Here is a 57671-nt window from a genome sequence, read left to right on the forward strand (position 1 = left end):
AGTTCAGACAGGTTAGTCACCGCTGTCTTCATATCGGTAATTTCAGTTGCTTCAGCAGCGTGTTTAAATTCAACTTTCATTTGCTTCATTGTTGCTTTCAGGTCGAAATCTGACGCAAAAGCCTGTGCTGATACCATCAGTGCAAGAGCCGGAATTAACTTTCTCATTGTATTGTTCTTATCTTGGAATAGGAGGGGAAAGTGTACTGAATTCAGTCAGCACACTTGAGATGAAAATTGTATCAACTTATAAATTGACGTAATCCTCTATCGGTGCTCGACCACGTAGTTCAAGGAAATCGAGGAATTGGCGAGCAGAATACGTGATAACCCGCGCACTGTCGATACCGACATCATCCATCAAATCAGACACTAAACTGAGATTACCAACATCCTGGCAGAAATGAGCATCACTACCCGTGGTAAAATACACTCCCAGTTTTTTACCAATCTGGGCGATTTCGTGGCAGCGTTCAACACTTCCCACTCTGCTGTTGCCTTTTAATGTGGTGTTGTTGATTTCGATTGCTACGTTATGCTCTCTGGCACACGTTAGAACCGATTCAAAATCAAAGTCGAAGTTCGGATTGCCTAGATGCCCTAGAGCATCAACTCGACCGCCACGAATAGTATTGATGAGGGCTTCAGTGTGCTCTTCTTTACTAGAAGGGCGAAATACAGGCTCGTGAAAACTGGCAATCGCCCAATCTAGATTCTTATCTGTTGAGGGATGGATATCCACTTCCCCCTTCGTGTTTAGAATATTGGATTCAACACCACGAATGACGGCAACGCCTTCTATAAATCGAGGCAAGACCCGCTGATTAGAAAAAAACCAGTAGTGTGGCGCTCCCGGCATCGATTCTGCGTGATCAGTGGTGCAAAACATCTCCAGACCATGTTCTTTTGCCAGTTTAGCGTTTTCAATGAGTGTGCTGTAAGCGTGACCACTCGCATAAGTGTGAGTGTGAGTGTCAACAACAAGCTTCATAATGTCAGCTTCCTAAATCTCCCAAAGTCTGGTCGATATTTTACCAGTCTAACTTCCTTGTTGCTCACATATTACCTTGATCAATGGCAGCGCCTTCTCCCATCCACTATTGAACATACTGACAAAGTCAGGATGAGTTTCAATTGTCACTTTAAGCAAGACTGAATTTTCCAGCGGCATGATCTGATAACTTTCCTTACTGCCAATCCACTTCTTAGCAGAATCACTGTCTATGTCTTGTATATGATCTGGGTTGAAGATAGCAATATGATGATATTCAATTACTTTGTGCTTCTCAATACGGTCAACAATAGCTCGAGTCCCACCTAGCTCTGGATCGAAGAAGGACACATTGCTCCCCTCCAACCATTCGCCTTCGAACTGGGATTGAGGTGAAAATGCTCTCGCCCACTGTGAATACAGCTCAACTTCCGTAAGCACTTTCCAGATAGTTTCTGGCGTTGTCGCCACCTCAATCTGATAATTTAGCGTTAGCATCCTGTTTTTTCCTTATCCCATCCTCTATTAGTTATAGTTGATTTAACGACATATTACTTTGTAAATCAGAAAACTAGCGCATTAGTCTTGCAAAGCTTAACGACAACTTTTGCATGATTCGTATATTGACCAATACTTATTAAGTAATTAGTTAATGGGCAAGACATGAAGAAACGTCGCTATTCGCTGAGTATCCATATAACAAGCTTGTTTTTAGTGCTGACTACCTTAGTCGGTACCGTGTTAATTGCGATTAGCTATCGACACTCTCAGGAATTGCTGACTGGCAGCGCTAAAGAACTTAGCAGTGAGAACAGTCGAAAACTTGAGTCCACATTCAGGGTGCGAGCAGGCCCTATACTCACGACTCTCGACTTCATGGCACTGAGTGCCGTTATCGATGAGCGTAAAGCTCCACTCAAAGCGAAACGATTCCTCTCTTCATTAGAGTTAATTTTTCAACGAAATCAGGGGCTAGTCGCCTTGTTCTATGCGAATGAGCACGGTGAGTTTACGATGCTTCGTCCACTGCGCGACAACAAATCTCGCGAACGATTTGGCGCCCCTCCCAAAGCCAGCATGATGATCAATTTCACAAAGGTCGATGGTTCAAATGAGTTCCATTATTTGGATGGCAATCACAAACGTATCGGATACAAAAAAACCAACGACAACGAATTCGACCCTAGAGTCAGGCCTTGGTTTACCAACGCCGATCCTGACGGAGATATTCGCCTTACCGAACCGTATTTTTTTTACTTTCTGAAAACCAACGGCGTGACCTTATCTCGCCGCTCAGCAGATGGCGGGAAAGTAGTAGCGGCCGATTTCACGCTATCTTCCTTATCGCAACAAATTGGTGAGATTGGCTTTTCTGACAATACCAAGCTTATGCTCTTTGACAATCAATTCAGAGTGTTAGCTCAGCATCAGACAGGTGTCGATCTCGCTCTAGATAATGAACAAATTCAACAAAAACTTGAGAACAGTCTATTCTCACCCATCCTCGATCGTCATAGCAGCCAGACTCTTTATGAGCCCGTCGTCGACGATGGTAAAAACTGGGCGGTAACATTAACCCCAGTGGTGCTAAATGAACATGTGCGCCTTCTTCTCGCAGAGGCAACCCCACAAGATGATCTGTTAGCCAATTTACTTTCGATGCGTGACCGACAGATCACCGTTGCGATGGCTATGCTCGCTATTTGTTTTGTCGTTGTGTGGGTCGTGGCGAATAAATTGGCGACACCTTTGCAAAATCTTGTCTTGCTCACTGATAATATCGCTCGCTTTGATTTCAAAAAAACCCGCTACCCTAAAAGTGTCATCAAAGAAGTCGCCAATCTGACCGAGTCGATTGAGCTGATGGAACATACTCTGCATGATTTGCTGCGCTTGTTGCGCGACACGGCTAGTAATCAGGATTTCTCAGTTCTTGCTAAAACCATCACACACCAAAGTTACCTCGTCACTAAAGCAGAGACCATTGTTCTCTACACCTACTCGGAACAACATAAAACATTTGAGACTGCAGCGAACCATGCCATCATTCCATTTAAGATTGAACTGAATGAGTTCCTGACTGAGACGGCTTGGTTAGAGACCGATTTGCGTCGAGGCGAGATTATGCACCTCAATCGAAGTGATAATGCGCTCAACCGACATAAAGAATATTTCTATAACTCTGACGTCTATTTCTTCCCGTTGCTCAACCGGGAGAAACGTTTAGTTGGTATTTTGTTGCTTGGGTATGAGCGCGCCATCACCAAAGAACAAAGCGATAAACATGCATTCCTAAAAGAGTTGCTCAGCTTTGCTGAAATCGCCAAAGAAAATATCGACCAGATGCAGCAACAAAAAGACATGTTAAATGCCTTCATTGAGCTGATTGCTTCAGCGATTGATACCAAGTCACCCTACACTGGTAGCCACTGCCAGCGTGTCCCTGAACTGACAAAAATGCTGACTCAGGTCGCTCAGGACGATGACAATTACTTCCCGCAATTTGGTATGAATAAAAAACAATGGGAAGAGCTTCACCTTGCTGCATGGCTCCACGACTGCGGTAAAGTCACTACCCCTGAGTATGTCATTGATAAAGCGACGAAGCTTGAAACCATCTACGACAGAATTCATGAGATTCGAATGCGCTTTGAACTGCTTAAAACTCAAGCAGAAGTGGATTATTGGCAAGGCCTTTACCAAGGAGGTAGCGCGACCGAATTAAAACGCACCCTGAAAGACACACACAAAACGTTGGATGAGGAATTTCAGTTTATCGCTCAATGTAATGTCGGTAGTGAACAAATGGAAGAATCTGCCATTGAGCGGCTCAACAACATAGCAAAAAGGCAGTGGAAGAGAACCTTGGATGATCAAGCTGGTGTATCTTGGGTTGAAAAACAACGAGCTGGTGAGGCACTGGCGTTGCCAGTGATGGAACCAATATTAAGTGACAAGCAGGTTCATCATATCCCATGGAAACAGGGAGAGAGTCCACAGGATGTCTGGAAAGAGCACTTTATCCTTCAACCCGGAAACCTTAAATATAATCGCGGAGAGCTGTACAACCTCTCGATTCGCTACGGCACTCTAAACGATGAAGAGCGGTTTATTATCAATGACCATATCATTCAAACGATTACGATGCTTGGTCGTCTTCCTTACCCTGAGCATTTGAAAAATATTCCGGAAATAGCAGGCGGACACCACGAACGCATGGATGGGAAAGGGTACCCAAGAGGGTTAAACGAAGACCAACTTTCTATCCCAGCCAGAGTCATGGCCATTGCGGATGTTTTTGAAGCACTCACTTCCAGTGACAGACCTTATAAAAAAGCGAAGAATCTGGAGGAATCACTCAACATCATGACTCACATGGCCACTTCAGGTCATATCGATCCTAAGCTTTACTTGCTCTTCTTAGAGCACGAAATTGATCAGAAATACGCTGAGATGTTCTTATCGCCGCAGCAAATCGTTCCTGTCGAACGAGAAGAACATATGCAAACCGTCAAAGCACACCTCAAAACCTTATTCTAAACCCACCCTAAGCGTTTCAATTATGTAAACAAATAGAGTTTTAACTCCATACAGATACGTTCATCAGAATTCTAAATAAATCTCATAGAATCAATGATCTGAAGTTTTCGCTAGTCAATATTTAATCGATTGCCTTCACAAAGGTTGATGTATATCAAATACTCATAGACAATACGCTGCCGAATTGAGTTTTATCTCTATAGCTCAAGAAGATTAAGGTTTTGGCTATCAAAGTAATAGGCATCACCGATTATCAATTTTGAAGTCCCGTTGATAGGGTTGGCTCTTCCAAAGGCCAGCATTGACGGCACATGATAACTACCTCGTTTCTAAGGGAAAGATGATGGTAATACCAGAAAACAGCAGCATCGTTATTTTTGGTGCTTCGGGAGACTTAACGTATCGTAAGTTAATCCCTGCTCTATACCACCTTTATGCGAGTAAGCAGCTTCCACAAAACTTCGCTATTCTGGGTGTCAGCCGCACAGAATATAGCGACGAGTCTTACCGCGAAAAACTGAAGCACTCACTTCAGGAAATGGAAAAAACTGAGCCTGCAACGCTAGATGCATTCATTAATCACTTGCACTACCAAGCGATCAATACCTCTGATACCGCAGACTACAGCAAACTGGTTACCCGTCTTGACCAACTGTCCGAACAGTACAACTTCGAGCAACGTAACACGCTATTCTACTTAGCTACTCCACCAAGCCTATACAGCGTTATTCCTGCAAGCCTTGCTACACATGGTCTAAGTAACGAAGAGGATGGTTGGAAACGCCTAATCATCGAAAAGCCGTTCGGTTACGATCTAGAGTCTGCTCAAAAGCTCGATAAAGAAATTCACGAACACTTCCAAGAGCACCAAATCTACCGTATCGACCATTACCTTGGTAAAGAAACAGTACAGAATCTACTGGTTCTGCGCTTCTCAAATGCGATGTTTGAACCGCTTTGGAACCGTAACTTTATCGAATACGTTGAAATTACCGGTGCAGAATTCCTTGGCGTAGAGGAACGTGGCGGTTATTACGACGGCTCTGGTGCGGTACGCGACATGTTCCAAAACCACCTACTGCAAGTTCTCGCAATGGTTGGTATGGAGCCACCAGCACAAATTAACGCAGATTCTATGCGTGACGAAGTGGTTAAAGTTCTACAGTGTCTGAAACCTCTAGACGAAGAGTCACTGCGTAAAGACCTTGTTCTTGGGCAGTACACCGCATCTGACGTTCGCGGCGAGCACTTACTGGGCTACCGAGAAGAAAACGGCGTCGCTGACGATTCACGGACTGAGACCTACATCGGCCTAAAAGCATACATCAACAACTGGCGTTGGAACGGTGTACCATTCTACGTACGTACCGGTAAGCGATTGCCAACACGCGTAACAGAAGTGGTTATCCACTTTAAGAACACGCCGCACCCAGTGTTTGGTCAGAACGCGCCTGAAAACAAACTCATCATTCGTATTCAGCCGGATGAAGGCATTCAGATGAGCTTTGGCCTAAAAGAGCCAGGCGCTGGTTTTAAAGCCAAAGAAGTGAAGATGAACTTCTCTTACAATGACTTGGAAGAGACTCAGATGCTAACCGCGTATGAGCGCTTACTACTTGATGCTTTGAATGGCGATGCTACTCTATTTGCACGTACTGATGCGGTAGAAGCTTGCTGGAAGTACGTTCAGCCAATTCTCGATTTCAAACAAGACCCACAAGCGCTATTTGGTTACGCCTGTGGCACATGGGGACCAAAAGAAGCAGACGATCTACTTCAGCGCGCAAACCGCGCTTGGCGTTTCCCATGTAAGAACCTAACAGACACGGACTACTGCGAACTATGATCAACCATAAGATCTTCCCAACAGCAGAACAGGTAGTAGAAAGCTTAGCGAACGACATGAAAGCGTTCAGCGAACTTGGTCGACCTGTTCATATTTCATTATCGGGTGGTAGCACACCTAAAATGCTGTTTAAGCTGCTATCAACCGATACATACGCTACGTCTATCCAGTGGAATAACCTACACTTCTGGTGGGGCGATGAACGCTGCGTCGCACCTGACGACGCAGAAAGTAACTACGGTGAAGCGAACGCTTTGCTATTTAGCAAAGTGAACCTACCAGCTGAAAACATCCATCGCATCCGTGGTGAAGAAGAGCCAAAAGCAGAAGCTGAGCGATTCGCACGAGAGATGGCGGATGTGATTCCAACGGAAAACGGCACGCCTGTCTTCGATTGGATTCTGCTAGGCGTCGGTGCAGATGGACACACAGCATCACTGTTCCCAGGTCAAACTGATTATCAAGACGAGAACCTATCGGTATTAGCTTCTCATCCTGAATCAGGCCAGATTCGTGTTTCTAAAACAGCGAAAGTTTTAGAAGCCGCTAAACGTATCAGCTACCTTGTACTTGGTGCAGGCAAAGTTGAGATCGTAAACGAAATTCATACTACTCCGGCAAGCGAGCTGCCTTATCCAGCTGCGAAAATCCAGTCTAAAGCTGGTGAGACCGAGTGGTACTTAGATTCAGACGCAGCAGCAAAAATCGCGTAATGCGAGCGTCCATTTTTAGAGAAATTGGAGAGAAAAATGAAAGGTGATATCGGTGTAATTGGCCTAGCAGTAATGGGTCAAAACCTTATCCTGAACATGAACGATCACGGATTTAAAGTGGTTGCTCACAACCGTACTGCTGCGAAAGTAGACGAATTCCTTGAAGGCCCAGCAAAAGGCACTAACATCGTTGGTGCATACTCTCTGGAAGAGCTAGTAGAGAAACTAGAAGCACCACGTAAAGTGATGCTTATGGTTCGTGCTGGTGCTGTTGTAGATGCGTTCATTGACAACCTAATCCCGCTTCTAGACGAAGGCGACATCATCATCGATGGTGGTAACACTAACTACCCAGACACAAACCGTCGCGTTGCACATTGTCGTGAAAAAGGCATCCACTTCATCGGTACTGGTGTATCTGGTGGTGAAGAAGGTGCTCGTTTCGGTCCTTCAATCATGCCTGGCGGTTCTGCGGAAGCTTGGGAAGCGGTTAAGCCTATCTTCCAAGGTATCTCTGCCAAAACTGACGCTGGCGAGCCTTGTTGTGACTGGGTTGGTAACGACGGTGCTGGCCACTTCGTTAAGATGGTTCACAACGGCATCGAATACGGCGACATGCAGCTGATCACTGAAGCGTACCAGTTCATGAAAGATGGTCTCGGTATGTCTGCAGACGAGATGCAAGCGGTATTCGCTGACTGGAACAAAACTGAGCTAGACAGCTACCTAGTCGAAATCACAGCGGACATCCTTGGCTACAAAGATGAAGACGGTGAGCCACTAGTAGAGAAGATCCTAGACACTGCTGGCCAAAAAGGTACAGGTAAATGGACAGGTATCAACGCGCTAGACCTAGGTATTCCACTGACTCTAATCTCTGAGTCTGTATTCTCTCGTTGCCTATCTGCCCTGAAAGATCAACGTGTTGAAGCTGAATCTCTATTCGGCAAAACAATCACACCAGTTGAAGGTGACAAGCAAGAGTGGGTTGATGCACTTCGCCAAGCTCTACTGGCTTCTAAGATTATCTCTTACGCTCAAGGCTTCATGCTAATGCGCGAAGCATCTAACGAGAATGGTTGGGACCTAAACTACGGTAACGTAGCGCTAATGTGGCGTGGTGGTTGTATCATCCGCTCTGCATTCCTAGGTAACATCCGTGATGCGTACGAAGCAAACCCAGACATCGCGTTCCTAGGTTCAGATGACTACTTCAAAGACATTCTGCAAAACAGCCTGAGCGCATGGCGTAAAGTCGCGGCTAAGTCGCTAGAAGCAGGTATCCCAATGCCTTGTACTATCTCTGCACTGTCGTTCCTAGATGGTTACACTACAGCGCGTTTGCCAGCGAACCTACTTCAAGCTCAACGTGACTACTTCGGTGCTCACACTTACGAGCGTACTGATCGTCCACGTGGTGAATTCTTCCACACGAACTGGACTGGCACAGGCGGCGACACAGCGTCTACTACTTACGACGTATAAATATGCTTAAAGGGGCTTAGTACGGTATTTTGTAATACCCGAAACTCCTACTACAATTAAGACGTTATGGAGGATGTTAGCCTAGCTCGCATCCTCTATTTTTTGAAACCTACAACAAGGAGTCGTGTGAGTTCTCACAACGGCATTGGTGAATAGCTTAACCTGGATGGTTTATAACAATCTAAATTGAGGTTCTTGAAATGACTATTAATAAGTACTTTGTCTTTGTTCCTTCTATTGAAGAAGCTAAAGCGAAAAAGGAAAGTGAAGTGGTAAAAACTAAGGAAGCTCAACGTCAGGCATTAGTAAAACAGGCGCAGCAACAGGGCGGACTGTAAAGGCTAGGTTTCAGTAAAAAGAGCGCCCGTTTTGGCGCTCTTTTTTTAATTCTGACTCGTAACGTATTTTAGGAGCTCGACGACATGTTCCGGTGACTCCGCCCACGCCATTGCCGCAGCATCGACTTCTTTAAGCGGGTGAATCAAAGACTCCTCGTGAAGCGTTATATACGGCTTATCAAGTGCCGCTAACATACCTGCATCAAATGCGGCATTCCACTGACGATATTTATCACCAAAGCGCACCACGCCAATATCACACTGTTTGATAAGAGTAGACGTTCGAATGGCGTTGACTTTGGACGATTGGTGGTCACGCCAAAAGCCTGACTCATTCTCTCTGAGTACGTCACCCGCTGCATCGCTGGAGTCGTGATCGGTATTCGCAGAATAGAATTCAATATTCAGATCCTGTTTCTGAGCACCTTCCACAATACGTTCGCGCCAATCGGTATGAATTTCACCGCTAAGATAGACTTTCCAAATCATCACATTGTTTCCTTTTGATTGTTATTTTGAATTTGTTGCTACGACATCCGCACGAATGACTGACTGTTCAACTACTATATCAGCTAACTGAACTCGACTTGCCAGATAATGCTCAGTGTGTTTGTGCACAGCCAAAGCTTCTTGGCTTTGATAAATCTCGTACAGATGGAAGAGCTGCGGGTCGTTGAGATCTCTGATTACGTCAAATTGTACACAACCCAACTCATTCTGACAGGACGCTTTGGCGTTTTCATTCATGATAGTGATGTAGTCTTCTTCCCTACCTTTCTTTACTCGATTGGAGACGATTATGCAGTACATAATTAGCTACCTTCCTTGATAAATTCCATCATTATTGCAATACAATCACATTATTGTATACAATTTAACTTAAAATAAAATACAAGGAAGTGTAATTATGGACAGACCTGCTCCATTTAATGGTATGAGACATATTGCTTTAGTGGTTCAGAAATTCGAAGAGTGCGAGGCTTTTTACACTGATATCATGGGCATGTCAGTGTTGAGACGAGCAAGTGATAATCTGGTTTACCTGACTAACGGCTGCGATAACCTCTCACTTGGTCGCGCCCAGTCACAACGGGTATGCTCGCCCATCAGCGTCGATCACTTTGGTTTTATTGTTAGAAGTAAAGATGAGCTCCATCATTGGTATGAGTTCATGCAAGAGAAAGGAGTCACACTGCTCGACGCGCCTCATGATCACAGCGATGGTGCGAGAAGCTTCCATTGCCGCGATCCGGAAGGTCACGTCATCCAGCCTCTTTATCATCCCGAGATTTCACACCAGACCATCATTTAGTTTTGAGCAACCCCAATGCTTTGAGCTTTCGATAAACGGTGTTCCGGCTGATTCCCAGCACTCGGGACACCTTGCTAACATTTCCGTTATGCGCATGGTATGTATCGACCAATGTGCTATTAAGCGTTGATTTCAAATCTTGTTCTACCACTTCACTTTGCACCGGAGTGTTTTCTAACAATGGCTGGGCAAAGTGAGTAGGCACATGCTCAATACTGATTTCTTCTACATCGCTAGCAATCAAGCTGGTGACTTTGAGAAGGTTATCCAACTCTCTCAGATTGCCTGGCCAACGATAATTGAGCAATAACTGCATTAGCCACGCCGAGATTTGCTGGGAGTTTTGTTGGTGTTTTGCGTGAATTGCCCGAATCAAGGCGGCTTTGTCCTCGCGCTGATACAGTGAAGGTAGAGTAATCACTAAGCCATTCAATCGATAAAAGAGATCCTGCCTAAAGCGTCCCTGAGCGACCAGTTGGTTTAAATCCTGATGCGTTGCGGCAATCACCTGAATGTCCACTTGATAGGATTGAGCCGAACCCACAGGCATAACCACTTTGTCTTGCAGGACAGATAGCAAACGGCACTGCGCATCAAGCGGCATTTCCCCGATTTCATCCAGAAATAAGATGCCTTTATCCGCCTGTCTCACCCGCCCTGAATAGCCGTGCTTACTCGCCCCGGTGAACGCTCCAGACGCATGACCAAATAGCTCAGATTCAATCAAATCTTTAGGTAGTGCCCCGCAATTAACAGTGACAAGCGGCTGCTTACATCGGGCACTGTGTTTGTGTAGCGCTTTGACGAATTCGCCTTTACCAACTCCCGTTTCTCCGAGAATTAACAGACTAATATCACAGCCCAACACTTTATTTGCCTGTTGCCACGCTTGTTCAACTTGGTGATCACCATAGTGAAGTTCACTCGATACGCTGAGCCATTTTTTCTGGACCGGCTTCTGGCCTAAGGTCCGTTTTTCAAAGACGAACTGCGCGCTCTGCTCTGGCTGCTTGAGAAGGCTCTCGACATGCTCTCCAACAAGTGCTGCCTTAGGGATAAGTTGAGTGGCGACCTGATTGTGTGCCACCACCTGACCATTTTCATCAGCAATCACTATGCCTTGCCAGCCACTCTTTAAAACTGACTCATTGTGCGCAAGGTTAATTTGCAATACTCCCTCAGGGATTTGCGTCAACAGGTAGTTTTCAATCAGCTGCACCATATTCTGGACTAATAGCTGCGTAGTCACATCATGTTTGCTTTGCTCACTGGTTATATCGAGAATGCCAACCAGTTCACCACGATGGTTAAATAACGGGCTCGCTGAGCAACTAATGAAGCGATGCTGTTTGATAAAGTGCTGCTCTCCAATAATAGACACTGCTTTCTTTTCGAACAGTGCCGTTCCAATCGCATTCGTCCCTTTTAGCCTTTCCTGCCAGCAACTGCCTGAATCCAGCGCTATCGACATCAACTTTTCTCGGAATCTTTCCTGCCCCCAACTCGCAAGAATGACCCCTTCATCATCCGTCAAAATCAACCGGCTATCTGTTCGAGAAAGAACTTGATTAAACAAAGGCAAAGCGCACTGCTCCACAGCTTCAATCACGCCTTGAGCCTTATAACGTCGCTCTTTGAGCAATGCGTTGGACACGTTAATGTCTTCAGGTTTCTTTACCTGTTTGAGGCCCGCATTAGTACTTCTCTGCCATGAGGACATGAGCCAACTGTCTGGTTGGTGGGTTTGTAGTTCCATACCTGTTCCACTCTTGAGCATTTGGGGTGTGCCATTTTGGAACAGGTGAACATTTTGTTAACACCCAATTCCATCTCCATGCGTTTAAAACAACACAGTCTAAGCCTTGAACACTCTAGCGCCAGAACAAAGTCACAACAAGTTTTTAACAATTGGTCTGTGATTTGCGTTAGTTAGATGAATGGTAACTGAAGTGTTCACCTGTTGGTGACAGCTTCAAACATAACTTGAACGAGAAAATAATAAGGATATTTCTATGATTTACGCACAACCAGGCAGTCAGGATTCGGTGGTTAACTTCAAAACCCATTACGACAACTACATTGGTGGAGAGTGGGTGAAACCTGTGTCTGGCGAATACTTTGACAACACTTCACCAGTCAATGGGCAAGCTTACTGTAAAGTTGCTCGTTCAGGTGAGGCAGACATCAACCTGGCACTTGATGCGGCGCATAATGTCAGAGCGAGCTGGGCAGCCACGAGTGTAACAGAGCGTTCCAATATTCTCCTCAAGATTGCCGATCGCATTGAGCAGCACCTTGAAGAGCTTGCCGTGGCAGAAACATGGGAAAACGGCAAACCAGTGCGTGAAACTCTTGCAGCGGATCTTCCTCTTGTAGTCGACCATTTCCGCTACTTTGCGGGCTGTATCCGCGCTCAAGAAGGCAGCGCTGCCGAGCTTGATGTGAATACCGCGAGCTACCATTTCCCTGAACCTATTGGTGTTGTCGGCCAGATCATTCCATGGAACTTCCCTATGCTGATGGCAGCTTGGAAACTGGCTCCAGCGCTCGCGGCAGGTTGTTGTGTGATTTTGAAACCGGCTGAGCAAACCCCAACTTCTATCTTGCTTTTGATGGAAAAGATCGGTGATTTGATTCCAGCAGGCGTAGTAAACGTCGTCAACGGATTTGGTAGTGAAGCGGGTCAAGCACTAGCCACCAGTAACCGTATTGCCAAGATCGCTTTCACAGGCTCGACTCAAGTCGGTAACCACATTCTTAAATGTGCAGCCGATAGCCTAATTCCTTCAACTGTGGAACTGGGCGGTAAGTCACCTAACATCTATTTCCCGGACATCTTCGACCATGAAGACGAATACTTGGAGAAGTGTATCGAAGGTACGCTATTAGCCTTCTTCAACCAAGGCGAAGTCTGTACCTGCCCTTCACGTGTATTGGTGCATGAGTCCGTGTACGACAAGTTCATCGCCAAAGTGGCCGAACGTGCAAAGAGCATCCAGCAAGGTAACCCGCTGGATACAGACACTCAGGTAGGTGCACAAGCTTCTCAGGAACAATTTGACAAGATCCTGAGCTACCTAGAGATAGGCCGCCAAGAAGGCGCGAAAGTTGTGTTCGGTGGTGAAGTCGCTCAGCAAAAAGACGATATCGAATCGGGTTACTACATTCAGCCAACACTTCTTGAAGGCAACAATAAGATGCGTGTCTTCCAGGAAGAAATCTTTGGCCCAGTCATCGCCATTACTAAGTTTAAGGATGAAGCCGAAGCACTTGCCATTGCGAACGATACCGAATATGGCTTAGGCGCAGGTGTCTGGACGCGAGATGCCAATCTAGCCTACCGCATGGGTCGCAACATCGAAGCGGGTCGTATTTGGGTGAACTGTTACCATGCCTACCCAGCGCACGCTGCCTTCGGTGGTTATAAGAAGTCAGGTATTGGCCGTGAAACGCATAAGATGATGCTGGATCACTACCAGAACACCAAAAACTTACTTATTAGCTATGACGTTAACCCACTCGGTTTCTTCTAAACATAAAGAGCGCCCTAGGGCGCTCTTTTACTGTCAGGCTTCTTCGTGTTTGTCGCTTTCTTTACGCTTGTCATTCCAATACAACATGCCACTGGCGATCAACGCTACCACTGAAACGGTGAACAAAGCCGGCATCTTTAAAATCCAGGCAAAGGTTGCCGCCAGAAAAGCAATAAATGTTACCATTCTGCTGCCTGACATCACACGACCTAGTTTTCTGTCCATAACTCCTCCTACCAAGAGAAAAGAAAGGGAAAAAGTGAGGTAGGTAGAGCGCGCTTTTTCTACACAGTCATTGTGGCACTTTCGGGCAAAAATTAACCTAAATCCTTATCAAAACATCTAACAATGTGATTCATAATTGCGCTTCGATCACGAAGCTATAGCGTCTACCGCTTCAGCTCGATCAACGTAGGTCGCTCGAATATCAAGAAACAGTTCGAGGTTAGACACTAGAACCCTGACGCACTGTGGATCGAAGATAACACCTTCATTTTCTTCGATATATTCCACCACCTGTTCCACTGACCACGCTGGCTTATAGGCTCTTTTGCTGAGCAATGCATCAAAGACATCCGCCAGTGTGACAATCCGAGCCTCGAGCGGAATCGACTCACCTTTCAAACCATCAGGGAGCCCTTTTCCATTAAAATGTTCATGGTGATGACGGACGATATTCTTGATAAACGCGATTTCTTCACCCGAAACGGAGTTCACACTCGATAGCGAAATTACATCGTCGATAATACCTTCACCATAAACCGTGTGGCGGTTCATTATTTCTCGCTCCTGAGGTGTATATCGACGATTACTGTACAGAATCTCATCAGGAATCATGTACTTGCCAATATCATGAAAGGGCGCATACAAACGGATACGATGAATAAATGGGTGTGTCACTTCAGCAACGTTTTCTGACAGTAAACGGGCAATCAGCTCACTGTACATTCCCATCCGCGTCAGATGCTCTTGCGTTTCGGGATCACGAGCGTGCCCCATATTCAACGCAACCGCCAAGGTAGACTGAAAATGTTTCTGGTTTTCATACAATTGGACAAACAAGCCTGCGATGAGCTGCGACAGGTAGGCAAAGTCTCGTTGACTGTTGCTAAGGCTGAAAAAACCATCTTCAGAAGCATTGAAAAATATGAAGCCAATCGTTTTTCCCTGATAAGAAATGGGAAAGGTGTAGCTGCTACTATGACCGAGTTTAATCAGTTCCTTGATTCGCTCTGTCTGAAGCATGTCGCGCAAACAGTCGACAATTCGAATATTAGCGGTAAATGCAATACTGGTAAGTGACGAGTTTTCTCTTAGTTCTTGCTCAAGATAATCATATCGACCGATGTCTGCCAGCTTGTCTCTGACATAATAATTAGACACGGTATTGTTACCAATCAAGGCGATGGAAAAACGGGAGAGCGGTGGGTAAGACTTCATTGCCAGAGCATAGATTTCGTTCAGCTTGGAGATGATGTCCTGATTTTGAGCAGCCGTCTGGTTGAACGCTGTGTAATCAAACATGCAATGAGTAACCTTTGTTGTTGTGATAATTTGAAGCAGTTTCTCAGTATAGAAACTAAACGTATCAAATATTTAACAACTTGCTTACCAACACATCAGCAAACTTAGAATTTCATCATAATTTATGTGGTTATTTATGAGACACAACATGACTAACTATGATCTGTCGATTCATTCACGCCCAATAAACATCGTAGAAAAAGTATGTAGTCATCAAAACGCTCGATACCGCCACAAAACCTTTGACGTATTGCTGAGGCACATTACGCGATACCCGTGCAGCGGCGTAACCTCCAGATAGCGTCCCTAGCATCACGACAATCCCTCTAGGCCAGTCAATTGAGCCATCCAGAACAAATACTAAGATGGCCGTTAGAGAAACGCAGGAAGACACCAAAAGCTTAAGGCCATTCATTTGGTTAATGTCTTTGTACCCAGCAAGAACCAAATAACTCAGTACGATGACCCCTAGCCCAGCGTTGAAGAAGCCTCCATATGCGGAGACCAAAACCAAAAACAAGGAAAGTGCGATGGTCGACCAAACGGGGCTTACAGAGCCCTTACGAACCAGTTTTCCAGACCACTCACTGATTTTGTTGCCGAATAAGAACAACACCGTCGCAAACAACAGCAACCAAGGGATGGCTTCTAGAAACAGAGATTCAGACACGCTCAGCAATAGGTAAGCCCCTAAAGCGCCACCGATTAAGCTCAGGATAACTGTAAACAGAATGGTTTGAGGATGTTTACCGATGTCTTGGCGAAAGCCGTAAGCACCACTGACGTAACCAGCACAAGCGGCAAAAGTATTAGTTGCGTTGGCGATAACAGGAGGCACGCCAACAAACAGTAAACTAGGAAACGTGATGAAACTACCACCACCTGCAACGCTGTTAAGAATTCCGCCAAGCACTCCGGCTACAAACAATAGAATCCATTCCATCTTTTTGATTCAGTTGAGGATTATTAGCCCAATGTAGCGGCGTTCTCTCCTCAGGTAAACTAAAGGGGCAAATTTTTTGCCCCTTTGGAATACGATGAAATGGCTTACTACGCCAACTAGATCACTGAATATCGAGTGCGATGTTTTTCCAATCACGCAGCTCTTGTCGGTAATACGCGGTCTGTTTGTCTGTCACTGAGTTTATTATTTTAACCAAATACTTATCGGCAACCGCTTTATTGTGGCCAATCTTTTGCTCCAACTCCATCGAATAAAAACTAGCGGGATTAAACATCAGCTGTTGGAAATGAGGTTGAAAATATCCGACTTGCATACGATTGGTAAGCAAAGCATTCATTTCCACTCGCATTTTGGTTTGATGATCTATCCAGTCATATGAAGTTACATAGAGTTGGGAGGTCCACTCCTGAATCATTCGTTCTTGTTCAGGCGTTACAGAACCTAGCCAGTCATCAAAATTCTCGGTGATTTTTTCTTCATAGTTTTCACGAATTTTGTCTTCAGTGAGCTTCTGATATTTCTTTTTATAACGTGTATGTCGAACACGAATATTATCCATTAGCTCTTCAGCTTGGTCGTCAGACAGCTCACTCGCTAATGCAAACATTTCTGGCGCTATCTGGCTGACCAGTCTTTGAGTATGGCTCTGGAATTGCGCTTCTTGCTGCTTTAAGTCTTCTTCAGTAAACGATTTAGGATCAAGCGCAATGAGCTGATCCAAATGCTGGATATAATTTGGAATCTCTTCCCGTCGATGCCAATCGCTGAGCACTTCAATTTTTTCACTGACCAGTTCTTCTTGCTCGTCATTTAATTCAACAAAATCTTCCAGATACTCAACCAACAACCAATCCATGTTGTTATAAACAAACTTGGTACTACAGCCAGTTAAAGCAAAACAGAGCGCTGTTAACAATCCCCATTTTTCCATCATCCATTCCTCTGCCCAACACTGCTGAGAACATTATAATTATAGCTCCCACACCTTTAGAGAGTGTGCGCTGGTTAAATTACCAGCAAATTAAATACCAGAATTTTTGAATGCGCTTTAGCTGGCTGATATTCCATAGAAACCTCTGACAACCATCTATCCTGACTTCACGCGTTAGCTCGTATCGCACTTAAAAGCGGCAACACCTTTCCTCATGCCCAACTCTGACCTAAATTTAACCTGTTGAACGTCTAAATCTCTATGATTAATTGAACGGAAGCCACGCACTCTAAGTAATAGATTGACCTAAGCTTCGCTTACATTCTTAACATCAAGGCACAATAATAATGAACAGAATTTTTGCTTCGTCAGTGATCTCTGTATTGGTACTTGCAGGCTGTGCTACACAATCGCAGCCCGAGCCGGAACAGGAACTCGCTCAAAATCCAATATGCATGGAAAAAGGGTTGCCTGGTGGATGGTCGACCTCAAGCATAACGCCTGAAGTCATGAGGGCGATGGATACCATTCTGGGCCAGATGAACACCGAATCCCCCGTCAAACAAATCAATCAGGTGAGGACCCAAGTGGTCAGCGGGATGAATTACGCCATTGAATTTACCCTCGAAAATGGCGAAGTGTGGCATGCCGTGGTCAATCGGAACCTTCGGGATGATTATATGATTGAGCGAATTGCCAAGCCTGGGCCGCTTTGTCCATAACTTCATTACATAAATCAAAAAGGGCAGAGGCCATTACCGGCTCTGCCCTTTATGATTAATAGATAACCTGAAGCACTACTGCTTTACTCGAACTTCTCTTCTATTTTTTTGCAAATATATTCGCCAATCGGAATGGCTGAAGTAGCTGCAGGGCTAGGTGCGTTGCAGACGTGAAGGCTTCGAACACTTTCAGAAAACAAAAAATCATGTACCAGTGTACCGTCTTCTAGCACAGCCTGAGCACGCACACCTGCTGGATACGGTTGCAAATCTTCCAATGCCACTGCAGGGCAATATTTATTGATTAACTTGAGATAGCCCGGCTTCCACCATGAGTTTTTAAACTCTTCTAGCCCAGTATTTAAGTGTTTCGCTGAGACACGCCAAAAGCCTTTAAACAACAACATTTGCAACGTATCACGTAGGCTGAAGTTAAACCTCGAATACCCTTCTCTCTTCCAGCCTTGCACCGCATTGGGCCCTACCGTCACACTACCATCTATCATGCGAGTAAGGTGTACCCCAAGAAACGGTAACTCAGGGTCAGGAACGGGGTAAATCAGGTGATTAACGATTTGATTGTGTTTCTCAGGTAATTGGTAGTATTCGCCTCGATAGGGGATGATTTGAAAATCAGTTTTAATCCCCAACATTCGCGTCATTCTGTCTGCCATTAAACCGCTGCAAGTGATCAGATGTCGGGTATTAAGCTGCATTGTTTGCCCATCTGCGACACACGTAAGCTGAATCTCCTCTTCAAGCTCTTGCGCGGCTACGACTCTCGTTCTCAACCCAATCAACCCACCAGAGGCCGTGAATTCTTCAACCATGCATTGAGCAACTTTCTTGTAATCGACAATGCTTGTCTGCTTAACGTAGATAGCACCTAAGCCCGTAATATTGGGCTCTGCCAACTTCAGTTGAGCTTGGTCGAGCAATTCAACATCAATTTCATTTTGCTGGCAACGTTCAAAAAGAGCTTCCATCCGCTCTAATTCAGCGTCTGTCGTTGCGACAATGAGCTTCCCGCAGTTTTCTACGTCGATACCGTGACGCTGACAGAAATCGATGGTCGCCTGCACGCCACGCTTACAAAAGTCCGCTTTGAGACTTCCGGGTTGATAGTAAACGCCAGCATGAATCACACCGCTATTGTGACCTGTTTGATGCTGCGCAAAATCGGCTTCCTTCTCTAACAGAAGTATTCGCTTAGCTGGGTATTTTTGTTTTAGCTGCCATGCAGTAGACGCACCCACAATGCCTCCACCAACAATAATATAATCGTGCACGACGTCCCTTTCTCTTAGCCCATATCAAGACAGCATCTTAATCTCAATTGTGCCTAATTGCGCATAGATGGAGCACAGTCACAGCAATGTCTAATAGTTAAGCCAGATTAATCGTGCGATTTGTGACTTGCTATCCAATATATTGGCAGAAGAAAAGTAATAAATGGATTGAAACATTTGACCAATACCGTAGGGGTTGGTCATCTTGAACGAAATGTGGGAATAGCAGAAACAAAAAAGGAGAGCCGAAGCTCCCCTTTTCTTAATCCTAATAACTAACTCTAATTAAAGAGCAGCTTTCGCTTTTTCAACTAGAACTGCGAATGCAGCTTTGTCGAATACCGCGATGTCAGCAAGGATCTTACGGTCGATCTCGATAGATGCTTTCTTAAGACCGTTGATGAAACGGCTGTAAGATAGACCATTCTGACGAGATGCCGCGTTGATACGTGCAATCCATAGTTGACGGAATTGACGTTTCTTGTTGCGACGGTCACGGTAAGCGTATTGACCAGCTTTAGTAACTGCTTGGAAAGCTACGCGGTAAACACGTGAACGTGCACCGTAGTAACCTTTAGCTTGTTTTAGAACTTTCTTATGACGTGCACGAGCTTGTACACCACGTTTTACGCGAGGCATTATGCTTCTCCTAAACTAAACGATAAATAAACTAAAAAGAATTAAGCGTATGGCATCATACGAACAACTGCAGCCACTTCACACTTAGGAAGGATTGCGTTTGGACGTAGTTGACGCTTGTTCTTAGTAGTACGCTTAGTCAGGATGTGACGTTTAGTAGCGTGCTTGAACTTAATACCACCAGCAGTTTTCTTGAAACGCTTAGCAGCACCTTTGTTGGTTTTCATCTTAGGCATGATGAATAACTCCGCATTGTAGTAGTTTAATAAACATGTAATCAGGGCGAATAAAACCCCGCCGTTTAAAAACGGCAGGGTTTAATTACTTGTAAGCCGTTAATTACTTCTTTTTAGGGGCAAGAACCATGATCATCTGACGACCTTCGATCTTCTTAGGGAAAGATTCCACTACTGCTAAATCAACAGTGTCTTCCTTAAGACGATTTAGAACGTCAACACCGATCTCTTGGTGTGCCATTTCTCGGCCACGGAAGCGAATTGTTACCTTCACTTTGTTGCCTTCTTCAAGGAAACGCGTCAGGTTGCGTAGTTTTACCTGATAGTCTCCAATATCAGTTCCAGGACGGAATTTTACTTCCTTAATCTGAACCTGTTTTTGCTTCTTCTTCTGCTCTTTAGCAGATTTGCTCTTCTCAAAGAGGAATTTACCGTAGTCCATTACTCGACATACTGGTGGCTCAGCGTTTGGACTGATTTCTACTAGATCCATACCCGCTTCTTCAGCTGCTGCTACTGCTTCTTGAATAGAAACAACGCCAACTGACTCGCCATCAGCGCCAGTCAAACGAACTTCACGAACGCCACGAATTTCACCGTTTAAACGATGAGCATTTTGTTTGGCCGGTACTTGGCCGCGTCTTCCGCCTTTAATAGTTTATTCCTCCAGATTGAGCTTACGGCTTGAAATCTCGTCTTGGATGTATGAAATAAAGTCATCCACTTTAAACTTGCCGAGATCCTTACCTTTACGAGTACGTACTGCAATCTCTCCAGCTTCCATCTCTTGGTCGCCACAAACCAGCATATACGGTACACGCTTCAAAGTGTGTTCGCGGATTTTAAAGCCAATCTTCTCATTTCTCAAGTCTGCTTTAGCTCTAATTCCACATTTTTGTAGTTTTTGGGCCACTTCCTGAGCATAATCCGATTGCTTATCAGTAATATTCATAATTACTGCTTGCTCCGGAGATAGCCAAGTCGGGAAGAAACCGAAGTATTCTTCAATCAGAATACCAATGAATCGTTCTAGTGAACCTAGGATAGCACGGTGAATCATTACAGGAACTTGACGTTCGTTGTTTTCATCCACATAAGTCGCACCTAGACGGCCTGGTAGGTTGAAGTCTAGCTGAACCGTACCACACTGCCATGCACGGTCTAAACAGTCATGCAGCGTAAATTCAATTTTAGGGCCGTAGAATGCACCTTCGCCTTCCTGAAGCTCATATTCAATATTCATTGCTTCAAGAGACTGCTTAAGCGCTTCTTCAGATTGGTCCCAGATCTCATCTGAGCCCACACGCTTCTCAGGGCGAGTCGATAGCTTAACGACGATGTTATCGAAACCAAATGTTTGATACGTATCGTAAACCATCTTGATACAGCTAGTCACTTCCTCTTGGATTTGACTCTCAGTACAGAAGATGTGTGCATCATCCTGAGTGAAGCCACGTACACGCATAATACCGTGTAGCGCACCAGAAGGTTCGTTACGGTGACACGAACCAAATTCCGCCATACGTAGCGGTAGATCACGGTATGATTTAAGACCTTGGTTAAAGATCTGAACGTGACCTGGGCAGTTCATTGGCTTGATCGCGTATTCACGGTTCTCAGAAGACGTCGTGAACATCGCATCTGCGTATTTGTCCCAGTGACCAGAACGTTCCCAAAGCACTCGGTCCATCATCAATGGGCCTTTTACTTCTTGGTAACCATATTCATCTAGCTTAGCGCGGATGAAGACTTCCAGATCACGGAAGATAGACCAACCATTGTGGTGCCAGAACACCATACCCGGTGCTTCTTGCTGCATGTGGAATAGGTCTAACTGCTTACCAATCTTACGGTGGTCACGCTTCGCCGCTTCTTCTAAACGAGTTAGGTGCGCTTTCAGCGCTTTTTTGTCGTGGAATGCAGTACCGTAGATACGCTGAAGCATCTTGTTGTCGCTGTTACCACGCCAGTAAGCACCAGCTACGTTAAGTAGCGTGAAGTGCTGACAGAAACCCATATGTGGTACGTGAGGACCACGACACATATCGATATATTCTTCATGATGGTACAAGCCTGGACGATCGTCACGAGATACGTTCTCGTCAAGGATTTCAATCTTGTACGTTTCACCGCGAGCTTCAAATGCATCGCGAGCTTCCTGCCAGCTAACCTTTTTCTTGATTACTTGGTATTTGGTCTTAGCCAGCTCTTTCATGCGCTTTTCGATCTTATCCAGATCTTCTTGCGTTAGAGAGTGCTCTAGATCGATATCGTAGTAGAAGCCATTGTCGATAGTTGGACCAATCGCCATTTTCGCTTCAGGGAAAAGCTGCTTGATCGCGTGACCAAGTAGGTGAGCACATGAGTGGCGAACGATTTCTAGGCCATCTACTTCGTCTTTAACTGTGATGATTTCTAGGCTTGCATCTTGTTCGATAAGATCGCATGCATCAACACGGTTGCCATCTACACGACCTGCGATGGTTGCTTTCGCAAGACCAGGACCGATAGATTGAGCGACTTCAAGAGTAGAAACTGGGTTGTCAAATTGACGCTGACTGCCGTCAGGAAGAGTAATAATAGGCATTTAACTGTCCTTTACAGTGGTGTTGCACACCAAGCAACACATGCAATTTAAAATCATGTCATTAACTGAGAAAACAAAAGGTTAAAGACGAGAGTTTTGTCCTTTTCTGCGCAAATACGAATGCACAATTCAGGAGCGAACGAGCATTGTAACCAAATCAAATAAAATAACAATCCATGTCACAGAAATGTCTTAAATAAGAACAAGGGCTGATGAGCGCTCAACAGCCCTTTGGAATGAAAACAATGACAACTTAAAGCTTGAAGAACGAAAGCTGCGCTTTCTGTTTTTCTGCCAACTGTGACAGCTCCGAGCTAGCACTCGCGCTTTGGCTAATGCCCGTTACGTTTTGGTTAACCAACTCAGACATGTTCACCACGTTTCGGTTGATATCCTGAGTGACCTGAGACTGCTGTTCGGCTGCCGTGGCCACCTGAGTATTGGTGTCATTAATATTAACCACTGACTCGGTAATACCGACCAACGCTTCGTTAGCTTGTTTCGCCAGTTGATTGTTTTTATCTAACATTTCCAAGCTCACCTGCATGCTGTCGTTTGCTAAGCCGGATTGCTTCTGTAACTCTTCAATGATCGCTTGAATTTCGCCAGTCGACTCTTGAGTGCGAGCTGCCAGCATTCGGACTTCATCCGCGACTACAGCAAAACCACGACCAGACTCCCCTGCTCGCGCCGCTTCAATCGCTGCGTTCAGCGCTAGCAAGTTTGTCTGTTCAGAGACGCCACGAATCACTTCAATCACATCACTAATTTGCTCTGATTGCTCTTTAAGAGTCAGTACAACCTGAGCCGCATTATTCAGTGCATGACTCATCTGTGCGCTGGCTTCACTACTCTCTTGGAAGATTTGTAGCCCTGATTTTGCCAATTGATCAGCTTCACGTGCCGTGGAGTCAGCGAGCTGAGCATTGTCACTGACATTATCTGCTGTGCTAGCCAGTTCGTTGACAGCAGAAGCCACTTGCTCAATCTCCGCCAGCTCTTGCTGAGCATTACCTTCAGCTTGCGTCATCACTGCCGCTAGTTCAGTAGATGCCGATGCTACTTCTTCACTAATACGCATCAACTCGTCTACCGTCATGTGCAGTTGTTCAGCCGTGGAATTCACATCTTTGCTTAGCTGAGCGACTTCGTTTTCACCTTCAGAATCCGCACGAGCGCTCAAGTTACCTTGAGCAATTTCGCGCATCACCGATTGTAACTTTTGGATAGGCGTTACGATCATGCCTGATAGCAGCCAAGCGACAAAAAGAGAAGCCGCCAAAACAGCCAATACCGTATACATCGCAGTGTTCTGAACTTTCTCGTTATTGCGAGTGCTCTGTTCCATTGCTTTACCAGCAAATTCATTCACTTTTTGAGATAATGTATTGATTGCACCGACCATTTCATTACCCGCGTTACGGTACTGAGCAATGAAGTTGTTGTATTCCTGTTCACTGACCGCACCGTTATCACGACGAGTAAACAATTCAACCGAGCGGTTGGAAAAACTGACGTAACTCTCAATGGCACGGCGTACCACATTCACATCATCACGAAATGTTTTTCTCGATGCCATCATGTCGAGGTCTTTTTGAATCTGAGCCATTCCAGCTCTCAATTCGTTCAGGAAGACTTCGCGACGAGATGCATCATAAATCGCATACACGGCACTGATTCTCAGCGGGTATACCTGATCATCGATGTTTGCCAGCGTATCTTTATAAAAGATTAGAGAATCTGTGTTAGAGGCAGTCGTTGCTTGCTCTTCTTGCAAGTTGTTCTTTGTAATCCAAAGTGCGACGAGCAGAGTAATCGTTGTTAGTAATACAGGTAATAAGACCTGACGGCGAATAGACAAGTTATTTAATGATTGTTGCATTGAATTAATCTCAATCAATTAGTTAGCGTCTTCCTTGATTCGGGAATATTCCCATATAAAATCAGGCGGCAATTCTAGAGACAAAATGTGACCAAGCCCACAATATTATTTGTTTAATTTCATATAGTTACAGACATATAAATCAATGAAATTTCATTAACAAAACAAATATATCTAGTTAAAGAAAACGCCGAGATTAATTAATGTTTATTTAAATTACCTGTAATAAAAAAGCCAGGCTGATGCCTGGCTTCGATTTAGATGGAAACACCTTAATTAAAAGTCGTAACGTACACCTAAACGTAGGGTATCTTCACCAGCAGTCACGATGCCGCTGGCGTCTTTAACTTCCGTCAAACCATTCAGGTAGTAAGAAAGGTAAGTACGGAAGTTACCATTGAATTTGTAGTAACCCACCACTTCTACGCCATCGCTCGCATCAGCTTTCGTGCCGTTTGCCGCTTCATTTTCCTGATTGGTGTAAAGCGCCGCTGCTGAGAATTGATCCGTGAATTGGTACTGAGCTACAAATTCCATTGCTGTGAATTCTTTATTAGTCGCACCTGTTGCTTTGTCATCCAAATCACCCGTTGAATAACTTGCACCTAGGTATAAAGCATCAAATGTGTAACCCAAACCCGCTAGGATCTGTGATTCGCTACCGCTACCTGTACCCAGATCTGCGCCAGAGAACGAAAGGCCAAGATCAAGCCCCATTGGCAATGAATAGAAACCTGCCAAGCTGTAACCATCTTTGTCTTTTTCATCGTTCGCACGGAAAGTCGCTTTTAATTGCAAAGCCTCGACTAGGTAAGCAGAGTAAGCAATCACGCTATCTTCTTTGTCGCTCGAAGAGCCGATAGTCTGCTGAATACCAGAGAATTCAGTAATATCCGTCATGTCAGAAACAATAACTGACGCCATATCTTGACGGCCAAATGAGAGTTCACCAAAGTTACCCTTCATGCCCGCGTACATGTAGCGGTTTTCAATTTCAGTGTCCGAGTTGTCACTGTTTGAAGCACCAGCACCAGTTTTGTGCTCAGCCTCGTAAACACCAAAACCAGTCAAAGATTCGCTAAGTTGGGTTTGACCTTTAAGGTTGATACGAGCTCGTGTGCTGTCATCCATAGATCCTTCGATTTCAGCACCATCAGAAGTGCCAATAAAATCACCACGAAATTCAACTCGTCCACCGATTTTCAACTCGGTACCATCAGAACTGTAAACGGTTGCTGCTAAAGAAGAGCCCGACGCCATAGCTGCGATTACCGCTGAAGCTAACACTGCTTTTTTCATCTTAGTTACCTTTATATTTTCCATGAGCACAATGCTCGAAATATGAGATACGGTTAAGCTAGATAAACGGCGTGAAGCTTTGATGGCTAAGCGATGACGTTTAAGTGGCGAACTAATGTCTGATTAATGACAATAAAAAGAGCCAACTCATAGCGTTAGCTCTTTATGGGGTGACTTTTACAGCTTAATGAAATTGGTGAGTGGTATTATTCGGAAAAACTGATGTTACTAGCGTTCATCTTTAGGTGTGTCCATCACCACCATAGTGGTAATAGAGTTCACCTGTCGGCACTCACCAAGCACATCGGCGTGAAACTTCTTGTAGCTAGGAAGATCCTTAGTCTCAACTCTAAGCAGGTACTCATTTGAGCCGGTAATGTTGTGGCACTCTACGACTTCGTCAACAAATCTGACATGCTCTTCAAACTCTAACTGAGCTTGTTTTCTGTGACTCGCCAAACCAATGGAAACATAGGCAGCAAATCCAACACCAAGTTGGCTGCTATCCAATACAGCACGATAGCCTTTAATAACGCCTTGTTTTTCTAATTCCTGCACTCTTCGCAATGTTGCTGAAGGTGATAAACCAATCCGTTCAGCGAGATCAACATTAGAGATCCTTCCGTCCAATTTCAGCTCGTGCAATATTCTTTCGTCAAACTTATCCATGTCGCCTCTATATTGTGCAATTTCAGGTTAACCTTCGAATAAAAACACAAAATTGCGCCCCAATCCACCTAATATAGAACTCGACCGGTCAGACAATTCATTCAACGCAATAATCTTGCTTCTCCAAGCAAGAACAGGAGTCCATCATGGAATTAGAACAACTTGGCGCTCTGGTGCTTTTTGCCTTTGTCTCGACCTTCACTCCGGGGCCTAACAACATTATGCTGATGACCTCAGGAGCAAATGTAGGTTACAGACGAACTCTACCTCATATGTCAGGGATAGCCTTTGGGTTTGCTTTTATGGTGATGTTGGTCGGTATTGGTCTGACGGGCATTTTTGAAGCTTATCCAGTGACTCACCAAATTCTCAAATATGTCAGCCTAACTTACCTTGGCTATCTGGCGATTAAAATTGCCCTCAGTGGTAAAGCGAAAGACGTTGAAGACTTCAAGCCAATGACCTTTTTAGGCGCAGCCAGTTTCCAATGGGTAAACCCTAAAGGCTGGTCAATGGCACTTAGCTCAGTCACTTTGTACAGTAACGGCGGCGGCTGGTTTGAGCTTTCGATCATCGCTTGTACCTTCTTACTGGTGAATTTTCCATCGGGAAGCTTCTGGATCATTGCTGGTCGTGAGCTCCAGCGCTGGTTAACAAGCAATATCAGAGTGAGGAGTTTTAATGTGCTTATGGCGGCATTGCTAGTCGGTTCAACCTTGCCGATGCTGTGATCAAGCGCTTCAATGTAAATAATGTTAAAGATACTGTCTCGCTGACGAAAGTGCTGTTAATCTAAATGCGAAAGAGAATAATTATCGAGTAGAAGTATGAAGAAGCCATCAGCAAAATCACTTACCGTCCAGTCAACACAAGCAATCACTCCGAACATGCAACGTATTACGCTGCATGGCTCAGAGTTAGCTGAATTTCCAGCCGATTGCACTGGCGGCTACATCAAGCTCCTGTTTAATCGAGAAGGTGGTACAGATTTAAGTCAACTAGGTGAAGAAGAACGCCCCGTGATGCGAACTTACACAATTCGCCATTTTGACCCAGTAGCCTGTACAGTTGAAGTCGATTTTGTTCGCCACATCACTCAGGATTTACAGTGTGGTTTCGCTGCACGTTGGGCAATGCAAGCTCAGGTTAATGACAACATCGCTATTGCAGGGCCAGGGTCCATTTCGGCCTTAAATCTGGAAGCAGATTGGTTCTTTATGGTCGCCGACATGACGGCTCTGCCAGCTTTAAGTGTTAAAGTTCGAAGCCTACCTGAACAGGCAAAAGGTTACGCTGTTATTCAGGTTGAATCAGAAGCAGATGTTCAGCCAATTGAGGCTCCAGAAAACGTCAAGGTTATCTGGCTCACTGCATCACAATCTCTTGAAGAGCAAGTACGAAGCCTGCCTTGGTTAGAGGGCAACGCTTCCGTTTGGTGTGCATGTGAATTTGATTCAATGCGCAAACTAAGGAAGTACTTCCGTAATGAAAAGGAAGTGGCTCGCGAGAATATCTACATCAGCAGTTACTGGAAACAAGGTGTGTCAGAAGACGGCCATAAGGTAATCAAGCGACAAGACGCCGACGAAAATCAATAATCAAAAAAGCGAAGCTCGATAGCTTCGCTTTTTCGTTTTATTAGATTTCGTAACTCAGACCGAAATTGATTTTGTAGTCGTCTTTTTCTGGTACGACACCATCCGAATCGGCCTTGGTTTGCGAGACGTGATCCCAAGTGGCTTTGATACTGAATTCCAGATCGCCGACTAAGTCGATATCAAATCCAAGATCATTTTTATGGCGCATACCACCCGCGTCATCACTCGCCCAATCTAGGTTATAGGTGTAACTAAAGTCGATGTCCTTGGTCAACTCGTATTCGAAGTTTGATTCTAAGGTCAAAATCGTACTGCTGGCACTTGAGTCTTCGCCCTCTTCTACTGTTGAGAACTCACTGTACTGCATACCCGGACCAATCGATACATCCCACTCTGTATCAGAGTTGGCGATAAAGAAGTAACCCACCTGCATCGAAGCGTTTACCTGATAATCCAAGTTCTGAAATTCGTCACTCAACGCTGAGAACTTGATCGGCCTGAAAAACAGTCGATTGTTGATATAAATATCGTAAGAGCCGTCAAACTGACTCTTCTGAGCCGTTTTCTCTTCGTTGGATTCAGACACTTCATGGCGTGCATTAAGCTTGGTTCTAGACTCCACCGTATTTCGCTCAGCTTCGACTTCACCCAGCATCGAAAACTCATCAGTGTTCCCTTTGCTGATATCTAGACCGAAGAATAAATCCGCAGTCCAATAATCCGAATCTTTCTCAGAGCCTCGGTAAATAGAAACCACCTGAGTAACCGGGAATGATTGTTCCTGATCGCCTTTTTTCAGATAGAGCTTGTTATCTCGGATTGATAAATAGCCGTCATGGATCTCTCCGCTAGCCGTGCGGATGGTGAAATAACTTGCTGTCTCAAGGACAGAGACATCTTCAAGTTCAATTTCCTGATCGCCAAGGTCATCGCTGTCGAATTCGATTTCCTGATCGTATGAGTTAGATTCCTTTTTAACAGTTCCAGTCAATTCACCTTTTAGCACTTCACCGGATTTCAATTTCACCCAATCGTCACTTTCATCGATGTAAACAGTTTGGCTATTAAGCTCTTCTGTCACTTCTTCGGCCGCAAAGGCATTTGGCTGGGCAACAACAGTGGCAATACAAAAAGCCGTTACTTTAAGTTTCATCTGTACCTTTTCTGTCTGGTAGGAACCAATCGCATTGCGCATAAGATAATGAGGCAATAAACACTCAATGTCAGAAGCGAGACAGGCGATTGTCAATGTTAATTGGCATGATAATTAAACAAGATGATGTAAAAAAGCGAAGTAGTGCAATCTCGATATGCGATATTAGTCATACAATCATCGAGCCAATAAAGCCACCAAACCATAACAATCCATTTACAACCCTCTTGTAAATGGCTCTTTTTTGCTTTTAAATCAATTGTTATGACTATCGCAGCGACACTCCGGCCACTAGCACTACTTTTCATCAGCTCATTCTTGCTGATGAGTAGTCATGGCTTGAGCGGTATCCTACTCCCGGTTTCACTTGCGGAAGCGAATATCAGCATCCAGTCGATAGGTTTCGTACTCTCAATGTATTCCGTCGGATTTCTGCTCGGTGCAATCCTAGGAAAACGTATTCTACGTAACATAGGCTTAGTGCGGACTTTTGCTATGTGCGGCAGCCTCGGAGCCAGTGCGATTCTTATCATGGGGCTAAATTCCGATGTCTGGATGTGGGCAATAATGCGGGCTGTGATGGGCTTTTGTATCGCTTGTGCAACGACCACTTTAGACACTTGGTTCAATAGTGTGTCGACCGAATCCAACCGCGGGAAAATTCTTGCGGTCAATCAGGTGGTTATTCTCAGCGCAATTACACTCGGCCAGTTTGGCCTCGCCATTGCACCGCCAAATGAAACCACCCTGTTTATTGTATGCGGTGTGCTTTTCAGTATTTCAGTCACCCCAGTGGTCTTCATTTCCCAGTTCGAGCCACAGATCGAGCAATCGGACTCCATCCCCCTCAAGTCCATTTACATTCTTTCTCCGCTGGGCTTTGTCACCTGTTTCGTGTGTGGCATCTTATACTCCACCATTGCCAACATGCTGCCGATATACGCAGACGGCATAGGTATCACTGGCTTCCAGCTTTCTGTCTTTATGGGCGCAGCGACAGCCGGCGGGATCTTATTACAGCTGCCAATGGGGTATTTATCTGATCGATTTGAGCGGCGCAAAGTTATTCTTGGCAGCTGTTTTGTACTCGCTATTGTCAGTTTTGCGCTGCCTGTTTCGATTGAATGGCAATGGTCGATCACTCCACTGATTTTGGTCGCGCTGACCATGGGCCTCATTGCCTGTCTCTATCCTTTGAGTATTTCCGAAACCTTTGACCGAGCTACGAAAGCGCAGCTTGTGCCAGTATTGTCAGGTTTACTTTGTATCTATGCGATCGGCTCCATTGCTGGCCCCTACACTGCCTCCATATTAATGGAGCGACTCGATAACAGTGCACTATTTACGTTCCTAATCATGGTGGACTTAGGCCTTATTGTATTCACCATTTATCGGATGTCGGTTCGCGAGGCTCTGCCAGTCGAAGAGCAAGAAAGCTTTGTCATGCACACGCCCGCCTCTATTCATGGTGAACTGGATCCTCGAACTGAGTATCAGGAACACTCGTTGTATGTAGAAGAGGCTTTAGAACAGGTAGAAGAACTAGCAGCATCACACCCTTCCAATGCAATTACTTTTATTCGCAGCCTTGCTAACAAGCAACCCGAATGGGCTGTGACAATTGCAGAACGCGCAGCACAAATCGAAAGTATAGATACCGTCCTGCTTTTCAGAGCCATGACTCTGACCAACCCAGAGCTTTCAGTGGATATAGCGAAGCGCCTCGCTGAATCTGACGACAACCAGATAGAAGAGCTAGTAGAATGGCTGGTTGAGAAAGAACCTGAAAATGCAATGTCGATCATCGCGGCTATCACTGAATCAATGGAATCAGACCCAACCAAGGTAATTGAAACGCTCGCAGAGCATGACCCTGACAAACTAGTCGAAGTGAGTCAGGAGCTGGTGGCCAACATGGTAGAAAACAGCAGCAATTTGAGACCCGCTGACCGTGACGACGCTAACCTGACGGAATCGGTTGAAGAATGGGTCAATGCAGTATCTGAAACTGCCCCTGCACAGGCCGAGGAAATAGCCGAAATGGTCGAGCAATCCATTCAAGATGCAGACTTAGATTCCAGTACTCCCACCTAGCTTTTCGGCCAGAAAATCAATCAACAGACGAACTTTAGGTGACAGGTTTCTGTTTTGAGGATACAAAGCCCAGATCCCTTCTCGATCATCCCGATAGTCAGACAATACTTCAATCAGCTCACCAGAATCCAAGCCTTCTCGCACGTAATAATCGGGAAGCTGCACTAGCCCCAACCCTCGTTTTGCAGCATCCAATAAAGCGGAGCCAGAATTGCAATGAATACGGCCGGAAACTCGTAGAGATTTTTCACGCTTGCTCTCTTTGAAGCGCCAATAATCAATAGAGCCAACTAAACACTGGTGATTCTCCAGTTCAGATAAAGTATGCGGTTCGCCAAAGCGCGCTAAGTAATCAGGACTGCCACAAACATACAATTGGCGACTGGATAATCTCTTGGCTACCAAACTAGAATCTTGCAAACGACCCAACCGAATCGCCACATCCACACCCATTTCTATCAGATCGATTTTTTGGTTCGTCAGGTTAAGGTCCAAATCAACCTGAGGGTAAGACTCTAGAAAGTCGAGCAGTAACGGCGCTAAATGCGTTTCACCATATGTCACCGGCGCCGTCACTTTAAGCAGCCCTTTGGGTGTAGATTGCATTTGAGTCACAGCCAGCTCCGCCAACTCTAAGCCTTCGACCAAATGCTTACACTGTTGGTAGTAAACCTGCCCCGCTTCGGTAACTGAGACTTTTCGCGTCGTGCGGTTAAGCAGTTTAACAGCCAGCCTCTCTTCAAGCGCAGAAACCCGCCTGCTGATCTGCGCGACAGAGGTATCTAGTTTCTTTGCTGCTGCGGTAAATGACTGCGTTTCCGCGACTGCGACAAACTCACTCACACCGTCCCAATTGGCCATACTGGTGGTTCCTAGCTGATTGACTCGCGCTCATTGTCCCACATTCAGTTAACCCACAACAGGTACGTGCTTATGAATTTGCAGCGGTCAACACAATGCAGTGAACCAATAAAGCGCAAATTCACGCTTTATTGGTTGCTCACCTGCTGGCTCTGCATTACTGCATGATTTCTCTTTCTACCGCTTGCTTAAGATCGGTTAGCGATTGCTGTTCAATATTAATCAGGAAATGATCGCTCGCTTGCCCCGTAGCAAATTTGTCCAATATGACGAATAGGCTCCCAAAGCGAGAGCGGAACACTTGCCCCACTGTGTAATCACCAATATCACCGATGTCCGACTCTACCGTCCCTGCAAACTCAGACAACTCACGACTCAATAATTCGTATTGTTGAAGTGTTAAAGTTTCAATATCACGGAATGCCAGCTCATCAGCATTACGTAGTCGGTAGAAGTCAATTGCCAAGTCCTGACCTTGCCAGCTAGCAAAATCATCGAGACTTAGACCTGCATCGCTGGCTATAACTTCCGCTTTTGCTGTTGCGTCTTCCCAATCCTCTTCGAACTGTTCAAAATCTGCCGCAGGTGAAATTTGACACTTAGCAACATCAACGTCCAACTCGTCCGCCAATGCACACACGGTAAAGTTTGTTTCTAGCTGAGACATGATCATCATTTCTTTGCCGTCCATATGCATAATCATGTTGCGCATTCCAAGTGGCCAATCATCTGGTAAGAATCGTAAACGCGTCAATTCTTTGATGTGCCAATCAACCAATTGGTAGTAGCTCTCAGAGTCTAAGATTTCTTTGTTCCATATTTTCGCTTTCGCCTCTTCATCATTGCCGGCAACATCGGTTAAGTGCTCATGTTCCACTGCATAGTGCTCGAACAACTCGTCAAAACGTGCAACTTCATCAATGACGACCGTTTCGACTTCGATCTGTTGATCTGGACGGATCTTGAGAACTTTATATGCTGGGATATAGCCAGCCAATGAAGGAGCCTGGATGTTAAACAGAGTATGCTCTACGCCATTGATGTTATATGTCTTCTTGCCTGTATCGTTGAAATGCATGTGACCGCCAACATGAATATTAAGACCTGTCGCAGCGAGAGCTTTACTGGTTTCATTGTCGGGTTCACGGGCTAGCTGATGGCTGCCTTCTCCAAATAGATCTTCAATCTCTTCTGATGCGCCATTGTAAAAGTCAGTCATCGGGAAGTGACTGAACGACACCAGTGTCTTATTTTGTTCTTTTGCGGCTTTAACCACTTCACTGATCCACTCAATGACTTGCTGTTTATGGGTCAGCATCATGTTGTAACCAGCACTGCTAGACCCTTCGAAATCATCCCCATCATTTGAACCTGAGGCTGAATCCTGCTTCGGCTGATAAACGTTAGCGTCAATAGCCAGTAGCCAAAGCCCTTTGACCGGCTCAACCAAGTAACTGGTATCAGGAACGTACGAACAGTTAGTATAATTATCTTGCTTGTACTCTCCACCAGTTCCTTGGTGACAAATCTCGAACATGCGTTTGTCATAGGTCGACTCAAAAGCCGCACGCTCATAGGAGTAGTTCGCCTTTAGTTCATCGCTGGTGTATGGAGTTTCAAAGTAGTGATAGCTCTCTTGAGGATAAAAGCCATGGGTACCCAAGATATCCATAATCTCTCGGTATCCCCAGTAGCGAACTTCTTCTGTACAGATAGTAGGAAGACCATCGCCAGTATCGATAACAGCCGTATCTCCTGAGTAATCTACGCACACATCCTTGCCACGGCTGTAGATTGGTTGCTCTTGCCCCTCTTCCCCTAAATAATCAGACTTTCCTGCTGGAATAGTGAATGGTCGACTAGGATCATGGTTTCCCGGCGCTGCGAAAAACTCCAACCCATAAGTGCTACGATAATAGTCAAAAATCTGTACTAAACCACGCATATTTACAGGCTGACCATCGTCACTAAAGTCCCCAGGAAGCGCGACGTACTTAATGCCTCGATCCACAATATCATCGAGTGCTGCGATCATTGCGAAGTAGTTTTCGTTAAACAATCGAGTCGATTCCATTTGAGACTGCATGGTGCGAATAGTGGCATTATCGCCACTCTTAGCATTGAAAAGCCCCTCGAATGAACCGTCTTGGAAATCACTGTATACATCATGGAAGTGGATATCGGGCATAAAGGCGACTTCCACTGTATTGTCCAGACCATTGGATTGATCATCTGATGAATCCAATGGGCAACCCGTGAGCACAGTTGCGACTGTTCCTGCAACCAATGCATGCTTCACTCTTCTCATTTACTCTTCCCAAAATGTATTAACCAAAATTGGCGAGGAGAGTAGGAGCAATAAATGACAATTCCGTTACTGACAAATGACACTTTTCGATTCAATGCGTCATTTCGTGACAATAGTTCAACTTATTGATTTTTAGGTAATTAAATATATAAACATCCCAAACCCGATAGGAAAAAGCATCGAAATTAAGAATATAAATCTCGATGCATCACACCAGCTAAAGATTGGTAATTGCTATTTAAACCCACTTTTTGGCTTATTTACTCAGGGGGTACACACACCTTCAACACTTCAACACTTCAACACTTCGACGAGTTAGCCTGACACCTAATCACTTTCTATTATTACATATACGTAAAAATCATTTTCAAATTAAAGGGATTATCAAATTTTAAGAAATATTTAGAATAGTCACCAACCAAGCGAAACAGCGAGAAGAGAGTTCCTCGTCTACGCTTAGAACGTCAAAAACAATTACACATAAAGGAACATCCAATGGCACTTGATATCCAACCAGGTCAAACATCTATCAAATCAAAAGCAATGGTGGCATGGGCTGCTGGCGAGCCACTAAAAATGGAAGAAGTTGATGTACAACTTCCAAAAGCAGGTGAAGTGCTAGTACGCATCGTAGCAACCGGTGTTTGTCACACGGACGCATTCACACTATCAGGTGACGATCCAGAAGGTATCTTCCCTTCAATCCTTGGTCACGAAGGTGGTGGTATTGTTGAAATGGTTGGTGAAGGCGTAACAAGCGTTGAAGTTGGCGACCACGTTATTCCTCTATACACCGCTGAGTGTGGCGAGTGTAAGTTCTGTACTTCAGGTAAAACTAACCTGTGCCAAGCAGTGCGTGAAACTCAAGGTAAAGGCCTGATGCCAGATGGAACAAGCCGTTTTTCCATCAACGGAGAAACTATATTCCACTACATGGGCTGTTCGACTTTCTCTGAGTACACAGTTCTTCCAGAAATCTCACTAGCGAAAGTAAACAAAGAAGCACCGCTTGAAGAAGTATGTCTTCTAGGTTGTGGTGTAACAACCGGTATGGGCGCAGTTCTTAACACTGCTAAAGTAGAAAAAGGCGATACGGTTGCTATCTTCGGACTAGGCGGTATTGGTCTATCTGCAATCATCGGTGCTCGTATGGCTGGTGCAAGTCGCATCATTGGCATAGACATCAATGAAAGCAAATTCGATCTAGCGAAGCTGCTTGGCGCGACTGACTGTATCAACCCACAAAAATTCGACAAACCAATCCAAGAAGTCATCGTTGAGATGACAGACGGTGGCGTAGATTACTCATTCGAATGTATCGGTAACGTCAACGTAATGCGTCAAGCGCTTGAATGTTGTCACAAAGGTTGGGGTGAATCAGTAATCATCGGTGTTGCGGGGGCAGGTCAAGAGATCTCAACTCGTCCATTCCAGCTGGTAACCGGTCGTGTATGGCGTGGCAGTGCTTTTGGTGGTGTTAAAGGCCGCTCTGAACTTCCTGAAATTGTTGAACGCTACATGGCGGGTGAGTTTGGTCTTCAGGAGTTCATTACCCACACTATGGGCCTTGATGCCGTCAATGACGCCTTTGACTTAATGCACGAAGGTAAGAGCATCCGTACTGTTATCCATATGGATCAGTAATCCTAGATTAAGCCATTAATAAGTCGCCACATCATCCGATGTGGCGACTTTATCTGAGAGAGTATCAATGAGTTTATCCAACATCAGTCAGAATAAAGTCGCAGGCGGTTGGCACAAGCAGTACACCCATGATTCTGCAACACTAAACTGCACTATGCGTTTTGCTATCTTCCTGCCACCAAATGCAAGCAAGGAGTCTCCCGTTCCTGTGTTGTACTGGTTATCCGGCTTGACTTGTAGCGATGAAAACTTTATGCAAAAAGCAGGGGCTTTCAAGAAGGCTGCAGAACTTGGCATGGCAATCGTTGCTACTGACACTAGCCCACGTGGTGACGACGTTGCTGACGACGAAGGCTATGATCTGGGCAAAGGCGCGGGGTTCTACCTCAATGCGACCCAGAAACCGTGGTCTACGCACTACCGTATGTACGACTATATCATTCGAGAGCTACTTAACGTCATTGAAGCTAACTTCCCAGTCTCAACTGTCAAGGCTATCTCTGGTCACAGCATGGGCGGGCATGGTGCGCTAACTATCGGCTTGAAAAACGCAGAGCAATTCACATCAATTTCTGCCTTCAGTCCAATCTGTAATCCAATGCAATGCCCATGGGGTCAGAAAGCCTTCAATGCTTATCTGGGGAACGATTTTGAAAGCTGGAAAGAATACGACTCTAGCGAGCTTCTCAAACTAGCCAAGTCACCTTTACCAATTCTTGTCGATCAAGGTGATGCAGATAATTTTCTTGTTGAGCAACTAAAGCCTGAAACTCTGATAGCCGCAGCGGAAACCCACGGTTCAGACTTAGAACTGCGTATGCAGACTGGGTATGACCACAGCTACTATTTCATCTCTAGTTTTATTGATGAACACCTGATGTTCCACGCGAAACACATGTTCAAATAAACATAAGTCACCAAATAAAATCCCCTCAGCCTTCTCAGTTGAGGGGATTTTTCTATTCATATCGCTATATCGCCAAATTTAGCTTTGTCGATATATCGCACCTGAATGTAAATGATGCGTCTAAATACCTAGCTTTCCACCATCATAGCGAGAGATAACCACAGTACTCGAACGCGCTCGCCAAATACGACCGTCTTGTGGCGTCTCAACGGAAGCATTCATTGCTTCATGTGGCCAGTTCTCAGGGTGCTGAACATTGGTAAACATATGACGATGATCTGGTGTGAAGGTGATACCCGTCGACTCAGCCCCTTTTGGCACCACTGCAAACCGCTTGAGCTGATCTTGGTTACTTACATTGACTACTGGCGACCCATCAACCGATTGACCAAGGCCATCAGGAACAACAGCAAGAATCTGGTTGTCCACACTAATATCCTCTTTGCTACCGGAATCGGTTTGCAGCCATAAGATACCGCGCTGGTCAAAGCAAATACCGTCAGCGGACGAGAATTCATTCTCATCCGTTAATCCTGACATATTGATGCTAGAAGCATCCGCTTCGGCGGACGAACCAAAGACAAAGAACTCCCACTCAAACTCCGTCACGACTTCACCTTCTTTCCAACGAATAATATGACCGAATTCATTGTCAGGCCTCGGGTTGGCTGCATTCACATCGTCTGGTGTTCGTTTGTCATTATTGGTCAGAGCGAGATAAACCAGTCCGGTGGCGTAATCTACTGCCGTCCATTCCGGTCGATCCATTGGCGTTGCGCCCATAGCATCTGCTGCGCCAAGCGTGTTTCGAATGATATTAGCCCGATTACCAATCTTGTCCCCAAGACGATTTCCATCTAAACCGATAGCGTCTTCTGTCAATGGCAACCACTCACCTTTCCCCAGCTCATCAAAACGTGCAACGTAAAGGGTGCCGTGATCCATATATTTAGCCCCAATAGCCATGCGATCGGTACCAACAGACAAGTTTTCGCTTGCGTCGTTCTCATCCCACAGCGCATCCGATACAAACTTATAAACGTATTCGAACTTACCATCATGCCCACTGTAGAATACAACTGGTTTGCCTGGTTCGATTGCTCCATAGGTACAATCTTCATGACGGAAACGCCCTAATGAAGAACGCTTAGCAGGCTTAGCATTTGGCGAGTACGGGTCAATCTCGACAATGTAGCCAAAGCCATTATCGTAGTTGCGAAAATCCTCTTCAGGGGTAGCCTCTAGAGTAGAAATATCCCAACGTTTAAATTCGCCGATAAAAGCTTCTTCACTTTCTTCAGGCGTATCCCAGTCATTAAACGCATTTTTGCTAGTCGTGCCATAACGAGATTGGACATCATCAGGTTCCGAGGTGATTTTAAAGTGTCCCGGCCAGTTTTCTTCACAGGTTAGATACGTACCCCATGGGGTAAAACCATTACCACAGTTGTTGTATGTACCGTGTGTGACATTAGGTTTGCCATTTTCATCCGTAAATTTGGTCGTTAATAGGCCACTATCTGCTATATCACCTGTTACATCCATTTCGGTTGATAAATGAATTCGGCGATTATATGGGCTATCTATCACTACCTGCCAAATACTTTGCTCAAGTTTAATATGAACAACCGAAGCACCATGAGCATAATACTCTTTACGGACATAATCAGGTAATCGACGACCTTGGGCATCTACCTCTGGATAACCATCTTCATGAAGGTTTTTATTATTTATGAATTCGTGATTCATACATAAAATACCTTGGGTATCATCCAGCGGGAAATAATGCATACCATCATGCATTTGACCTACGGAGTGGAGCTGGTCAATATGACTGTTCGTCCCATCCTGTTTAAAGGGATGAATGATGTCACCATGCGATGAGACTGAAAATAATCGAGTTCCCCATGGCGCTAATACCTGTGCAAAGTGGCCTTCAGGCACAGTAAACGCATCCTTACTTTCTGCGCTTATGGAATCGAAACCCAGTGAGTTAACACGATCAGATACATCTACTGTAGCTTCGTCTGTACCACAACCCGTCAAGCCTATAGAGCCCATGGCGCCAAATGCTGCTACCCCGCCAGTTCCTTTAAGCATGGTTCGTCTTGATAACGCTTTCGACATAATTTCAGAAAGTGGTGTCTGCTTACTTTTATTAAAAATTTCATCGGTAGTTGTACAACGACTCATAACACTGCCTTTTATTTGCTATCTATTACTCGAGCATTTGCTCCCTATGTGGCAATTATTAATAGGCATGAATTGTTAAATTTGTGTTTAATTTAAAAGAAAGAAATAAAAACCAATGAGTCTTTGGAACCAAAGTGAATATTTAATTTATTAATTATTTTTTAGACAAACTCAACCAATAAATAACGATAATCAATTTAATTAAACCAATCGAAAAATAAACTACATTCATCATATATAATATGGTGCTTAGTTTAATATAATAAATAATATAAATCCGAATAAGAAGTTGAACTTACCTTCTCCAACTGATTTTGAATGCTAACTCTACTTGATTTAATCAATATCAACTTAGAAAGTAGAGTTTCAAGCTACTATCCACGCTTTGCGATTGCCTGTGATAAGCTATCACTTCATATTGGATAAAGAACAACACCATGTCTAAAGTCAAACTTTCACTACTCTCTCTTATCGCTGTTCTGGGCATTCTCCTTGCCTACGTTTTTATCCCTACGCACGTCCGCCTCGGGCAAGAGATCATTAATCAACCCATTGGCGACGGATTTCAATTGGTCGGATACAAAGCCATCTCTACTGAGCCAACAGATGGCAAACTCAACCACTACTATCTCGTCGCACAGGGTGAATCTGTGAAAGAAGCACAACCTTTCCTTATTTCTTCGGATCCATTTATCCGTGTGAAAAATGTTGTCGACAATAAGCTGGACGTCACCATCGTTGGCCGCGTAAAAACCTTCGACAACGACTTATGGGTCACCAAAGCTGACGGCACAGCACATCACTGGTTAATCAGCGCCACCATCAAGTATGTTCGATAGTCTTTTAGTGTTTTAGCTTCAGCCTGAGTTGGGCTGAAGCTTCTTCCCCTTCCCACACTGGTAATCACACTCCAAACAGGTACAATCTCGCCTTCTGTTTTTTCGTCACGACGGCAAGCTGAAATGCATCAACCTGAAAATTTTTTTACTCCGTTCAACACCCCAATTGATGGTTATAGCTTGCCTGACAAGTTCACCTTCCCGTTTTTCTATCAGCCGCATCCCTTGTGCGAACTTGCTGCACAAGAATTGCAGCAGCACTTAGTAGAGCAAACTGATTGGAAGCATGACTTCGGTATCGATGGAAACCAAAGTGGTACAGGCAAAATGTTCGGCGTATTGCTAGTCGAGTCCCCTCAGGGTGAAGTGGGTTACCTTTCAGCATTCTCGGGCAAGATAGCAGACCAAAACTTACTACCTGGCTTTGTCCCACCCGTTTTCGATATGCTGGCAGAAGAAAGTTTCTTTCGGGCAGAAACCGCTGAGATCATGGCGGCGAATCAGAAGTTCAATCAATTAAAAAACAACCCTCGCATTGCCGAGCTGACCGACAAGATAAGCTTGCTGAACTCTGAGTATCAGCAGCAGGAACAGTTACAACGCGAGACAATGATTGCAGGCAGAGCAGAGCGCAAAGCACAACGTAAACTCGCTGAATCCTCATTGGCAGGAGAAGCGCTAAAAAGCAGGCTCGATGAACTGGCGAAGCAGAGCGTTGCGGAAAAAAACGTACTTAAATATCTCAAGCTCGAGTGGGACGAAAAAATCGCCGTCTTACAACGCGAGCTAGACGAATTAAATACCAACTTAAATGCATTGAAAGAGCAGCGTAAAACCCTGTCTAATACGTTGCAAAATAAGCTGTTTGATAACTACCGCTTTCTGAATATCAGAGGGGAAGAGAAATCCCTCAATGCAATATTCAAACCGACCAGTGCTCCCGTACCACCAGCAGGCGCTGGCGAATGTGCCGCGCCAAAGCTGCTGCACTTTGCCTTTAAACATGGCTTTAAGCCGCTGGCATTAGCCGAGTTCTGGTGGGGTGTCTCGCCTAAATCAGAAGTTCGCCAGCACGGAAAATTCTACCCTTCCTGCCATAGTAAGTGCTTCCCTATTTTGGGCCACATGCTGGAAGGAATGGCCGTTGATGATAATCCACTGGAAGAAAACTGGGCAGAAGATAAAGAGCTAGAGATCTTATTTGAAGATGAAGCGATGGTGGTCGTCAACAAACCTTCAGGACTATTGTCAGTCCCTGGCAAAACCATCAAGGACTCGGCGTACACACGCCTGCAGCAACGCTACCCAGATGTAGAAGGCCCCTTCGTGATTCATCGACTGGATATGGCGACATCAGGGTTGCTGGTTTTCGCTCTGACAAAACGTGCGAACAAGAGCCTACAGAAACAATTCATTTCGCGTTCAGTGCAAAAGCGCTATGTAGCATTGCTTGAAGGAGAGGTAAACCAAACCAGTGGTCAGATAGAGTTACCAATGCGTGGCGATCCTGATGATCGCCCCCGACAGCTCGTCTGTTTTGAACATGGGAAACCAGCTGAAACCTATTGGGAACTGATTGATTCTCGTGATGGTCGCTCCAAGCTCTACCTTTACCCAAAAACAGGTCGAACGCATCAGCTAAGAGTGCACTGTGCTCATCATCTTGGGCTTAATTTACCTATGGTTGGTGATGGTCTCTATGGCCAACGTGCCGATAGATTGCACTTACATGCACAGCGATTAGAGATCGAACATCCTTACAGTAAGCAGCCCATGACTTTCGAAGCGGAATGCGAGTTCTGATCCTTCCAAAAGCGTCATATAGTGGCGCTTTTTTGGTTTGCCTTCCTTAATAGACCTTAGGTTTACCAGCACAGATACCCTTAAACTTTTTGGTGATATCTTTATCAGCAACTATTCTTTTATTGAATCTATTTGCATGTTTAAGGAAGAAAAAATGCGCAGCTTAATTAAAACCTTTTTATGTCTGACCGTTTCTCTGCTCTTTGCCAGCCTTGCTCAAGCTAACACCGTTAAACTCGCCAATGGTGAGTGGGCGCCGTATCAATCCAAATCACTTAAAAACGGCGGCTTCATGACTCAAATTGTCAGAGAAGCCTTTGAAGCAGAGGGCTATCAAGTTGAGTTTACTTATATGCCGTGGAAGCGTGGCTTCGAAGAATCCAAAGCTGGTAACTTTGATGGCTCATTAATATGGAGTAAAAACCCTGACAGAGAGCAGTTTTTCCACTATACCGACTCCGTTATTACGTTAAGTACCGGCTTGTTCCAACAAAAAAGTAAACCTGTAAGCTGGAGCAGCAAAGAAGACCTTAAGAACTTCAAAATCGGTGGCGTAACAGGTTATGCCTATGGGGTCGAGGATATGGAAAAAGCCGGAGAAATCAACATACAGCGTATCGCCAGTGCTGAAAACAACTACAAAAAACTCAGCGCAGGCCGACTAGACATTGTGTTGGAAGATATGGATGTAGGTATGGAGACCATCACCAAACTCAATTTAACCGATAAAATTGAGCCGAATGCCAAAACACTGTCCGCAAGAGACTACTTCGTTATCATTTCGAAAAAATCCCCTCGTTCACAAGAGCTGGTTGATGCCTTCAACCGAGGACTGGCGAAACTCAAAGCAGAAGGCAAACTGGATGCCTATCGTGAAGCATCAATCCGAGGCGAGTATAAATAGTGCTTATTGACTGCAATACGAATCGATATTTCTAAAAAGGGATGGCTAGTGCCATCCCTTTTAGTTTTCTTTACCTTTCACCCAAAAACTCGTTTTTGACTATTTATTCACCTGATACAGTCCCCAATTCCCTTGATGCATCAAGCGTAAACAAACACGATAAATGTCAGCAGTCCTGACGCCTCGCCTCAAATCTCCAAAAACAATCTCAAGCCCACTTAATGATTATTAATCATCTAGAAAACAATTTATATGCAACTAGATTTAAACGCATGTTCGACGCGTCCTGAACTAACACTCAATTTTAAACAACTTTTTAAACGAGGAAACAATGAAACCTACACTACAAACTCTCTCCGCTTTAGCGCTTATTACTTTAAGCTACAACGCTCTCGCGAAAGACCTTTACTTAGTCAGCAGCTATGATGATAAGCCTTACAATGAGCTGCAGATACTCGATCTCGATACCAAAGAAACGAGTAAGTTAGCAGATATTAATTATGGCGGTCGTTTGGCAGTCACAGAGAATTCAATCTATGTGACGACAAGTTCTCCGAGTACTCAAGCCTTGTCGCGTGTCACTTTGGACGGTCAAAAATACCGGATGGTGAACAGAATTCCTATGACTGGTGACATTCCGGTTGTGGTCGATAAAGAAACTGGGCAAGTGTATACCTCCAGTATCACTCAAGACACTGTGGTTGAGGTTTATCCGGACTACACAGACTCGCCAGGAGCGCCAATTGAGGGAGAAGATTTCCGATTTATATTCGGAGATACGATGGAAGAGTGTGGTATTGCCTACTGTGCGAACAACACTGCATTGGCTATCGATAACGCTAACGAGCGGATGTATATGGCACTGGGCGTCAATCAAGAAACGGAAGTCATCAGCTTCCCATTAGGTGAACACTCAACTGTAGACAGACGCCAAGAATTATCGGTTGAAGACGGTATCGACCACTACGAGGATTGGCACAAAATCATCGCAATGCATTTGGATCCGAAAGACAAGTTCCTTTACTTTGCTAACGAACATGGCATTTATCGCGCAAACATCAAAGGAGAGTCAAGAAAGGTCGAAAAAATCCTTTCAATTGACGAAAGTAACGGATTTGAAGGCGTTGTAGATATGGAAGTCGATTTCGATGCAGGTAAGCTTTACTGGGTACAGATCGGAAAACCAGAAATCTACTCTGCTGATCTCTCAGGCGAAAACGTAAAAGTTGAGTACGTGACTCAAGGTGGAACCACATTTGAATTAGCCTTTATGGACTAGTACTTTCGCACAAACCAAAAGGCCTAACATATGTTAGGCCTTTGATTGTTTAAGTTAGTCTCCCCAAACCATGTTGACGAACTCTGGGTGGTCAACGTATGGGTTACGGTTACCTTGGAAATTGTACACCGCGTTGTTGCGATCAATTTCCTTCTGGTCGACTGGGTCATTGGCATGCCAGCGTTTTAGCATAGCCAAAACCCAAGGTTCAAATACCGTCGTATTAGTACCGTTGAGCACAGCGTTGGAGTTATCACTATTCCCTTCCCAATTAGCGATCTCGTTTTCGTAGCGTGTCGCCATGTAGAAGTACGCACGGGCCAAATCACCTTTGAACTCATCAATAGGTTCAAACACAGTACCAGAGTACCCTAGACTAGAAGCTGCAGAGCCAACTTTTGAGCCATTAGAAGACGTGTACGTCGCACTACCCACTTCACCGAATGGCCAGTTGCTGCGTTTCGCATTCACGTAACCATCTGTCGCATACAAGTGGTGACCATCCGAGTTCATTGGTTCCACTTTTCCACCAAACCAACTCTTAGGGAAAGAGTGTTCACGGTTGTAACAATCGCCCTCTTTACTGTACTGGCCGCATTGGTCTGTCACTTTAGTAAAGTTAATCGAATCACTGCCAGATACCTTCTCAGAGTAGATATCGAGAATCGTCCCGTCCTTCTCATAGTAGTTGTCGATATCAGCGGTTTTGACTAAATCCCAAACGGCAGAGTAGCCTTGCGAGTTGTGGCTATTGATGATGTTATACAGCGCAGTCTTCAGCGTATAGCCTGTCTTACCTTCGGCTGATTTGTAGTAGTCACCGAGCACTGGTGGTTCTGGATCAGGGTCGCTACCACCAAGCGTAAAGGAGTGCTGAGAAGAGTTGGTAAAGTCGCCACCAGACGCAAGAGTTTGGCCGTTAGACGTTAGCGTGTAAGAGCCATTTCCTGAGCTACAGCAGATGCCGTCTCCATAGGAATCAACGATTTCAAACACATACGAGCCTGAATCAACACACATCGCCTTTTCATAGCTGGTGTTATTGCCGTAGTCAGAGCCAGAGAATAGAGTCTGATTGCTGCTGTTTTTCAACGTCCAGCTTGTTTCAGATCCATAACTGTCGGTCGTCAGGTTGAGTGTGACTTCATGATTGCTACAAGTTGTCGGAGGCGGTGTTACAGCACCATCAGATGGCTGGAAGTTATCTATGTAGACGACTTCGGAACCATCAAAACCAGACTCATCATAGAAGCGCAGACCAACATTAATGCTCTTGGTGCTGCTGGCCGTGTACGAATAAGCGATATCCTGCCATTGACCGGTTTGGCTAGGTACGCTGTAATTTTGGTATCCATCCACATACAGGCGTGCTTTAACATTGCCTTCAGTGTGATAAACAGACACAGAAAAATTATACGTCTGCCCTGATACCACACTTACAGACTGCTGAAAGTCTGTATTGCTTTGCGTACCGGTATTGACCGTCACTTTTGCTGCATTGCTACCACTTTTTACAATGCTGGTTTCCTGTGACACCGAAATGCCACTGTCGATTGTGTTCCACCCTGTTGGAGAGGAACTGCTCCATTGTTCGAAATCACCATTGGTCATTTCAGCCAGAGCAAGCGTAGGGGTAAGAAATAGAGACGCCAGTAAGACGCTTTTATTCAACGGAGAACTCATCTTGTTTCCTTTTTATTTTATAAGTCCGAAATATAGATTAAATTTTATCCATTGAAATACTAAAACCTGTGTCGCAATTTTAAGCAATAGCACTAATAAGAATTCAAGAAAGTTTAATATTCCGCCCACTTTCAACATATTTAACAATAAAATCCAATGAGAGATTAATTCCAAAAAAATAGGAATCGAAAAAGAGAGATATAAACAGTTGGTTAAAATATTTAGATTCCCATGGGGAAAATAAAAAACCACTAGCGTGATGCTGATGGTTTTATTGTTTAGAAAAAGTAAAGATGGCAGTAGCTATTCTATTGTCTACTAATCAGTAAATTGGCTCCTGAAAAGGCAAGAAACGCAGCACACGCTCGATTAAATCGTTTAGCCATCGCTGGTCGTGAAAACCAATTTCTCAGATACAGACCAAATAATGCATAGATACTGATTGCTGCAAGCTCTAGAGTTAAGAACGTAATACCTAACGTAAAGAATTGCTGATCCACGTTCGCCGTCACATCGACAAACTGAGGCAAAAACGCAGTAAAGATAAGAATCGCTTTCGGGTTTCCTGCTGCCAGTGCAAACTCCTGCTTCGCGAGCCCAAAGTGGCTACGCGTCTTATCCAACTCTGCGACTGGGCTGGCTTCAGAGCGCCAAAGGTTAAATGCAATCCAGAGTAGATACAGAGCGCCCACCAGCTTGATGATGAAGAATAACGCCTCAGAGGTGTAGAGAACCACGGCTAACCCAGACGCAGCCAGAGCAATCATAAATGAGAAGGCGACAATGCGCCCAAACCCTGCAACCAACGCAGCTTTGAATCCGTAGCAGCGGGCATTGTTCATCGACAATAAGTTATTCGGCCCCGGTGTCATATTGAGTGCAAAGCACGCAGGGATAAATAGCAGTAACTTCCAAAATTCCATGTTGTGTTTCTCAAAAACTCATATGAGAGGCTAAGGCTATCAGCTTTTTAAAGTAAAAAGCGAGCCAAATCTGGCTCGCACAAAATTATGAGTTCATCCAATCATTTAGGATAGATATGAATTTGGGGTGGATTAAGTATCCAATTGAAGCATGCGGATTGGATTTTTCATTTCTTACAGTTAAGTTATAAATCTTGAAATCTTGAATTGGCTCACTCAACAAATTCAGCTTCATCATTTGCTTATAGTCGTTCCTCACCCGACTATCATGAGAGATGAAATCGTCTTCAGCCGCAATGTTGTACCATCTGTTTATGTTAGTTGGATATTTTGTATAATCGCCGTTGTTCGCGCCTTTAAGTCTCTTTTTCACATTTTCATCAGCGAGAGGAGAACCAAGCGTAACAAATAGGTTAACCTTTTTATTTGCTCCAAAGTCTTCGCGATACTCTGAATAGTGCGATAGTTTCCACAAGTTATCGTAACAAATCATGGAACCTAGACTATGGCCTACCAGCATAATATCGTCTTCAGCAGCTAATGCTGATTTCAAAACCGGTGTCAGCTTCTGCCTGACATCACTCCCAAAATAAGAGTCTCCATTCCAATAGTGCTCCATGTCCGGAGCAACAACGCTAATTAACGAAGTCGCCACACCCAATTTTCCGAAAGGAGCAGAGAAGATATCTGCAAGAGCTTCTTTCCAAAACCCAGCCTTAGCTAACTCCTTGTATTTTTTCTTGGTGAACTGCCCTTTAGAATAAGCTTTTAGTTCCTCTAAAGCATGAAATCGACTAGTAGCATTTTCAACGGGCAATTTCAAAAGCTTGTTTGATAGATCTCCATAGTAGACAAACTCTTTTGCAGCAGACTCAAACCTCTGTAAGCCCTGATCACCGTAATCTCGTTTTAGCCCATGCTTGATTGCGTCATACCATAATTGCTGAAGGTCTGATTCAGATGGTTTTTGAGCACGCCCATGTATGAAAATTATTCTTTTCGCCATGATGTAATTCCCTCTAATATATCTTTGGCTCCGGGCTACCAAAACAAACGGCGACTAAGTAACTTCTCACGAGGCGCCATAAAAATAACCCAAGACAATCAAAACAATAACAAACATACGCAGCAGCAATTAAAAGCAGCATCGCACAATAAGCAACTAGTAACATAAATATCAAATTACAGTCAAAAATGTGACTACTACCTAGCCTCTGAGCGATCACCCTGTCTCTATAACAATTAGTTCTCATTGATGGAAGACGGAAGAAAAGTGCAATTAGGTGTTCGGGTCATAAGGAAAATACCAAGTATTAGACGTCAATGCTAAGCAGGTATCTTAACATTCCCCAGCCAGCTGCAATGTGAGCTCTTTTGCTGAAATCTCTTTGCATCCTTGCGTATTCTGGCCACACCATAGTGGCGAGAAGTCATCAAGCCCCTGCTTTTCTGCGCGGCTACGTAATTGAGACATTTCGATTGAAGCGTATGGGAACTCTGGTGCTAGCTCTGTCATACAGCCCAGCTCATCCATAACGCGATTCACTATCCCTCTAGCGGGTTTACCAGAAAAGATATTCGTTAATGCGGTATGCGAAGACTTGTCGCTCGTTATTGCCCGCTTATGAAGCTCTGATGTGTTAGCTTCTGTGCATAGCATGTAAGAAGTACCAACTTGTACCGCCGAAGCACCTAATTTCATGCAAGCTAGCACTGCGTTGCGATCACTAATACCACCAGCGGCGATAACGGGCACCTTAACACAATTACCCACTTGCGATACAAGTGACACTAGCCCCATTTGAGTAGAAATATCATCGGATAGGAACATTCCTCTGTGTCCGCCAGCTTCTACCCCTTGAGCGATGATTCCATCCACACCATGTGACTCCAGCCAAATCGCTTCTTCTACTGTGGTTGCAGATGAGACAACTTTGGTTCCCCAGCTTTTCACACGTTGTAATAAGTCTTTGTCAGGAAGCCCAAAATGAAAGCTTATGAACTCAGGTGAGAAAGGTTCAATTGCATCAGCGATATCATGGCTAAAAGGCACTCGGCTGCCCCCAGCGGATTTCTCTATTTGTAACCCCAGCTCATCAAAATAAGGCTTAAGTGTGTCTCGCCATATCACCTGACGATCTTCATCGTAATGTTTTGGAGCATGACAGAAGAAGTTGAGGTTAAAAGGTTTGCGCGTAGATGCTTTGATTAACTCAATTTCGCCGACAATGCTTTCAGTCGTCAGCATTCCACAAGGCAGGGAACCTAGCCCACCAGCCTCACTAACCGCAATGGCAAGGGCGCTCCCTTGTACGCCTGCCATCGGTGCCTGAATAATCGCCAACTCAGTTCCTAAAAGTTCTGTAAAATCTCTACTCATCGTCATCCTTTGCTGAATTTGAGTTTTAATGCTAAATGTGCAGATCCTTCTTGAACAGTATGTTAGGCATTTTCCTGTGCATTTAAAAAGTAACTGTTTCTCAGATAATTGTACCAGTGTTCAAATGACTCATTTTCCTCTTGAGAAGGATACACGCGACCATTTTTAAACAATTTTCCGCCTATTAAGTAGTGAGATACTCTGACAGTCAAAATCTGACCATCATTGCGTAGATGATTTATCCTGGAGCTACTATTGCCTTCAGCAATAAAATAAAAATAGATATGATAATTACACCTTGAAAGCTCAAAGAGCTTTCTAAATGTGCCTTGTTCTGGGATATGAGTTCTTATCACTTCCAAAATGACATTCGGATATGCGGATGTCGGTGAAAATTTTGCTATATCTCTCCCAGCTAAATCCGGCTTTATATATGTGTTGTCACTAAATGCAGTGCGACAATCGTTTTCCATGAACCATGAGTAATTATCACCATCAATTGGCTTAAATATTACTTGTTCTTCACGTTGTCCGTTATCATTGAACACATACGTTGAAAATTGAACATTGTTTATTTCAATATCATTCAACTCATTATGAATATATTGAACGCATTCATCATGAGTTGGGTTAGCCTCATCACGCCCTAACCTTGTTCCAAACGACGGGCTGCCAACGCGACGAAAGTGAGGTGCACTTTCATTCCTAACTGGAACTACCAAGCAATCATCTTCATTGAGTAGTGGTTCTTCTTTCATTCTTGGATAAACACGAGGATCAAAAATGTCCTCTTCTGAGTATTCTCTTCCCGAAATTGTACCTGTAGCCATTTACCCTCCTAATGCTTAACGTCGTGATCATCTACACAAACTGCTATACACCTTTTTAATATTTACCCAAACCAATAGCCAAGAACCATACCGACCCAACCACAGGCTGCCATTTTTAGTTCAGTATTTGTTTCGCCAATACCCAAGATAATCAACGTCCCCCAAACTAAAGCGACAATTGAAATTACGACTTGCATAAATAGAGCAATATTTTTCGACTTGCTATCACCAACGCCAGCATCTAAAGGTTTTCTAGATTTTTCAATAGTATCGAGTAGAATTCTAATTTTTTGCCCATATAACTGACTCACAAAACTCTCCTTTATTTTATTGTTCTTCAGATATTGCTAATAATGTCAAAGAAATGCCACCAGTAGCAGTTACACCTAGAGCAACCCTTACTTTTTTGTTCTTTAGTTCATCTAAGTAAGAAAACTGAACTTCAAGCTCCATAACAAAGTCTCTTATTGTTATATCCTCCTTATTTGACAAGGATTCAATCGCTTGATTTACCACCCACCCTGTATCTTCAAAATCCAGCCTTTTGGAAGTTACTATCCCAGAATAATTATCTATATACTTATATGTTTCACACGACAGGATAATTGGTATGTTGCTTCTTAGGTTGAACCTACCAAACCAAGTAGAATCAATAACAGAGCCATCCGAAAATCTAAGAATACCATTCTCGTTGTGGGCAAAAATTACATCCAGTTGCTCACTATCGGAAGATTTGATCGCATCAATAATAGTTTGAGCTATGGTTTTTCCATCAGGTGGTCTTAAAATATTTTCATCTCCCCATGACTTAGTAGCCCTTACCATCTGTTTGACATGTTTATCTATTTTATCTTCACTGTATGTATCTCTTAGGTGGCTCCATGTAGCCCGAATGCCCTCACCATCATTCGGTATTGCAGCCATAACATTTATCTTTTCATGAGAAATTTTTCTATCAAGAATTTTTCGAAGATCTCGTTCATTACCTGTTAGGCATAAAAATCCTTTCGATTCTTTCATCAGCCTACTCAACTTTTCACTTCCAAAGTCTTCTTCAGATATATTGATACCTTGTCCTTTACTAAGACTTAAGTAATTTTCAAACTCTTCATCTTTTAGAAAAGAATTGTAAGTATTATTGTCGCTGATGAATACGGATAGCATATCGTGACAGTTGTCATACAAGCTCGGTTTTGAACTTGATGCGAGAACTATAGTTGAAGAAAAACAAAGTAAAAAAAACAAAAGCACTCTCATAGCTTAACCCCTAAATTCAGCACGTTGTAAAAATGCTACGCATTACTAATCCCTCTAGACAGTTTGTTAGCCCTGTGCTACTTAAACTTCATATTACCTAGAAAGTTTTCAGCAACTTTAGGGTCTATAAAATATGTAGGCTTACCATGGTACCTAGTCATTACTTCATGTCCGTCAAAGTTATCATATTGACCTAATAATCTTAATCTCTCGGTTTCAGCTTTCCATTGTTCCTCTTGCATTGGTCTGAGTTGAAAGCCGGAGTCATCTTGAAACATTTGGAGGTATTCTACTGTGTCGCCGAGAATGTCTTTTACTAATTTCTTATCTTCTTCTGGTGTCCTACACCCAAAAAATACACCTTTAATTTTAGCGTCAAGCTCGACTAGCTGACCATTACCCTGAGAATTATGGATGATGTCTCTCCATTCTTTTTCATAAAACCAATCTTCATATTTTGTAAATAAACACATTGACAACACATCGTGATCTTGAGGGTGTTCATCTGATGCAAACATTCGACTTTTCCAATATTCTACATGGGATATTCTTGGATAATGTCGACTGTATCTCACCGGACGGCAACTAGAACGGCCAAGCATATTATCTTCAGTTCTCTCAAATGTAATTACGATACCTTTATGTTCATCTGCATAGTGAGACCACATCAAACCATGGTCATGAATTTCACTGAAACACATAACCGCGTAGTTTTTAGATTGCTCCTCTAACTTGTCATTTCTTCGTTGTGTCAGCTTGTAAAGAAATTCATGAAACTCCTTACCATCACCATTTTCTGATGCTTCTTTGGATCTGGAGGCTAGATAATATTCGAGATTATCCATATCACTAAAATCACCAATATATTCACCCTCCATTGGTACTTTGAGAGGTCGAATCTTACAGTCAAACGGATCATTAAACGTATGTGGAGCCGCATACCACACAGCTTTATTGCGTAGAATATTTAACGTGTTCTCGTTAATCGAACCATCAGGGTGTCGAAGAGTTCGATATTTCGACAAGTATTGGACATTAGGATATTCCATCTAAACCTCTAATTTGAAGAAAAGGACTAACAATGTTACATTGCACGTCCTCACTTCCCTCCAAAGTGCTCACCTGCAACTTCTTTACGCAATTACGTGCTTGGTATTTTAGTAACCCTATGAAAGGAATATAACAAACATAACTATGGTGAATGAGTATGGAGATCTCAAAAATAAGCAACTGATAACATGCGCATCGAGTTGAGTTTAAAATATGTGAAAGGAAGCGGGTTTGGGGAATGCAATGAAGCAAGAGAATGGATGAAAGCGGCTTGCACAAGTGCCAACTCAAAACGTGGTAACCCTAAAGTAAGCTCTATAGCTAAATCTCGCGTTTAATTCTAATATAAATACACGCTTATAGATTAGCTCCATTTAATTCAAACATTTACTCTTAAATAAGTAGTTTTACGTAAACAATAACCTTCTATATATCGAGTAAAAATCATCGTAACAGTAATTATACCATTTGATATTTACGTTATTATTTTACGTAGAAGATAATAAAGAAAAGGCCGCGTAAGCGGCCTAACTAGATTGAGAAAAACCTTAGCCACCCCTTATACCGCCTAGTGCGTAGCACATGTTCGGCTGGAGCATGATAGCTTTACCATCAAGATAGCAGAGCTCATAACGGTCTGAGCTTGGAAGCGAACTATTCGATGAAAATACAAATGGCGAAAACAACAAAGCTAAAGAAATAAATATTCCCTTCATATTACCTCCTATATTTATTCAGCAGTTTAAATATAGTCAAATAATATTAATGTTACTTATTTTTATTGCTCTATTGGTTTTATTACTTTACAAGGGTTACCCGCTGCTACTACATTAGGTGGAATATCTTTTGTGACAACACTGCCTGCACCTACCACACTGTTTTCACCAATGGACACGCCCGGACAGACGATTACACCACCGCCCAGCCATACATTGTCGCCAATCGTGATAGGCGTACCAAACTCTACACCCTCTTCCACTCGACCTTTAACATCTAATGGGTGACCAGCGGTGTAGATTTGTACATTCGGTGCAAACAATACGTTGTCACCGATATGGACTTCCGCTACGTCTAGCACAACGCAATTAAAGTTGGCGTAGAAGTTTTTACCCAACTTAATGTTGGAGCCATAATCACAGCGAAACGGTGGCTCTAAAAAAGCACCTTCGGAATCTGGAATGAGGGTGTCTATTGCCTCGCGCCATTCATCCGTATCAGGAATGCTATTGTTGAGCTTTTGCAACACTTTGCGACATTCAATACGCTCGCCATAAAGTTGCTTGTCCCATGCATCATAGGGCTCACCAGCGAGCATTTTCTCTTTTTCACTTCTCATTACGCACTTACCTTTAACCACAGCACATCATAGGCTGATAAAACAATCTCATCGCCGAGGAAATGCTTTCCAGAAAGCAGATCCTTCGTCTGTCGAGTGCCCAAAATATCGCATATTGACGCTGGGATTGTTTGCTCCATTTCACCAAAATTGCAGAGAGCGAGAAGTTGCTCACCCTTTGCATTGGTTCGGCAGTAAGCAAAAAGTTGCGAACGATAAGTTTCAAGAATTTCAGTCTTTGCATTACCCAATTCTGGATGAGATTGGCGTATTGCCACCAGCTGATTTAAATCAGTCCAGATTCGGTTTTGAGACGTGCCTTTTTCTCTGGCTTGTTCAATCGCCTTATCGGTAATCGATGGGCGGTTCACCCAACGTGCGTCATCGCGTTTGAATTCATCACCTAGGTAGCTGTGGTCATTTAAAATGCCGAGCTCGTCTCCCTGATAAATCAACGGAATACCACCGATGCTAAGGTTGATGCTGTTCAATAGGCGAATACGTTTAAGTGCAAATTCGATTGCTTGTGAATCGTCAGCTTCAATCGCTTTTTCTAAGCCCGCTAGAGATGCTAACGAGCCGCACACTCTACAATCGCCCGTAGTCGGGTTTTCTTGGAACGGCACGCCCTGAGAGAATGAACCCTCAAACTTGCCGGTATAGAACTGATTTAGGAAGCGGCGGTGATCATAGCCGTTAATGCCAAGCTGCTCAGCTACAGTATCGTCAAACGTCCAACCAATATCATCGTGACAACGAATGTAGTTCACCCATGAACATTGATCTGAGATCTCGAAACTTTTCTTTAGAGACGCTGTCAGTAGCTTGGTTTCACGCGTAGCTAAGCTCTCCCACATCAGCGCCATCATTAATGGGTTGTAGGACAACTGACATTCTTGTTTGTCGATATACTGTGCCACTTCGTCTGGGTGCACAATCGCTTCTGATTTGAACAACACAGCAGGCGCTGCGATCTGCAAACAAGTGTTGAAACACTGAATCAAGGTGTGTGCCTTCGGCAAGCTCTCACATTGAGTCCATTTCTCTTTCCAGATGAACGCGAGCGCATCAAGGCGTAAGCCTTCACAACCGATGTTGGCGAGGAACAGCATTTCATCGGTAATGGCGTTAAACACCGCTGGGTTTGAATAATTGAGATCCCATTGGAAGCTGTTGAATGTCGTCCAAACGTACTTATCTACATCCTCTAAGAATGTAAAACTGCCACGGCGAACGGTTGGGAAGATCTCGCGGCAGGTTTGGTTGTACTCATCCACTTCCTTTTTATCGGTGAAGAAGTAGTAAAAACCTTCAAACTCAGGGTTACCCTTACGTGCTTGCTCTGCCCAGTAGTGTTCATCTGAGGTGTGATTGAACACGAAATCCAACACTAGGCTAATGCCTTCATCACTCAACGCCTCAGCGAGCTGCGCCAGATCTTTCTCCGTGCCCAGTTTGGGGTCTACCTTGCGGTAATCAGACACTGCATAGCCGCCATCGCTGTCACCTTCCGGTGCTTTGTAAAGCGGCATGAGGTGCAGATAATTAATACCAAGTGACTTGAGGTACGGGATCTTCATTTGCAGATTTTTCAAATCACCAGCAAACAGATCCACATATACAGCCATGCCGAGCATCTTTTCACTGCGATACCAAGTTGGGTCTTTAAGTCGTTTCTCATCAAGGTTCTTCCACTTACGTTTACGACCAGAAAAGGCCTTGGCAAGCACTACCACCAGATTTTGTAGGTGCAAGAAAAAATCATAACGCTCGCCGTAAAGCGTGTGCAGTTGCCCGACTAAGGATGGAAAATGCTGCGCCAGACGTTCAAGAAACACCTTCTCGTCTTTCTTGGTCAGCTTTGGCAGCTCTACTGAATCAAGCACTTGTTGTAGTGCTTGCTTAGTTTGTAATTCGTTTAACATATTTTCTCTCCGGCCAAGCTAGAGACTTGAACGTTGCGAAGTGCTAGCGAGCCGCTATCCACGCTTAGGGCGATACTTGCTTGCGTCTCTTTGGCATAAACAAGGTTGGTAAAGCTGAATTGACCAGCGTTGATCAGTAGCTCGACCGAGCCTTTGTCGATCAACACTTCGACTTGGAATTCGTTATCAATCGGTAAGGTCACCCGATAGTCATGTGGGAAGTGTTTATCAATCCGTTCAGTGCCAAACTGACCACGGCGCACTGATCGCACCTCAACCCCTTGCTCTACAAGAACAAACTCAAAGTAAACCGGATTATCTTGGTAAGCATTCAAGTGCAACGTTTGTGTATCTTGTAGAGCCACATCCGCGCTGAACTTCATGACTTCTTGTTGGCTATAGAGGCTCATCGCTTGTTCATCACTTGGCTCTGGCGTTTGTACATCAAGGCTTAACGCCTGATTAAGCTCTTTAACAAAGCGTTGTCCTACGCGTAGCCCTGCTTTACCGTCAAACAGGAAGAGTTCACGAGGCATAGCCATCGAACTGCGGAACTGTTGAGTTGGCAGCTCAAGTGAGTACTGATGGTTGCTCATCCATGTGCTGACAATTCGGCGACCGTCTGCTTCGGGGATATCTGAAAATGACTGAGTCGCGTAGTAATCACGACCGAAATCGAGCCACAATACGGTCTCAGGATGGTTATGATTCACAAAGGTTTCACCATCAAAATCACCAATGAAGTACTGTGTACCTGCACCGCCACAGTGTGCGCCCTCACCAATGCCAACCACCAGCACCCAACGTTTTTCTTGCAAGCCTTCGATAGGCAGTTCAAACAAGTCTGGGCATTCCCAAGGGCCTTTGCTATGGGCACCGTGGCGGTAACCAAACTCGCTCACCAAACGCCAGTCCAATAAGTTGGTTGAACGGTAGAACTCAATATGTTGCCCGCAAGACACCACCATCACCCACGCTTGGCTTTGCTCATGCCAAATCACCTTAGGATCACGGAAATCTGGGTTACCACGTGCAGAGATGATCGGTGCTCCATCAGCGTATTTTTTCCACGTTAAGCCATCTTGGCTATAAGCAAGTGACTGCTGCTGAATTGGGTCTTCCACTTCAGTGCCATTGGCCAATGTTACTTTAGGTTGAATAAACGATGTATAGAACGCCAATAAGCCTGGTTTGCCCGTCTCGAATAAGCCTGATGTGTTATGCCAATCAACAATCGCACTTCCCGAGAAACACATGCCAGATTCATCGGGATAAAGTGCGGGCTCAAGCTCTTGCCAATCAATCAGGTTGGTACTGATTTTGTGCCCCCAGTGCATCGGCCCCCAAACGGTGTCGCTTGGGTAATACTGGTAAAACTGGTGATAATGACCATTGAAGAACACTAATCCGTTTGGATCATTCATCCAACCCGAATCCGGTGTCATGTGAAGGTATGGGCGGTATTTTTCTGTCATTTTCCAACCTGTAAAGTCGTTGAATACGTCTGGGTTTGGTTCAAAAAAAGGAGCCGGACAGGCTCCAAACGGACTCAAAGCTGCCAATGTCAGTCCAAAACCAGAAATATTAAATGCAGTGGAAACTCTCCTCCTGAGCATCAGGAGGAGAGGTCATTTTAGAAGCTGTAGTTCACGCCAATCAGGCCAAATGGCAGGGTGTTTTCACCGTCTTGACCATCGCCGAAGACCACATCAACTGTTTTGTAGCTGAACTCGCCAAATACGCTCCAGTTTTTCGAAATAGGATAGTTAGCCGACGCACCTAGCTTGACGTAATCTTCAGAGTGTAGGCTGGCACCAGTACGATCATTTTCTTTATCGAACTTGCCGATTTCAGCGAAGAGAGCCGCGCTCCAGTGACCAAAGCTGTACCACATCCCCGGTTTAATGATGGTTTCCGTTTCAACTTCTTTATCGGCGTCACCTTTAGCATCCCAAACACCTTGCTGGTAGCGGAAGTTAATCCACGCTCCCATGTTTTCCGCGATCTTGAAGCCAAAGCCAGGTTCTAGCTCGTAGTAGTCAAAGTTTCCGAGGTTTTGCTTAATCTCGACGTGATACATAGCGTAGCCGTGAAAATCTAGCCAATCGTTAATCTGGTATGAGCCAAATACTTTACCTTCAGGCGTGCTTCGCTTATCCGCGCTTTCCTGAGCGTATTTCACACCCCAACCGATGCTGCCATTAT

The 57671-nt window shown here is 44.4% G+C and carries 51 protein-coding genes (2 of these 51 only partly in view); 17 read left to right on the forward strand and 34 right to left on the reverse strand.

Annotated features, from left to right (window positions below; all coding sequences use genetic code 11):
- The 3 genes from QMA41_RS07795 to QMA41_RS07805 all read right to left on the reverse strand — a co-directional run.
- Positions 1–167, reverse strand: partial view of a cytochrome b562 gene (locus QMA41_RS07795; protein WP_021456742.1) — the 5' end (the start) only. It extends 217 nt beyond the left edge of the window; only the first 167 of its 384 coding nucleotides appear in the window; its start codon is at positions 165–167; the stop codon falls past the left edge of the window.
- A 79-nt stretch (positions 168–246) separates the two neighbouring features.
- Complete coding sequence (locus QMA41_RS07800) at positions 247–990, reverse strand: phosphatase (RefSeq protein ID WP_021456741.1); 744 nt, start codon at positions 988–990, stop codon at positions 247–249.
- 48 nt (positions 991–1038) lie between these two features.
- A complete protein-coding gene (locus tag QMA41_RS07805) occupies positions 1039–1488 on the reverse strand; it encodes an SRPBCC domain-containing protein (RefSeq protein ID WP_281629301.1) in 450 nt (149 codons plus the stop codon).
- A 165-nt stretch (positions 1489–1653) separates the two neighbouring features.
- Between QMA41_RS07805 and QMA41_RS07810 the strand changes: the two genes are divergently transcribed.
- From QMA41_RS07810 to QMA41_RS07830, 5 genes are all read left to right on the forward strand, one after another.
- Positions 1654–4530 (forward strand): HD domain-containing phosphohydrolase, encoded by a 2877-nt coding sequence (locus QMA41_RS07810; protein WP_281629302.1) that lies wholly within the window; start codon positions 1654–1656, stop codon positions 4528–4530.
- Positions 4531–4873: 343 nt separating this feature from the next.
- On the forward strand, positions 4874–6376 hold the full coding sequence (zwf, locus tag QMA41_RS07815) for a glucose-6-phosphate dehydrogenase (RefSeq protein WP_021456738.1): 1503 nt from the start codon (positions 4874–4876) through the stop codon (positions 6374–6376).
- Positions 6373–7089, forward strand: a complete 717-nt coding sequence (gene pgl / locus QMA41_RS07820) for a 6-phosphogluconolactonase (protein ID WP_064486457.1) — start codon at positions 6373–6375, stop codon at positions 7087–7089. Before zwf ends, pgl begins: the two co-directional genes overlap by 4 nt.
- Before the next feature lie 36 nt (positions 7090–7125).
- Positions 7126–8574 carry a decarboxylating NADP(+)-dependent phosphogluconate dehydrogenase gene (gnd, locus tag QMA41_RS07825; protein ID WP_281629303.1) on the forward strand — a complete coding sequence of 483 codons (1449 nt, stop codon included), beginning with the start codon at positions 7126–7128 and terminating at the stop codon, positions 8572–8574.
- A gap of 200 nt (positions 8575–8774) precedes the next feature.
- Positions 8775–8912 carry a hypothetical protein gene (locus QMA41_RS07830; RefSeq protein ID WP_006961277.1) on the forward strand — a complete coding sequence of 46 codons (138 nt, stop codon included), beginning with the start codon at positions 8775–8777 and terminating at the stop codon, positions 8910–8912.
- Between the two features lie 45 nt (positions 8913–8957).
- On the opposite strand, the gene QMA41_RS07835 is transcribed toward QMA41_RS07830, so the two are convergent.
- Positions 8958–9401, reverse strand: a complete 444-nt coding sequence (locus QMA41_RS07835; protein ID WP_281629304.1) for a YtoQ family protein — start codon at positions 9399–9401, stop codon at positions 8958–8960.
- A 21-nt stretch (positions 9402–9422) separates the two neighbouring features.
- On the reverse strand, positions 9423–9722 hold the full coding sequence (locus QMA41_RS07840) for a putative quinol monooxygenase (RefSeq protein ID WP_281629305.1): 300 nt from the start codon (positions 9720–9722) through the stop codon (positions 9423–9425).
- 97 nt (positions 9723–9819) lie between these two features.
- Between QMA41_RS07840 and QMA41_RS07845 the strand changes: the two genes are divergently transcribed.
- On the forward strand, positions 9820–10224 hold the full coding sequence (locus QMA41_RS07845) for a VOC family protein (protein ID WP_171349036.1): 405 nt from the start codon (positions 9820–9822) through the stop codon (positions 10222–10224).
- Here the strand turns inward: QMA41_RS07845 and QMA41_RS07850 are convergent.
- Positions 10217–11980, reverse strand: coding sequence for a sigma-54-dependent Fis family transcriptional regulator (locus tag QMA41_RS07850; RefSeq protein WP_281629306.1), 1764 nt, complete (start codon positions 11978–11980; stop codon positions 10217–10219). The two genes, QMA41_RS07845 and QMA41_RS07850, sit on opposite strands and share 8 nt — an antisense overlap.
- A gap of 256 nt (positions 11981–12236) precedes the next feature.
- Here QMA41_RS07850 and QMA41_RS07855 point away from each other — a divergent pair, with 256 nt between their 5' ends.
- Positions 12237–13757, forward strand: a complete 1521-nt coding sequence (locus QMA41_RS07855; protein ID WP_040121768.1) for an aldehyde dehydrogenase family protein — start codon at positions 12237–12239, stop codon at positions 13755–13757.
- A 33-nt stretch (positions 13758–13790) separates the two neighbouring features.
- Here the strand turns inward: QMA41_RS07855 and QMA41_RS07860 are convergent, their stop codons facing one another.
- The 4 genes from QMA41_RS07860 to QMA41_RS07875 all read right to left on the reverse strand — a co-directional run bounded on the left by QMA41_RS07860 (position 13791) and on the right by QMA41_RS07875 (position 17179).
- Positions 13791–13982, reverse strand: a complete 192-nt coding sequence (locus QMA41_RS07860) for a hypothetical protein (RefSeq protein ID WP_006961283.1) — start codon at positions 13980–13982, stop codon at positions 13791–13793.
- Between the two features lie 147 nt (positions 13983–14129).
- The gene (locus QMA41_RS07865; protein WP_281629307.1) at positions 14130–15281 is read right to left on the reverse strand and encodes an HD domain-containing phosphohydrolase; all 1152 of its coding nucleotides are present in this window, start codon (positions 15279–15281) and stop codon (positions 14130–14132) included.
- A gap of 175 nt (positions 15282–15456) precedes the next feature.
- Positions 15457–16224, reverse strand: a complete 768-nt coding sequence (locus QMA41_RS07870) for a sulfite exporter TauE/SafE family protein (RefSeq protein ID WP_040121771.1) — start codon at positions 16222–16224, stop codon at positions 15457–15459.
- 121 nt (positions 16225–16345) lie between these two features.
- A complete protein-coding gene (locus QMA41_RS07875) occupies positions 16346–17179 on the reverse strand; it encodes a DUF6279 family lipoprotein (protein ID WP_281629308.1) in 834 nt (277 codons plus the stop codon).
- 344 nt (positions 17180–17523) lie between these two features.
- Between QMA41_RS07875 and QMA41_RS07880 the strand changes: the two genes are divergently transcribed.
- On the forward strand, positions 17524–17898 hold the full coding sequence (locus QMA41_RS07880; protein WP_281629309.1) for a cystatin domain-containing protein: 375 nt from the start codon (positions 17524–17526) through the stop codon (positions 17896–17898).
- An 83-nt stretch (positions 17899–17981) separates the two neighbouring features.
- Here the strand turns inward: QMA41_RS07880 and lhgO are convergent, their stop codons facing one another.
- From lhgO to QMA41_RS07920, 8 genes are all read right to left on the reverse strand, one after another.
- Positions 17982–19187: an L-2-hydroxyglutarate oxidase gene (gene lhgO / locus QMA41_RS07885; RefSeq protein ID WP_064486464.1), complete on the reverse strand. Its 1206-nt coding sequence runs from the start codon at positions 19185–19187 to the stop codon at positions 17982–17984.
- A gap of 285 nt (positions 19188–19472) precedes the next feature.
- The gene (gene rplT, locus QMA41_RS07890) at positions 19473–19826 is read right to left on the reverse strand and encodes a 50S ribosomal protein L20 (protein ID WP_004401084.1); all 354 of its coding nucleotides are present in this window, start codon (positions 19824–19826) and stop codon (positions 19473–19475) included.
- A 41-nt stretch (positions 19827–19867) separates the two neighbouring features.
- Positions 19868–20062 (reverse strand): 50S ribosomal protein L35, encoded by a 195-nt coding sequence (gene rpmI / locus QMA41_RS07895; RefSeq protein ID WP_019275792.1) that lies wholly within the window; start codon positions 20060–20062, stop codon positions 19868–19870.
- A 103-nt stretch (positions 20063–20165) separates the two neighbouring features.
- Positions 20166–20717 (reverse strand): translation initiation factor IF-3, encoded by a 552-nt coding sequence (gene infC / locus QMA41_RS07900; RefSeq protein WP_071881323.1) that lies wholly within the window; start codon positions 20715–20717, stop codon positions 20166–20168.
- Positions 20718–20720: 3 nt separating this feature from the next.
- Entirely contained in the window at positions 20721–22649 is a 1929-nt protein-coding gene (gene thrS / locus QMA41_RS07905) for a threonine--tRNA ligase (RefSeq protein WP_006961291.1), read from the reverse strand.
- 253 nt (positions 22650–22902) lie between these two features.
- Positions 22903–24531 (reverse strand): methyl-accepting chemotaxis protein, encoded by a 1629-nt coding sequence (locus tag QMA41_RS07910; protein WP_281629310.1) that lies wholly within the window; start codon positions 24529–24531, stop codon positions 22903–22905.
- Positions 24532–24807: 276 nt separating this feature from the next.
- Positions 24808–25830, reverse strand: coding sequence for a porin (locus tag QMA41_RS07915; RefSeq protein ID WP_281629311.1), 1023 nt, complete (start codon positions 25828–25830; stop codon positions 24808–24810).
- Positions 25831–26058: 228 nt separating this feature from the next.
- Positions 26059–26499, reverse strand: coding sequence for an Lrp/AsnC family transcriptional regulator (locus tag QMA41_RS07920; RefSeq protein ID WP_281629312.1), 441 nt, complete (start codon positions 26497–26499; stop codon positions 26059–26061).
- A gap of 146 nt (positions 26500–26645) precedes the next feature.
- On the opposite strand from QMA41_RS07920, the gene QMA41_RS07925 reads away from it, so the two are divergent.
- Together QMA41_RS07925 and QMA41_RS07930 are read left to right on the forward strand one after the other, a co-directional pair.
- A complete protein-coding gene (locus QMA41_RS07925; RefSeq protein ID WP_281629313.1) occupies positions 26646–27230 on the forward strand; it encodes a LysE family translocator in 585 nt (194 codons plus the stop codon).
- 96 nt (positions 27231–27326) lie between these two features.
- Positions 27327–28097 carry a siderophore-interacting protein gene (locus QMA41_RS07930; protein WP_038161757.1) on the forward strand — a complete coding sequence of 257 codons (771 nt, stop codon included), beginning with the start codon at positions 27327–27329 and terminating at the stop codon, positions 28095–28097.
- Positions 28098–28137: 40 nt separating this feature from the next.
- Here the strand turns inward: QMA41_RS07930 and QMA41_RS07935 are convergent, their stop codons facing one another.
- Positions 28138–29250 carry a DUF481 domain-containing protein gene (locus tag QMA41_RS07935; protein WP_029236103.1) on the reverse strand — a complete coding sequence of 371 codons (1113 nt, stop codon included), beginning with the start codon at positions 29248–29250 and terminating at the stop codon, positions 28138–28140.
- Between the two features lie 264 nt (positions 29251–29514).
- Here QMA41_RS07935 and QMA41_RS07940 point away from each other — a divergent pair, with 264 nt between their 5' ends.
- The gene (locus tag QMA41_RS07940; protein WP_281629314.1) at positions 29515–31344 is read left to right on the forward strand and encodes an MFS transporter; all 1830 of its coding nucleotides are present in this window, start codon (positions 29515–29517) and stop codon (positions 31342–31344) included.
- On the opposite strand, the gene QMA41_RS07945 is transcribed toward QMA41_RS07940, so the two are convergent.
- Positions 31321–32205 (reverse strand): LysR family transcriptional regulator, encoded by an 885-nt coding sequence (locus QMA41_RS07945; RefSeq protein ID WP_038161766.1) that lies wholly within the window; start codon positions 32203–32205, stop codon positions 31321–31323. The genes QMA41_RS07940 and QMA41_RS07945 overlap by 24 nt on opposite strands.
- Before the next feature lie 157 nt (positions 32206–32362).
- On the reverse strand, positions 32363–34513 hold the full coding sequence (locus tag QMA41_RS07950) for a metallophosphoesterase (RefSeq protein WP_198562032.1): 2151 nt from the start codon (positions 34511–34513) through the stop codon (positions 32363–32365).
- A 495-nt stretch (positions 34514–35008) separates the two neighbouring features.
- Here QMA41_RS07950 and QMA41_RS07955 point away from each other — a divergent pair, with 495 nt between their 5' ends.
- Together QMA41_RS07955 and fghA are read left to right on the forward strand one after the other, a co-directional pair.
- Positions 35009–36157 (forward strand): S-(hydroxymethyl)glutathione dehydrogenase/class III alcohol dehydrogenase, encoded by a 1149-nt coding sequence (locus QMA41_RS07955; protein WP_281629315.1) that lies wholly within the window; start codon positions 35009–35011, stop codon positions 36155–36157.
- Between the two features lie 67 nt (positions 36158–36224).
- On the forward strand, positions 36225–37064 hold the full coding sequence (gene fghA / locus QMA41_RS07960; protein WP_281629316.1) for an S-formylglutathione hydrolase: 840 nt from the start codon (positions 36225–36227) through the stop codon (positions 37062–37064).
- Positions 37065–37184: 120 nt separating this feature from the next.
- On the opposite strand, the gene QMA41_RS07965 is transcribed toward fghA, so the two are convergent.
- Positions 37185–39257 carry a PhoX family phosphatase gene (locus QMA41_RS07965; protein ID WP_281629317.1) on the reverse strand — a complete coding sequence of 691 codons (2073 nt, stop codon included), beginning with the start codon at positions 39255–39257 and terminating at the stop codon, positions 37185–37187.
- Positions 39258–39694: 437 nt separating this feature from the next.
- On the opposite strand from QMA41_RS07965, the gene QMA41_RS07970 reads away from it, so the two are divergent.
- The 4 genes from QMA41_RS07970 (at position 39695) to QMA41_RS07985 (ending at position 44082) form a co-directional block, all read left to right on the forward strand.
- A complete protein-coding gene (locus tag QMA41_RS07970) occupies positions 39695–40096 on the forward strand; it encodes a hypothetical protein (protein ID WP_281629318.1) in 402 nt (133 codons plus the stop codon).
- 123 nt (positions 40097–40219) lie between these two features.
- Complete coding sequence (locus tag QMA41_RS07975) at positions 40220–41899, forward strand: RluA family pseudouridine synthase (RefSeq protein WP_281629319.1); 1680 nt, start codon at positions 40220–40222, stop codon at positions 41897–41899.
- A gap of 154 nt (positions 41900–42053) precedes the next feature.
- Positions 42054–42803, forward strand: a complete 750-nt coding sequence (locus tag QMA41_RS07980; protein WP_006961306.1) for a transporter substrate-binding domain-containing protein — start codon at positions 42054–42056, stop codon at positions 42801–42803.
- Positions 42804–43134: 331 nt separating this feature from the next.
- Complete coding sequence (locus tag QMA41_RS07985; RefSeq protein WP_082315191.1) at positions 43135–44082, forward strand: hypothetical protein; 948 nt, start codon at positions 43135–43137, stop codon at positions 44080–44082.
- 54 nt (positions 44083–44136) lie between these two features.
- Here the strand turns inward: QMA41_RS07985 and QMA41_RS07990 are convergent, their stop codons facing one another.
- From QMA41_RS07990 to QMA41_RS08045, 12 genes are all read right to left on the reverse strand, one after another.
- Entirely contained in the window at positions 44137–45765 is a 1629-nt protein-coding gene (locus tag QMA41_RS07990) for an endonuclease (RefSeq protein ID WP_281629320.1), read from the reverse strand.
- A gap of 308 nt (positions 45766–46073) precedes the next feature.
- Positions 46074–46688, reverse strand: coding sequence for a LysE family translocator (locus tag QMA41_RS07995; RefSeq protein ID WP_021457439.1), 615 nt, complete (start codon positions 46686–46688; stop codon positions 46074–46076).
- 85 nt (positions 46689–46773) lie between these two features.
- Positions 46774–47694 carry a hypothetical protein gene (locus tag QMA41_RS08000; RefSeq protein ID WP_172856127.1) on the reverse strand — a complete coding sequence of 307 codons (921 nt, stop codon included), beginning with the start codon at positions 47692–47694 and terminating at the stop codon, positions 46774–46776.
- A 333-nt stretch (positions 47695–48027) separates the two neighbouring features.
- Positions 48028–49068 (reverse strand): nitronate monooxygenase, encoded by a 1041-nt coding sequence (locus QMA41_RS08005; RefSeq protein WP_281629321.1) that lies wholly within the window; start codon positions 49066–49068, stop codon positions 48028–48030.
- Positions 49069–49130: 62 nt separating this feature from the next.
- Complete coding sequence (locus tag QMA41_RS08010) at positions 49131–49898, reverse strand: hypothetical protein (RefSeq protein ID WP_281629322.1); 768 nt, start codon at positions 49896–49898, stop codon at positions 49131–49133.
- 62 nt (positions 49899–49960) lie between these two features.
- A complete protein-coding gene (locus tag QMA41_RS08015) occupies positions 49961–50209 on the reverse strand; it encodes a hypothetical protein (RefSeq protein WP_281629323.1) in 249 nt (82 codons plus the stop codon).
- A 16-nt stretch (positions 50210–50225) separates the two neighbouring features.
- Complete coding sequence (locus QMA41_RS08020; protein WP_281629324.1) at positions 50226–51155, reverse strand: hypothetical protein; 930 nt, start codon at positions 51153–51155, stop codon at positions 50226–50228.
- 77 nt (positions 51156–51232) lie between these two features.
- A complete protein-coding gene (locus QMA41_RS08025; RefSeq protein WP_281629325.1) occupies positions 51233–52204 on the reverse strand; it encodes a DUF2971 domain-containing protein in 972 nt (323 codons plus the stop codon).
- Between the two features lie 779 nt (positions 52205–52983).
- Positions 52984–53541, reverse strand: a complete 558-nt coding sequence (locus QMA41_RS08030; RefSeq protein ID WP_021457431.1) for a sugar O-acetyltransferase — start codon at positions 53539–53541, stop codon at positions 52984–52986.
- Positions 53541–55466: an alpha-amylase family protein gene (locus QMA41_RS08035; RefSeq protein ID WP_281629326.1), complete on the reverse strand. Its 1926-nt coding sequence runs from the start codon at positions 55464–55466 to the stop codon at positions 53541–53543. Before QMA41_RS08035 ends, QMA41_RS08030 begins: the two co-directional genes overlap by 1 nt.
- Entirely contained in the window at positions 55460–56941 is a 1482-nt protein-coding gene (locus QMA41_RS08040; protein ID WP_281629327.1) for a glycoside hydrolase family 32 protein, read from the reverse strand. The genes QMA41_RS08035 and QMA41_RS08040 overlap by 7 nt, the downstream gene beginning before the upstream one ends.
- A gap of 158 nt (positions 56942–57099) precedes the next feature.
- Positions 57100–57671 carry the 3' portion of an OmpG porin family protein gene (locus tag QMA41_RS08045; RefSeq protein WP_064486493.1) on the reverse strand. 439 nt of this gene lie beyond the right edge of the window, so only the last 572 of its 1011 coding nucleotides appear in the window; its start codon lies beyond the right edge, outside the window; it ends in the stop codon at positions 57100–57102.

Source organism: Vibrio sp. St2 (assembly GCF_947311885.1).
In the GTDB taxonomy this organism is placed as follows: domain Bacteria; phylum Pseudomonadota; class Gammaproteobacteria; order Enterobacterales; family Vibrionaceae; genus Vibrio; species Vibrio coralliilyticus.

What these genes read in the sequence shown, in the direction of transcription:
- QMA41_RS07955 (WP_281629315.1), top strand. Translation starts at nt 35,009, where the DNA reads ATGGCACTTGATATCCAACCAGGTCAAACATCTATCAAATCAAAAGCA.
- QMA41_RS07830 (WP_006961277.1), top strand. Translation starts at nt 8,775, where the DNA reads ATGACTATTAATAAGTACTTTGTCTTTGTTCCTTCTATTGAAGAAGCT.
- QMA41_RS07940 (WP_281629314.1), top strand. Translation starts at nt 29,515, where the DNA reads ATGACTATCGCAGCGACACTCCGGCCACTAGCACTACTTTTCATCAGC.
- QMA41_RS07810 (WP_281629302.1), top strand. Translation starts at nt 1,654, where the DNA reads ATGAAGAAACGTCGCTATTCGCTGAGTATCCATATAACAAGCTTGTTT.
- QMA41_RS07925 (WP_281629313.1), top strand. Translation starts at nt 26,646, where the DNA reads ATGGAATTAGAACAACTTGGCGCTCTGGTGCTTTTTGCCTTTGTCTCG.
- QMA41_RS07850 (WP_281629306.1), bottom strand. Translation starts at nt 11,980, where the DNA reads ATGGAACTACAAACCCACCAACCAGACAGTTGGCTCATGTCCTCATGG.
- QMA41_RS07860 (WP_006961283.1), bottom strand. Translation starts at nt 13,982, where the DNA reads ATGGACAGAAAACTAGGTCGTGTGATGTCAGGCAGCAGAATGGTAACA.
- QMA41_RS07835 (WP_281629304.1), bottom strand. Translation starts at nt 9,401, where the DNA reads ATGATTTGGAAAGTCTATCTTAGCGGTGAAATTCATACCGATTGGCGC.
- QMA41_RS07880 (WP_281629309.1), top strand. Translation starts at nt 17,524, where the DNA reads ATGAACAGAATTTTTGCTTCGTCAGTGATCTCTGTATTGGTACTTGCA.
- QMA41_RS07910 (WP_281629310.1), bottom strand. Translation starts at nt 24,531, where the DNA reads ATGCAACAATCATTAAATAACTTGTCTATTCGCCGTCAGGTCTTATTA.
- QMA41_RS08035 (WP_281629326.1), bottom strand. Translation starts at nt 55,466, where the DNA reads ATGTTAAACGAATTACAAACTAAGCAAGCACTACAACAAGTGCTTGAT.
- QMA41_RS08040 (WP_281629327.1), bottom strand. Translation starts at nt 56,941, where the DNA reads ATGACAGAAAAATACCGCCCATACCTTCACATGACACCGGATTCGGGT.
- QMA41_RS07920 (WP_281629312.1), bottom strand. Translation starts at nt 26,499, where the DNA reads ATGGATAAGTTTGACGAAAGAATATTGCACGAGCTGAAATTGGACGGA.
- QMA41_RS07865 (WP_281629307.1), bottom strand. Translation starts at nt 15,281, where the DNA reads ATGTTTGATTACACAGCGTTCAACCAGACGGCTGCTCAAAATCAGGAC.
- QMA41_RS07945 (WP_038161766.1), bottom strand. Translation starts at nt 32,205, where the DNA reads ATGGCCAATTGGGACGGTGTGAGTGAGTTTGTCGCAGTCGCGGAAACG.
- QMA41_RS08030 (WP_021457431.1), bottom strand. Translation starts at nt 53,541, where the DNA reads ATGAGAAGTGAAAAAGAGAAAATGCTCGCTGGTGAGCCCTATGATGCA.
- QMA41_RS08005 (WP_281629321.1), bottom strand. Translation starts at nt 49,068, where the DNA reads ATGAGTAGAGATTTTACAGAACTTTTAGGAACTGAGTTGGCGATTATT.
- zwf (WP_021456738.1), top strand. Translation starts at nt 4,874, where the DNA reads ATGGTAATACCAGAAAACAGCAGCATCGTTATTTTTGGTGCTTCGGGA.
- QMA41_RS07975 (WP_281629319.1), top strand. Translation starts at nt 40,220, where the DNA reads ATGCATCAACCTGAAAATTTTTTTACTCCGTTCAACACCCCAATTGAT.
- QMA41_RS07995 (WP_021457439.1), bottom strand. Translation starts at nt 46,688, where the DNA reads ATGGAATTTTGGAAGTTACTGCTATTTATCCCTGCGTGCTTTGCACTC.
- QMA41_RS07840 (WP_281629305.1), bottom strand. Translation starts at nt 9,722, where the DNA reads ATGTACTGCATAATCGTCTCCAATCGAGTAAAGAAAGGTAGGGAAGAA.
- QMA41_RS07985 (WP_082315191.1), top strand. Translation starts at nt 43,135, where the DNA reads ATGAAACCTACACTACAAACTCTCTCCGCTTTAGCGCTTATTACTTTA.
- fghA (WP_281629316.1), top strand. Translation starts at nt 36,225, where the DNA reads ATGAGTTTATCCAACATCAGTCAGAATAAAGTCGCAGGCGGTTGGCAC.
- QMA41_RS07930 (WP_038161757.1), top strand. Translation starts at nt 27,327, where the DNA reads ATGAAGAAGCCATCAGCAAAATCACTTACCGTCCAGTCAACACAAGCA.
- rplT (WP_004401084.1), bottom strand. Translation starts at nt 19,826, where the DNA reads ATGCCTCGCGTAAAACGTGGTGTACAAGCTCGTGCACGTCATAAGAAA.
- QMA41_RS07970 (WP_281629318.1), top strand. Translation starts at nt 39,695, where the DNA reads ATGTCTAAAGTCAAACTTTCACTACTCTCTCTTATCGCTGTTCTGGGC.
- QMA41_RS07990 (WP_281629320.1), bottom strand. Translation starts at nt 45,765, where the DNA reads ATGAGTTCTCCGTTGAATAAAAGCGTCTTACTGGCGTCTCTATTTCTT.
- QMA41_RS08000 (WP_172856127.1), bottom strand. Translation starts at nt 47,694, where the DNA reads ATGGCGAAAAGAATAATTTTCATACATGGGCGTGCTCAAAAACCATCT.
- QMA41_RS07870 (WP_040121771.1), bottom strand. Translation starts at nt 16,224, where the DNA reads ATGGAATGGATTCTATTGTTTGTAGCCGGAGTGCTTGGCGGAATTCTT.
- QMA41_RS07965 (WP_281629317.1), bottom strand. Translation starts at nt 39,257, where the DNA reads ATGAGTCGTTGTACAACTACCGATGAAATTTTTAATAAAAGTAAGCAG.
- QMA41_RS07845 (WP_171349036.1), top strand. Translation starts at nt 9,820, where the DNA reads ATGGACAGACCTGCTCCATTTAATGGTATGAGACATATTGCTTTAGTG.
- thrS (WP_006961291.1), bottom strand. Translation starts at nt 22,649, where the DNA reads ATGCCTATTATTACTCTTCCTGACGGCAGTCAGCGTCAATTTGACAAC.
- QMA41_RS07915 (WP_281629311.1), bottom strand. Translation starts at nt 25,830, where the DNA reads ATGAAAAAAGCAGTGTTAGCTTCAGCGGTAATCGCAGCTATGGCGTCG.
- QMA41_RS08020 (WP_281629324.1), bottom strand. Translation starts at nt 51,155, where the DNA reads ATGAGAGTGCTTTTGTTTTTTTTACTTTGTTTTTCTTCAACTATAGTT.
- gnd (WP_281629303.1), top strand. Translation starts at nt 7,126, where the DNA reads ATGAAAGGTGATATCGGTGTAATTGGCCTAGCAGTAATGGGTCAAAAC.
- QMA41_RS08025 (WP_281629325.1), bottom strand. Translation starts at nt 52,204, where the DNA reads ATGGAATATCCTAATGTCCAATACTTGTCGAAATATCGAACTCTTCGA.
- pgl (WP_064486457.1), top strand. Translation starts at nt 6,373, where the DNA reads ATGATCAACCATAAGATCTTCCCAACAGCAGAACAGGTAGTAGAAAGC.
- QMA41_RS07935 (WP_029236103.1), bottom strand. Translation starts at nt 29,250, where the DNA reads ATGAAACTTAAAGTAACGGCTTTTTGTATTGCCACTGTTGTTGCCCAG.
- QMA41_RS08010 (WP_281629322.1), bottom strand. Translation starts at nt 49,898, where the DNA reads ATGGCTACAGGTACAATTTCGGGAAGAGAATACTCAGAAGAGGACATT.
- QMA41_RS07950 (WP_198562032.1), bottom strand. Translation starts at nt 34,513, where the DNA reads ATGAGAAGAGTGAAGCATGCATTGGTTGCAGGAACAGTCGCAACTGTG.
- QMA41_RS07875 (WP_281629308.1), bottom strand. Translation starts at nt 17,179, where the DNA reads ATGATGGAAAAATGGGGATTGTTAACAGCGCTCTGTTTTGCTTTAACT.
- rpmI (WP_019275792.1), bottom strand. Translation starts at nt 20,062, where the DNA reads ATGCCTAAGATGAAAACCAACAAAGGTGCTGCTAAGCGTTTCAAGAAA.
- QMA41_RS07980 (WP_006961306.1), top strand. Translation starts at nt 42,054, where the DNA reads ATGCGCAGCTTAATTAAAACCTTTTTATGTCTGACCGTTTCTCTGCTC.
- QMA41_RS07805 (WP_281629301.1), bottom strand. Translation starts at nt 1,488, where the DNA reads ATGCTAACGCTAAATTATCAGATTGAGGTGGCGACAACGCCAGAAACT.
- QMA41_RS07855 (WP_040121768.1), top strand. Translation starts at nt 12,237, where the DNA reads ATGATTTACGCACAACCAGGCAGTCAGGATTCGGTGGTTAACTTCAAA.
- QMA41_RS07800 (WP_021456741.1), bottom strand. Translation starts at nt 990, where the DNA reads ATGAAGCTTGTTGTTGACACTCACACTCACACTTATGCGAGTGGTCAC.